Consider the following 57,671-nt stretch of genomic DNA (forward strand, 5'->3'; position numbering starts at 1 on the left):
GAGATGGCTTTGAATTTTATTCGCTCGGGAAATCTGGGTGAAGCAAATAATTTGTGTGATCAAGTTCTAAAGGTGGCACCATCTTATCCTGGTGGCCACCTGTTGGCCTCTCTCCTGGCCATGACCAAGGAGGATTACGGCAAGAGCATTGAACATTCTGAAATATTCTTGTCGAATTCTTTTAAGGATTATGGGATTGACCGCAACATCTGTCGATATTTTGAGGATAACGGCAAGGAAGACAGCGCGTTGAACGCAGCATGCATGGCGTTCGAACGCACATTCTCGCCGCACGTTAAAATGGCGTTCGGGTCAAAGAAAGACTTTAGTATCGCTGATATCATAAAAAATAACAGGAAAATTCTGCAAAGCATCCCGCGCTGGATTGAAGATGATGTCTATAATAATTCTGTTATGAATTATGGTCTTCCTCAATTTGCTCGCCCCAAAATCGATCTGAATGTCGGGTATTATCCGATTTACGCTGATTTGATTGTATATATGTCAAAATTTCTTGATAATTCAATCAGATATCTGGAGATCGGAGTTTCCGTCGGAAAAACTTTTTATCTTATGCTGGAGAATTTTAAGGAGTCGAAACTGACTGCTTTTGATATCGAAGATATTAATCCGACACTATCCGCACGCATGAGCTTTGTAGAAGAGAAAAAATTCTCTAGAAATGAGAATTCTCTGCGAAAGGCAGATTTTTCTGAAAAGGAATTTAGGAAACATGATAAAAATAATATTGTAAACTATATAGCTGGAGATGTCTTGGATAGGTTTTCTTGGGAAAGGCTGCAAGGGAAAAAGTACAATTTGATCTTTTCTGATGCAATGCACACAGCAGAAGCTATTAATTTTGAGATGGATATGTTGATCGGTCTTGATCTGATCGATGATAGGGAATTTATAGTCGTATGGGACGACTTGGAATCTCCCGCCATGACTGAAGCGTTCAAGCAAATTTCAGGCCGGCTGGCCGATACATACAATCTGCCAAGCTCTGCGATCTTTACAGTTGATTGCGGGGGCTGGCTGGGCCGTAACGAACACCTTCACAAAGTCGGTGTGGTCGTAAAGCCAAGGCGTCGCTGAAGCTCAGGACCAGTTCGGCAATCCCTGCTGACAGGCTCGCTGGATCAGCAGGTTGCTATGGATTGAGGTGCTCTGACCGATATGCGTAGCTCCGCTGGTTCATGCGGAGAGCCTCTGATATGTTCATGACTTGTTCAATTTGGGTGGCGTTTCCCGTGCCCTGCCTTGCTTCTGCTTCCTGAAGGTGGAAGCCCCAGCCGGAAGGTCTGATGCACAGGATCGAGCTGAAGGATGGCGCCGACCTGGACGGCTTCCGCCGCGCCCTGCGTGGGCTGGTCGCGCTCGGCCTGGAGCCGGGTGAGGTGGATTGGAGTGGCGGGGCGGCGCCGTCGCTGTTCGGCGATGCCGCCCCCTTGCCGGCCGATGCGCCGCCGGTTTCCCTGCCCAGGGCGGTCGGGGACCTGATCGGCACCGTGGTCTGCCACCGCGATCCGGAACGCTATGCCCTGCTGCACCGGCTGGTCTGGCGGGTGGTGCGGGGGGAGCGCGACATGCTCGACCACCATGCCGACCCGCTGGTCCATCGGCTGGCGCTGCTGGACAAGGCGGTGCGGCGCGACCTGCACAAGATGCACGCCTTCCTGCGCTTCAACGAGGTGCGCGACCCTGCCAACTCCGAAAGCGGGGGCGCCGAGCGCTATGTCGCATGGTTCGAGCCCGACCATTTCATCGTCGAGGCCACCGCCCCCTTCTTCGTCGAGCGGTTCGAAAGCCTGGTCTGGACGATCCTGACGCCGGTGGGATCGCTGCACTGGGACCGGCGGTCGCTGACGATCGGGCCGGCGGCGGTGAAGCCGGAGCATCTCGACCGCGACGACCGCTTCGCCGAGGGCTGGCAACGCTATTACGAGAGCACCTTCAATCCCGCACGGGTGAACCCCACGGCGATGCGGGCGGAGATGCCGCGGAAATACTGGGCCAATTTGCCGGAGGCGGCGGCGATTCCCCGCATGATCCGCTCCGCGCCTGCGCGGGTGCAGGCGATGATCGAGGCGGAGGCCGCGGCCCCCCACCGCCGCAATCCCGACAAGGCCGTCGCCGCCATGGCCCGTCAGGAGCCGGCGACGCTGGCCGAGCTGAACCGCATCATCCTGGCGGCGGATCCCCTGGTGCCGGGAGCAAGGCAGGCGGTGCTGGGCGAGGGGCCGGAGGGGGCCGCCATCGCCATCGTCGGCGAGCAGCCCGGCGACCAGGAGGATGTGGAGGGCCGTCCCTTCGTCGGCCCGGCCGGGCAGCTGCTGACCCGCGCGCTGGAGGAGGCCGGGATCGAGCGTAGCACCGCCTACCTGACCAACGCGGTGAAGCATTTCAAGTTCGTCGCCCGCGGCAAGCGCCGCCTGCACCAGTCGCCGACCGCCGGCGAGGTGAAGCATTACCGCTGGTGGCTGATGAAGGAGCTGAGCTTCGTCCGCCCGCGTCTGGTGGTGACGCTGGGCGCCACCGCGGCGCTCGCGCTGACCGGGCGCAGCGTGCCGGTCCTGCGGGAGCGCGGGCCGACGGGGTTCGGCGATTGGGGGGGCTTCGTCACCGTCCACCCGTCCTACCTGCTGCGCCTGCCGGCCGGCGAGGGAGTGGAGCAGGCCTATCGCGACTTCGTCAGCGACCTGCGGTGGGCGCGGGGGATGGTGGAGAGTGCAGGCTGAGCGCCCCCCTCAGATCACCCCACGCCGCCGCAGTTCCCCGATCACCTGGGCAACCATCTCGTCGGTGCCGTGTTCGGCGCCCTTCAGCGTGATCTCCGGCGCTTCCGGCGGCTCATAGGCGCTGTCGATGCCGGTGAAGTGAGGGAGCTGGCCGGCGCGGGCCTTCCTGTAGAGCCCCTTGGGGTCGCGGGCCTCGCAGACCTCCAGCGGGGTGTCCATGAAGATCTCCACGAACTCGCCCTCCTCCACCAGGGAACGCGCCATGCGGCGTTCCTCGCGGAAGGGGGAGATGAAGCTGACCAGCACGATCAGGCCGGCTTCCACCATCAGCTTCGCCACCTCGGCCACCCGGCGGATGTTCTCCACCCGGTCCTCGTCGGTAAAGCCCAGATCCCGGTTCAGGCCGTGGCGGACATTGTCGCCGTCCAGGATCATGGTGCGGCGGCCAAGGCTGTGCAGCTCCTGCTCCAGCCGGTCGGCGACGCTGGACTTGCCGGAGCCGGACAGGCCGGTGAACCACAGCACGCAGGGCTTCTGCAGGCCACCGGCCCGCGCCGCCCTGTCCAGCTTCGACGCGTGGCGGTGGATGTTGGAGGCGCGGCGCAGGGGGAAGCGGATCATGCCGCAGCCGGCGGTGGCGTTGGTCAGCCGGTCGATCAGGATGAAGCTGCCGGTCTCGCGGCTGTCGGCATAGGCGTCGAACGGGATCAGCCGGTCGAGCGCCAGATTGCAGAAGCCGACATCGTTGAGATCCAGATGCTTGGCGGCGGCATGCTCCTGGGTGTTGACGTTGATGGCGTGCTTCAGCTCCGTCACCTGGGCGCCGACCGTCGCCGTGCCGGCGCGCAGCAGGTAGGAGCGGCCGGGCAGCAGCGGCTGCTCGTCCATCCACACCACATGCGCCGCGAACTGGTCGGCGACCTCCGGCCGGCCGGCGGCGGCGACGATCATGTCGCCGCGGCTGGCATCGACCTCGTCGGCCAGCACCAGGGTGACCGCCTGTCCGGGCAGCGCCGTCTCCAGCTCGCCGTCCATGGTGACGATCCGCGCCACCCGGCTGGTCCGCCCGCCGGGCAGGATGGCGATGTCGTCGCCGGTGCGTACCGGTCCACCGACGACCGTGCCGCAGAAGCCGCGGAAATCCTGGTTCGGCCGGTTCACCCACTGCACCGCCAAGCGGAAGGCGCCCAGCTTCTCCTCGGCGGAAGCGTCCACGCTCTCCAGATGGCCGAGCAGGGTCGGGCCGCCGTACCAGCCCATATGCTCCGACGGTTTGGTGACGTTGTCGCCGGTGAGTGCCGAGACCGGGATGCAGGTGACCTCATCGAGGCCGATGCGCTGGGCGAAGACGCGGTAGTCGGCGGCGATGCGCTCGAAGGTCTCGCGGTCCCAGCCCACCGCATCCATCTTGTTGACCGCCAGCACGACATGGCGCACGCCCAGCAGCGAGACGATGGTGCTGTGGCGCCGGGTCTGGGTCAGCACGCCCTTGCGCGCGTCGACCAGCAGGACTGCGGCGTCGGCGGTGGAGGCGCCGGTGACCATGTTGCGGGTGTACTGCTCGTGGCCCGGCGTGTCGGCGACGATGAACTTGCGGCGGTCGGTGGTGAAGAAGCGGTAGGCGACGTCGATGGTGATGCCCTGCTCGCGCTCCGCCGCCAGCCCGTCGACCAGCAGGGCGAGGTCGAGCTGGCCGGCGCCGGCGGTGCCGAAGCGGCCGGAGTCCGCCTCCAGACTGGCCAGCTGGTCCTCGAACAGGCATTTGCAGTCGTAGAGCAGCCGGCCGATCAGCGTCGACTTGCCGTCGTCCACCGAGCCGCAGGTGATGAAGCGCAGCAAATCCTTGCCGTTCTGGCGGGCCAGATATTCCTGTACTTCGGTCGCAATATCCGAGGGGGCGATATCCGCGGAAGCGGCAACGGGATCGAGAAGCTTCGGCATCAGAAATAGCCTTCCTGCTTCTTCGCCTCCATCGAGGCGGCGGCGTCCTGGTCGATTACGCGGCCCTGCCGTTCCGAGCTGGTGGACAGCAGCATCTCGCGGATGATCTCGGGCAGGGTGGCGGCGGTGCTGCGCACGGCCCCGGTCAGCGGATAGCAGCCGAGCGTGCGGAAGCGCACCCAGGCCATCTCCGGCACCTCGCCGGGCCTCAGCGGCAGGCGGTCGTCGTCGACCATGATCAGCGTGCCGTCGCGCTCCACCACCGGACGGGGCCTGGCGAAATAGAGCGGCACCACCGGGATGGCCTCCTGGTGGATGTATTGCCAGATGTCCAGCTCGGTCCAGTTCGACAGCGGGAAGACGCGGATGCTCTCGCCCTTGTGGATGCGGCCGTTGTAGAGGCTCCACAGTTCCGGCCGCTGGTTCTTCGGCTCCCAGCGGTGGGTGGCCGTGCGGAAGGAGAAGATGCGCTCCTTGGCGCGGCTCTTCTCCTCGTCGCGGCGCGCCCCGCCGAAGGCGGCGTCGAAGCCATGGGCGTCGAGCGCCTGTTTCAGCGCTTGCGTCTTCATCACGTCGGTGTGGACGGCCGAGCCGTGGCTGAAGGGGCCGATGCCCTGGCGCACGCCGTCCCGGTTGATGTGGACCATCAGGTCGACGCCGAGGTCCCGCGCCGTGCGGTCGCGGAATTCGATCATCTCCCGGAATTTCCAGGTCGTGTCGACATGCAGCAGCGGGAAGGGCGGCTTCGACGGGTGGAAGGCCTTCATCGCCAGATGCAGCAGAACCGCGCTGTCCTTGCCGACCGAATAGAGCATGACCGGCTTCTGGAACTGGGCCGCCACCTCGCGCATGATGTGGATGCTCTCCGCCTCCAGCCTTTGCAGGTGGGTGAGGCGGGCGGGCGTGGTCAGGATGGCGGGCAGGTCATCCCCGGGAACGGTGACGGGCCGGTCCTTGGCGACAGGGCGGGTGTCGAGCAGTAGGTCAAGCAGCATAGCCGGCCTTCTTCTGCATGTCTCCGGCCACGGCGTCGAACAGGGCCTGACGCTTGCGCGACCATTGGATCGGGCGCTTCGACGGGTCGAAGCCTTCGGGTTTCCTGACGGGGGTCCAGCTGACCTCGCCGTTGCTGCGCGAGGCGCGGGACGATCCCAGGATGGGCAGGTCGCCGATCCGCTCGAACGGATAGCGGTCCTCGTCCAGCTCCAGAAAGCGCATGAGGTCGCGGGTGGTGCCGTCGGGGGCGGCCACCGCGTCTTCGAAGCGGACCAGCCGGCAGGCCTCAATGCTCATCCGGCTCTGCGCCTCCAGCGCCGCCTCGGTGCCGAAGCTCCACTCGCGGCAGACGTCGGCGAAGGTCCGGCCCAGGAAGCGCAGCGGCCAGGTGTCGATGGTGGACTGCACGGCGCGGCGGCCGTCGCGCAGCACGATCAGGCAGCGCTCCGCCGGGAACAGATAGGGGAAATAGCGCAGCATCCGGGTGTGGGGCGACTTGATCACCACCGTCTTGCCGGCCGGGAACTCGGCTTCGATCCGGCGCAGGAAGCCGCTGACCATATAGCAGAAGGTCTCCAGATCGCCGAACGACTCCCGGTTGCGCCGGTAAAGGCGCAGGAAGCGTCCCTCATAGAGGCGCGCATCCTCCACCGTGTTCAGGAAGGGAAGCTCGCGGATGCCATAGGGGTTGACCACCACGTCGGGATGCAGCTCCAGCAGGCTCTGGAGATAGTTGGTGCCGCTGCGCGGCATCACCCCGTGCAGGAAGACGATGCGGGGGGCGGAAGGGACGGCGGGCGCTTCCGACGGGATCCCGCGGACCGATCGGGCGACCGACCGCAGGTGACGGGCATTCTCCTCGGTGAACCAGGGATCGAAGAAAGCCGATCTTTCCGTGCTTGGAAGTCGAAGAAGCCGCTTTCCGACAAAGCCGATCTCCTTTTGAAGACGATGAACGGCACCATCACCGAAGTGATGTTTTAAAGATGTGGCATAATGATCGGCTGTCAGGGTTTTTTCATTCCAGAACACAACAGCCTCCTTTTGCACCAGAGCTTCCTCCGGCAACCCGGTTTTTCCATGGGTTCGGCAATCGGTGCGTCTTTCCTGCAAATCAGGCAATCGCCGTTTCTCAAGGTTACTTATGGTCCTGCCGGATGGGCTTTTTTAGACCTAATCCGGATCTAACCCCATGGGCTTACAAATATACGGACGCGATCCTCAATGGTGGTTCACACATTTCCCAGCATCCTCATGAATATGAATGTCTCTATCTTGGAGATAGAGAAGTCAAATTTGATCGTCGATTGGACTTTACTGATACGGGCAGCGCAGAACTTACCTGCGCTTTCTGTGGCATTAGCCCGTACAGCACGAATTTCTCAAATGTTTATTCGATTATTTTCTTTGGTGATAACGAAAGTCTCTGGATGGTTTCGCCACCGCTCCGATCTTTCGGGTAAACGGAGGAAACCGAAGGTTCGTTCCCCCGACCGTTCTTTTTTGAAGTCGGCTGTCCCTCCCGCATCCTTCCGCACCCCTCCGGCAGGGCCCTCCGGCAGGGCCGATGCTTTCGCTTGAACGCCGCCGGGGTGGGGGTTATGGTCGGCCGGCCGCAGACGGGGAATACTCTAAATTGTTTAACTCTCAGTCGGTAAACCCTACGGTGGCGGGTTTCGGCGCCGGTCCCTTTGCCCTTTTCCAGACCGCTTGGCATCACAGGTCGCTGATCCTGCGGCTGGCCCGGCGCGAGATCGACGCCCGCTATCGCGGGTCCGTGCTGGGCATCGTCTGGGCGGTGCTGAACCCGATCCTGATGCTGGCCGTCTACACCTTCGTCTTCTCGGTGGTGTTCCAGGCGCGCTGGGGAACGCCCAGCGGGGCCGGCGGGAGCAACACGGAGTTCGCCCTGCTGCTGTTCTCCGGCCTGATCCTGTTCAACGTGCTGGGCGAATGCCTGAACCGGGCGCCCGGCCTGCTGCTGGAGAACATCAGCTACATCAAGAAGGTGGTCTTCCCGCTGGAGATCCTGCCGCTGGTGTCGCTGGCGGTCGCCTTGTTCAACGCCGGCATCGGCTTCGTCATCCTGGTGGTCTTCCATCTGCTGGTGGCCGGGCTGCCGCCAGCGACGGCCCTGCTGCTGCCGCTGATCCTGGCGCCCTTGTGCCTGACCACGCTGGGGCTCAGCTGGTTCTTCGCCGCCGCCGGCGTCTTCCTGCGCGACCTGCGGCAGGTGGTGGGCGTGGCCGTCACCGTGCTGATGTTCCTCAGCCCGATCTTCTATCCGATGACCGCGATCCCCGAGCGCTTCCGCGCCATCCTGCACCTGAACCCGATGACCGCGATCCTGGAGCAGTCGAAGGACCTGCTGTTCTGGGGCCGCATCCCGTCGCCGGTCGAATGGGGTCTGGCGACGCTGGGCGCCTGGGTGGTGGCGTGGCTCGGCTATCTCTGGTTCATGAAGACCCGCCGGGGGTTCGCCGATGTCGTCTGAACCCATGTCGCCTGAAACCCCTGTCGTCATCCGCGCCGAGGGGCTGGGCAAGGCCTACGCCATCTTCAAGCGCCCGCAGGACCGGCTGAAGCAGATGCTGGTGCGCGGCCGGCGCAAATATTACGACGAGTACTGGGCGCTGCGCGGCGTCGACCTGGAGGTTCGCCGCGGCGAGACGGTCGGGCTGATCGGCCGCAACGGTTCGGGCAAGTCGACCTTCCTCCAGCTTCTCTGCGGTACGCTGACGCCGACCTCCGGCCGCATCGCGGTCGATGGCCGCATCGCCGCGCTGCTGGAGCTGGGCGCCGGCTTCAACCCCGAATTCACCGGGCGCGAGAACGTCTATCTCGCCGCTTCCGTCCTTGGCCTGTCGAACGGGCAGATCGCCGAGCGCTATGACTCGATCGCCGAGTTCGCGGGCATCGGCGACTTCATCGAACAGCCGGTGAAGCTCTACTCCAGCGGCATGTATGCCCGCCTCGCCTTCGCGGTGGCGGCGCATGTCGATGCCGACATCATGATCGTCGACGAGATCCTGGCGGTCGGCGACGCCTCCTTCACCCAGAAATGCATGCGCTTCATCCACCGCTTCAAGGAGCGCGGCACCCTGTTCTTCGTGTCGCACGACACCGGGCAGGTGGTGAATTTGTGCGACCGGGTGGTGTGGCTGGACAACGGGTCGGTGCGGGCGATCGGCCCGGCCAAAGAGGTCTGCCACGATTACCTGGCCGCCCTCTACAGCGACCAGGACAGCTCGCGCGGCTTCCGCATCGGCGGGGCGCGGCAGGCGCTGCCCCAGGCCAAGCGCGAGGAGCCGGTGGAGGACGCCCGCGCCGAGCTGCTGAAGGCCTCGCAGCACCGCAACGCCATCGAGCTGTTCGACTTCAACGACAGCGGCCCCTGGTTCGGCAACCGCGGCGCCACCATCACCAACGTCTCGATCCTGGATGCCGGGGAGCAGCCGCTCAGCGTGCTGGAGGGCGGCGAGGTGATCGTGCTGAAGGTGGACTGCCGGGCCGACCAGCAGGTCTACCGTCCGATCGTCGGCTTCTACGTGAAGGACAAGCTGGGCCAGAACCTGTTCGGCGACAACACCTTCCTCAGCTACCAGCTCGACCCCGTCACCATCCCGGCCGGGCAGGACTTCGCCGCCCGCTTCCGCTTCCAGATGCCCTACCTGCCCAGCGGCGACTTCTCCATCACCGTGGCGCTTGCCGAGGGCACGCAGGAGGACCACGTCCAGCACCATTGGGTCGAGGACGCGCTGTTCTTCAAGGTCCATGCCAGCCATGTCGTGCGCGGGCTGGTCGGCATGCCGATGCTGGCGATCACGCTGGAAGCGGAGGGAGCGTCAGCCCCCCAGGCGGCCTCCCAGGCAACCTCCCAACCTGCCCCCGCGACAAAATAGCGACAGGCCGCGGATCCCCCCGGACTGAGGCAGGAAAACCGCAGGTCCGGGCATTGTTGGGCACCGCAAAGCGGGCTCCGGACAGCGGCTTGCATTCCGGCGGGGTGTCAGCGTATGTGTGTCGGCGGCTGTGACGGGGCCGTCCGCCGGGCCTGAAACGGTGTCCCGATGGACCGCACCCCGCCGCAAGGCCAGGCAGAAGAAGAGGCACAGGTGGATTCGTTTTTGAAGGACCAGGGATCGGACACTCTCCGTCGTATCTGCCGGCCGATCACGCTCCTGACCCCGGATCTCGTCACGGCGCCGGCCTCCTGGCTCGGCCATGTGCCCTTCGCCTTCTGGATCGTCGAGGCGCTGCGCCCGGACAGCCTGGTGGAGCTGGGGACGCACACCGGCAACTCCTATGCCGCCTTCTGCCAGGCGGTCCGCCATGTCGGGCTGCCGACCGCCTGCTATGCCGTCGACACCTGGGCCGGCGACCCGCAGGCCGGCTTCTACGGCGACGACATCTACAACAAGCTCGCCGCCTATCATGACCCGCGCTATGCCGGCTTCTCGCGCCTGCTGCGCATGACCTTCGACGACGCGCTGGTCCATTTCGCCGACGGCAGCGTCGACCTGCTCCACATCGACGGGCTGCACACCTACGAGGCGGTGCGCCACGATTTCGAGACGTGGCTGCCGAAGATGAGCCGCCGCGGCGTGGTGCTGTTCCACGACATCAACGTCCGCAAGGATGATTTCGGCGTCTGGCGCCTGTGGGACGAGATCACCCGCGACCGGCCGTCCTTCAGCTTCCTGCATTCCAACGGGCTGGGCGTGCTGGGCGTCGGCGCGGATCTGCCCGAAGCGGTGCGCGAGCTGTTCGCCGTGCAAGCCGCCGGCGGCGAGGGGCTGCGGGCCGTCCGCAGCTGGTTCGACCGGCTGGGCGACGCCGCCATCGAGACCGAAACCATCCAGCGCCTGGAAGAGCAGGAAAAGCACCTGCGCAGCGAGGTGGCGATGGTCCGCAAGGTGCTGGACGACCAGATCGCCCACACCGAAGATCTCAAGGGCATGATCGCGACGCGCGACCGCGACATCGCCGTCATCCAGGGCTGGCTCGGCGACCATCAGGCCGAGATCCGCCGCCAGGGCGATGCGCTCGCCGAGATGGCGCAGGAGCTGGCCGACCGCGAGCGCAACCTCGCCGCCCATGCCCGCGAGCTGGTGGCGCGTGAGCAGGCGATCGCCCATCTGCACGGGGTGGTGGCCAGCCGCGACCAGCACATCCACAGCCTGGTCAACTCGACCTCCTGGAAGCTGTCGGCGCCGGTGCGCAAGCTGGGCCGCCTGACCCAGAAGGCCGGGCGCTTCTACCGCCGCCGCCTGCACGCCATCACGCTGGAGCCGCTGCACGACGTGAAGCCCAGCCCGCAGGGCGGCTACGAGGCGACCGGCAGCGACCCCGCCTTCCTGCTGCGCTCCGACCGCGGCCGGCTGCCCGGCCACTGGTGCGTGATCTCCTACCGGGTGGTCCGCGCCTCGGCCCCGCTGGTGCCGGTGATCTATGTCGATGACGGCAACGGCTTCGACGAGCGGACCATGATCCGCCTGCCGGTCGACACGGTGGGCGAGTTCCGCCAGCTGGCCCTGCTGCCGCAGACGGTCAAGGCGCTGCGCTTCGACCCCGCCACCCGGCCAGTGTCCTTCGAGATCGCCGACTTCACCATCCGCGAGATCGGCAAGACCAACATCCTGCTCGACTATGTCCGGCAGAACCAGCCGGCGCGCGTGCTGGACTATCTGCGCCGCCATGGCTGGCAGGCGACCAAGCAGCGCGTCCTGCAGGAACTGCAGCCGAACCGCTGGTCGGCCGACTACAAGTCGTGGGTGCGGATGTACGACACCCTGACGCCGGAGGACGGGGCGGCGATCAAGGCCGACATCGCCCGGCTGCCGGCGCGCCCGCGCTTCTCCGTCGTCATGCCGGTCTACAACACGCCGGAAGCCTACCTGCGCGAGGCGCTGGACTCCGTGCTGGCCCAGTTCTATCCGGACTGGGAACTGTGCATCGCCGACGACGCCTCGACCGCGCCGCATGTGCAGACGGTGCTGGCCGAGTACAAGGCGCGCGACAACCGGATCAAGATCGTCCGGCGCGAGACCAACGGCCACATCTCCGCCGCCAGCAACAGCGCGCTGGATCTGGCGACCGGCGATTTCGTGGCCTTGATGGACCATGACGACCGGCTGCCGCCGCATGCCCTCTACACCGTCGCGGCGGAACTGGCGCAGCATCCCGACACCGACATCCTCTATTCCGACGAGGACAAGATCGATGCCGACGGCGAGCGCTACGACCCGCATTTCAAGTCGGACTTCAATCTGGACCTGCTGCACGGCCAGAACATGGTCAACCATCTGGGCGTCTTCCGCCGCTCGCTGATCGAGCAGGCCGGGCGCTTCCGCCTGGGCTTCGAGGGCAGCCAGGACTACGACCTGACCCTGCGCGCGGTCGAGGCGACGCAGCCCGAGCGCATCCGCCATATTCCGGCGATCCTCTATCACTGGCGCGTCTTCCCCGACTCCGCGGCCTTCTCCACGGTCGATCTGCCGCGCGCCACCGCCGCCGCCCACAAGGCGCTGACCGAGCATTTCCAGCGCCGCGGCGTCGACGCCACGGTGGAGACCTCGCCGTCGACCGCGCGCTTCACCCGCATCCGCTACGCCCTGCCGGCCAGGCTGCCGCGGGTGTCGCTGATCGTGCCGACGCGCGACAAGGCCGATCTGCTGAAGGGCTGCGTCGACGGGCTGCTGCACCGCACCGACTATCCGGATCTGGAAATCCTGATCGTCGACAACAACAGCGAGGAAGCGGCGACCTTCGCCTATTTCGACACGCTGAAGGACGAGCCGCGGGTGCGGGTGCTGACCTACAAGGCACCCTTCAACTACTCCTCGATCAACAATTTCGCCGCCGCCGAGGCGACCGGCGAGGTGCTGGGCCTGATCAACAACGACATCGAGGTGATGGAGCCGGGCTGGCTGGCCGAGATGGTCTCCCACGCCCTGCGGCCGGAGGTGGGGGCGGTCGGCGCCAAGCTCTATTACGCCGACGGCACCATCCAGCATGCCGGCGTCGTCACCGGCATCTGCGGCGTGGCCGGCCATGTCCACAAGGGTCTGACCCGCGACGCCTACGGCTATTTCAGCCGGGCCCAGCTGACCCAGGACCTGTCCTGCGTCACCGCCGCCTGCCTGATCCTGCGCAAGGAGATCTTCGACGAGGTCGGCGGGCTGAATTCGGAGAAGCTGGCCGTCGCCTTCAACGACGTCGATTTCTGCCTGCGCATCCGCGAGAAGGGGTATCTGGTCGTCTGGACGCCGTTCGCCGAGCTGTACCATCTGGAATCGGCCTCGCGCGGGCCGGACACCGCGCCCGACAAGGTCAAGCGCTTCATGGGCGAGGTGGCCTACATGCAGGAGCGCTGGGGCGACAGCCTGCTGGCCGACCCCTACTACAACCCGAACCTGACGCTGGACGCCGAGAATTTCGGGCTGGCCTTCCCGCCGCGCACGGTCAAGCCCTGGCTGCGCAAATCCTGCCCCGAGCTGCGCAAAGAGCGCCTGAAGGAAAGCATCTGAGCCATGGACGTCGTCTCCCTCGACATTCCCGACGTTAAGATCATCCGCCCGAAGAAGTTCGGCGACCACCGCGGCTTCTTCTCGGAGACCTACACCAAGAAGACGTTCGAGGCGGCCGGGCTGCATTACGACTTCGTTCAGGACAACCAGTCGCTGTCGGCCGAGGTCGGCACCATCCGCGGCCTGCATTTCCAGCTGCCGCCCTTCGCCCAGGACAAGCTGGTGCGGGTGGTGCGCGGCGCCATCCTGGACGTGGCGGTCGACATCCGCAAAGGCTCCCCCACCTTCGGCCGGCATGTCAGCGCGGTGATCAGTGCGGCGGAGTGGAACCAGATCCTGGTGCCGGTCGGCTTCGCCCACGGCTTCTGCACGCTGGAGCCGGACACCGAGGTCATCTACAAGGTGACCAACTATTATTCGCCCGAGCATGACCGCGGCCTGCTGTGGAACGACCCGGAACTCGGCATCGACTGGCCGGTGTCGGCGGACAAGGCGCGGCTGTCTGACAAGGATTACAAGCATCCGACCCTGGCGCGGCTGACCGACCTGTTCTGACGGCGGCTTCCGGTTTCGGGCACTCAGAGCTTTTGCACAAACGGGGGCCGCGGGCGGCCCCGCTTCTCGGCGGTAAGGTGGTTTGATGACGCGCATTCTCGTCACCGGCGGCGCCGGTTTCATCGGCTCGGCGGTGGTCCGCCAGCTTCTCGCCGAAACCGACGCCTTCGTCGTCAATGTCGACAAGCTGACCTACGCGGCCAACCTGTCCTCCCTGCCGGGGGCCGAGGGCAATCCCCGCTACGCCTTCGAGCAGGTCGACATCTGCGACGCCGCCGAACTGCGCCGGGTGTTCGACACCCACCAGCCCGACGCGGTGATGCATCTGGCCGCCGAATCCCATGTCGACCGCTCCATCGACGGGCCGGGCGAGTTCATCCAGACCAACGTGGTCGGCACCTTCCGCCTGCTGGAGGCGGCGCGCGGCTACTGGTCGGCGCTGCCGGCGGAGCGCAAGGAGCGCTTCCGCTTCCACCACATCTCCACCGACGAGGTGTTCGGCACGCTGGGCGACGACGGCTTCTTCACCGAGACCACCGCCTACAGCCCCAACTCGCCCTATTCGGCCAGCAAGGCGTCGAGCGACCATCTGGTCCGCGCCTGGCACGAGACCTACGGGCTGCCGGTGGTGCTGACCAACTGCTCCAACAATTACGGCCCCTACCATTTCCCGGAGAAGCTGATCCCGCTGATGATCCTCAAGGGTCTGGCGGGCGAGAAGCTGCCGGTCTACGGCAAGGGCGACAACATCCGCGACTGGCTCTATGTCGAGGACCATGCCCGCGCCCTGCGGCTGGTGCTGGAGAAGGGCAAAATCGGCGAGAGCTACAACATCGGCGGCCATAACGAGCGCACCAACCTGGAGGTCGTCCGCGCCATCTGCGCGCATCTGGACGAGATGGACCCGGCCGGCGCCCCGCACGACCGCCTGATCAGCTTCGTCACCGACCGCCCCGGCCATGACAAGCGCTATGCCATCGACGCCGGCAAGATCGAGCGCGAGCTGGGCTGGACGCCGCAGGAGACCTTCGAGAGCGGCCTGCGCAAGACCGTCGCTTGGTATCTGGAGAACCGCGACTGGTGGCAGGCCATCCTGAACGGCTCCTACCGCGGCGAGCGCCTCGGGCTCAAGGAAGAGGGGGCCGCGCAATGAAGGTTCCCATGAAAGTCCTGGTTCTCGGCAGCAACGGCCAGCTCGGCTTCGAGCTGATGCGGGCCAGCTGGGCGCCGGGCACCGACGTGGTCGGCCTGCCCTATCCCGAGTTCGACGTGACCCGGCCGGGCGACGTGGAAAAGGCGATCGCCGCCCACGCGCCGGACCTGCTGGTCAACGCCACCGCCCACACCGCCGTCGACAAGGCCGAGAGCGAGGTCGACCTCTCCTTCGCCATCAACCGCGACGGGCCGGGCGCCATGGCGGCGGCCTGCGCCGCGCGCGGCATCCCCTTCATCCATGTGTCGACCGACTATGTGTTCGACGGGACGAAGGACGGCATCTATACCGAGGATGACCCGATCAACCCGCTGGGCGTCTATGGCGCCAGCAAGGCGGCGGGCGAGGAGGCGGTACGGGCGGCGACGCCTGAACATGTCATCCTGCGCACCTCCTGGGTCTACAGCGCCTACGGCAACAACTTCGTCAAGACGATGCTGCGCTTCGGCAAGGAGCGCGAGGAGATGCGGGTGGTCGCCGACCAGCACGGCTCCCCCACCGCCGCCGCCGACCTTGCCGCCGCCATCGTCCACATCGCCGGGACGATCGAGAAGACGGGCGCCGCCGCCTGGGGCACCTACCACCTGACCGGCAGCGGCTACACCACCTGGCACGAGTTCGCCGAGCACATCTTCCGGCGGCTGGAAGAGCGCACCGGCAAGCGGCCGCGCCTGACCGCGATCGGTACCGCCGACTACCCGACCCCGGCGCGCCGCCCGGCCAATTCGCGGCTGGACTGTTCCCGTGCGAAGGAGCGTCTCGGCGTGTCCTGCCCGCCCTGGCGCGAGAGCGTGGACCGCGTGATCGACGAGCTGTTCACCAACCCGCCGCAGGCGTGAGGACGAAGACCATGAAGGGCATCATCCTGGCCGGCGGGTCCGGCACCCGGCTCTACCCGGTGACGCGGGCGATCAGCAAACAGCTGCTGCCGATCTACGACAAGCCGATGATCTATTTCCCGCTCAGCACCCTGATGCTGGCGGGCATCCGCGACATCCTGATCATCACCACGCCGCACGACCAGCCGCTGTTCCAGACGGTGCTGGGCGATGGGTCGCAGTGGGGCCTGAACCTGAGCTGGGCCATCCAGCCCTCGCCGGACGGGCTGGCCCAGGCCTTCATCATCGGCCGCGAGTTCGTCGGCAACGACAGTTGCGCGCTGGTCCTCGGCGACAACATCTTCTACGGCCACGGCCTGACCAACATCCTGCGCGCCGCCGGCGAGAAGGCGGACGGCGCCAGCGTCTTCGCCTATGCCGTGCGCGACCCCGAACGCTACGGCGTGGTGGAGTTCGACGGCGAAGGCCGGGCGCTGAGCATCGAGGAGAAGCCGGTCGCTCCGCGCTCCAAATGGGCGGTGACCGGGCTTTATTTCTACGATAACGACGTGCTGGACATCGCCGCCGCGGTGAAGCCGTCGGCTAGAGGCGAGCTGGAGATCACTTCGGTCAATGCCGCCTATCTGGATCAGGGCCGGCTGTCGGTCGAGCAGATGGGCCGCGGCTATGGCTGGTTCGACACCGGCACCCACGACAGCCTGCTGGAGGCGGCGGAGTTCGTCCGCACCATCCAGCACCGCCAGGGCCTGCAGATCGCCTGCCCGGAGGAGATCGCCTACACCTCCGGCTGGATCGACGCCGAGCAGGTCCGCCGTCTGGCCGAGCCGCTGAAGAAGAACGATTACGGGCGCTACCTGCTCGGGCTGCTAGGCTAAAGGCTAAGGGCTAAAGACAAAGGGCCAAAGACAAGGGATCGGGCGGCCCTCCTGCCGCGTTGCCCCTTCGCGGTTCGCCGGCGGTCCGTCCTTCGACGGGCCGCCGGCGAACCGCCAACGCAAACAGCCAAGACAGGAAGGCAGCCTTGCCGGCTCTCACCAACCGAAAGCGTGTCCTCGTCACCGGCGGCGCCGGATTTCTGGGCTCCCATCTGTGCGAGCGGCTGCTGGCGGCCGGGAACGACGTGCTGTGCGTCGACAATTTCTTCACCGGCAGCCGCGACAACGTCCTGCACCTGCTGGACAACCCGCATTTCGAGCTGATGCGCCACGACGTGACGTTTCCGCTCTATGTCGAGGTGGACGAGGTCTACAATCTCGCCTGCCCCGCCTCGCCGATCCATTACCAGCACGACCCCGTCCAGACGACCAAGACCAGCGTGCACGGCGCCATCAACATGCTGGGGCTGGCCAAGCGGGTTGGGGCGCGGATCATGCAGGCGTCGACGTCGGAGGTCTATGGCGACCCGGCGGTGCATCCGCAGCCCGAGGAATATTGGGGCAACGTGAACACCATCGGCCCGCGCGCCTGCTATGACGAGGGCAAGCGCTGCGCCGAGACGCTGTTCTTCGACTATCACCGCCAGCACAGGCTGGACATCAAGGTCATCCGCATCTTCAACACCTACGGCCCGCGCATGCACCCCAACGACGGGCGCGTGGTGTCGAACTTCATCATCCAGGCGCTGAAGGGCGAGCCGATCACCATCTACGGCGACGGCCAGCAGACGCGCTCCTTCTGCTACGTCGACGACCTGATCGAAGGCTTCCTACGCTTCATGGACACGCCGGCCGGCGTCACCGGCCCGATCAACCTGGGCAACCCCGGCGAATTCACCATGCTGGAGCTGGCGGAGAAGGTCGTCCGCCTGACCCGCTCGGCCTCGACGATCGAACACAAGCCGCTGCCGCAGGACGACCCCAAGCAGCGCCGCCCCGACATCGCCAAGGCCCGCGCCCTGCTGGACTGGGAACCGGCCGTGCCGCTGGACGAGGGGCTGGAGCGCACCATCGCCTATTTCCGCGGGCGGTTCTTCGGGTGAGGGCAAATCTCCCTCTCCCGCCTCTCGCACAAACGAAGTTTGTGCTGACGGCGTCAGGCGGATCGAAGATCCGCTGAGAGCCCCGGGGAGGGGGTCGGGGGGAGGGGGTGAGGAGGCGAGGATTATCGGGAAGGCACGCAGTGCATCCCCCTCACCCTAACCCTCTCCCCGCTTTCAGCGGACCGGAGGTCCGCCTGTCGCGTCAGCGCAAACTTCGTTTACGCGTTAGCGGGGGGAGAGGGGATCTGAAGCCGTTCCTCCCAGGCGAGCGCCGAGGCGACAATGGTCTCCAGGTCGGCGTGGCGCGGGGTCCAGTCCAGGGTGCGGCCGATGCGCTCCACCCCCGCCACCAGGGCCGGGGGGTCGCCGGCGCGGCGCGGGCCGATGCGCATCGGCAGCGGACGGCCGGTCACCCGCTCCACCATCGCCAGCACCTCACGCACCGAATAGCCGCGGCCATAGCCGCAGTTCAGCACCTCCGACGCCCCGCCCGCCTCCAGATGGCGTAGCGCCGCAACATGGGCGTCGGCGAGGTCGCTGACATGGATGTAGTCGCGCACGCAGGTGCCGTCCGCCGTCTCGTAGTCGTCGCCGAAGATCTGCAATTCCGCCCGCTGGCCGGTGACGGTCTGGGCGGCGATCTTGATCAGGTGGGTGGCGACCTTCGACACCTGCCCCGAACGGCCCTGCGGATCGGCGCCGGCGACGTTGAAGTAGCGCAGCGCGACATAGCGCAGGTCATGCGCCGCCGCGCTGTCGCGCAGCATCCACTCCGTCATCAGCTTGGAGGAGCCGTAGGGGTTGATCGGGCTGGTCGGCGTCTGCTCGTCGATCGGCAGCCGGTCGGGCATGCCGTAGACGGCGGCGGTGGAGGAGAAGATGAAACGGCCGATCCCGGCCTCCACACAGGCCTCCACCAGGGCGTGGCTCTTCACCGTGTTGTTGCGGTAGTAGGCGAGCGGCCGCTCCACCGACTCCGGCACGACGATGCTGCCGGCGAAATGCATCACGGTGCCGATGCCGTGGCTGGCGAAGGTCCGGGCCAGCAGGGCCTTGTCGCCGACGTCGCCCTCGACCAGCGGCACGCCGTCGGGCAGGGCGGAGCGCCGGCCGGTGGACAGGTCGTCCAGCACCACGACGGCCCGTCCCTGGTCGCGCAGGGCCAGCACCACATGGGAGCCGATATAGCCGGCGCCGCCGGTCACCAGCACGGTCGCGTTGTCGCTCGTGGTCATGTCCGCTCTTCGTCTTCGATTGGGGGCGATTGGGCAGAGTCGGAAGATAGTCGCCCGCCCATGCTGCACTGCGGGCTTTTCCGCCGAACGGGCGACATCATTCGAACGGCCTCCAACGCCCCGCCCCGACCCCGATGGGCGGCCGGATGGAGAGCGGAAGTGCTAGTCGAGGTAGTAGCGCAGGATGACCGTCCGCTGCATCACCAGGATGCTGACGATCGGGAAGAGCCACACCATCCAGGTCAGGCTGCGCTCCAGCACGCCCGTCAAGCCTGAGGACCAGCCGAGCCGCCCGCCGGCGAAGGCCAGCGGCAGCAGCGCCGCCAGCGGCAGGAAATAACGCCCCTGCACGCCGTCGACCCACAGCTGGCCCACCGGCGTCCACACCATGTAGAGCGCCCCGAACAGCAGCGCCCCGGTCGCCAGCACGACGGCCGCGGTCACCGCCGAGGCGCGCGCCGGCACCCCGGAATACCAGTCCGCCGCCCGGCGGCCGAGCAGCAGCGGCAGGAAGGACAGCAGCAGGACCAGATAGGCGGCGGCGTAATATGGCTTGGGCAGCCGGGTATCGACCCAGCCGAGGATGCCGACGAACTGCTGGTAATACTCGTCGCCCCAGACCTGGAAGGTCTTCACGGCGATGGTGAGGACGGCCAGCGGGTTGCCCAGCAGGAAGCGGAGCTGGCCCATGGCGTCGGTCGGGGCGTCCTGGCGGATCAGCGGCGTCTGCACGGCGACCGCCATCCACACCGCCCAGCCGACGGCGGCAACCAGCGAGGCGGCGACCGCGAGGCGCTTCACCGCCGCCCGTTCCGCCGGGACCGCCAGCGGCATCAGGCAGAGCAGGGCGTAGGGCTGCTTGGTCATCCCCACCAGGGCGAAGCAGGCGGCACTGGCCCAGATCTCCGCGCTGCGCAGCGGCCGGCCTTCGGACAGCGCCCGGGCCAGGAAGGCGATGCCGAGTGCGGTGACGGTGATGACCAGCCCGTCCTGGCTCATCGAGGCGTAGAGCGAGACCGACATCGGCAGCAGCAGCACCGCGAACAGCGGCAGATGCGCCCGGCCGGCCAGCAGCAGGGCGAAGAAGCCGACGACGATGCAGGTCAGCGCGTTGGCCGCCCGCGCCAGATACAGCGTCTGCACCACCGGCAGGTCGAGCGCCTTGCCGACGGCGATGGCGGCGGCCTGCGGCAGGTAGAAGAAGGGCGGGTAGGGAGCGGTGTTCTCCGCCGCGACGTTGAAGACCCGGCCGTCCCAGCGGGCGGTGAAGGATTTGACGAAATCCTCCAGGTTCGCCTTCTCGTCGGGCTTGAATGGGACATGGTGGAAGGGGAAATAGGCCTCGATGATCGCGACGTCGGACGGTCCGCCCGCCGCGATCCGTCCGTCGGTCGGAACCCTGGCGGCCACCCAGTAGCCGTGGGTGATCATGTTGGCCCGGTAGATGTGGGCGGGCTCGTCGGCGGTCTGGAAGGGCGGAAGGCTCCAGACCAGGAAGAACGCCGAGAGGATTGCCAGTACGGCAAAGAGGAAAGGACCTATCCGCTGCATCACCAGACCTGTCGCTGAATGGGCTGGTGGGTGGGTACCCCATCCGCCGGACAGGCGCCACTTGGAAACTTTGACGCAGCGGGAGGAGGGGTTGGAGACGGCCCCGAACCCTTACGGCTCGCGGATGCTTTCGTCCAGCGCGCGGATGACGGGGTAGAGGAAGTAGGACAGGACCGAACGGGTGCCGACCCGGATCTCGGCCGAGGCGACCATGCCGGGACTGAGCAGGGTGCCGGCGGGCACCGCCTCCAGCCGGGTGTCGGTCAGGCGGATGCGGGCGCGGAAGACGGCGCCGGCGGCCGGACGGGGGCCGTCGGGGTTGATGGGGGCGGCCGCAGCCTGGGCGGGATCGTGGGTGAAGGCGTCGGCGCTGATGGTGCGGATTTCGCCCGGCAGGGTGCCGTGGCGCTGGAAGGGGAAGGCATCCAGCTTCACCCGCACGAAGTCGCCGACCCGGACCAGACCGATGTCGCGCGACGGGATCTCCGCCTCCACTTCCAGCGGCACGTCGGCGGGGACGAGGGTGACCAGCGGTTCGGCCTCGCGGATGACCGAGCCGACGGAGCGCTTGGCCACCTCCAGCACCACCGCGTCGACCGGGGCGGTCAGGGTGACCAGCGAGCGGCGGCGCTCGGCCTTGGCGATCTGCTCGACCAGCGTGGCCCGCTGGCGGGTCTGCTCGACGAGGTCCTCCGCCGTCTTGCGCCGCCATTCGTCGATGAAGGCGGCGCGGTCGGCCTGGACGCCGCGCAGTTCATGCGCGCTCGCCTGCTCGCGGTCCTGGAGGGCGGTCAGGTCGTCGCGCATGCGCAGCCGCTCGACCCGCGCCTCCAGCCAGGTCAGGCGGGAGCCGGTCTGGCGTTCCTGAAGCTGGCGGCGGATGTCCTCCACCTCGCCAACCACGGCGAGGCGCTCGGCGAGGCCGGCCTGGGCGCGACGGCTGGCGGCGATGGCGCTGTCCAGCTGCCCGGCCTTCTCGTCCAGCGAGGCGAGGCGGGAGCGGTATTCGGCGCGGCGCCGCTCCAGGATGGCGGCCTGGACCGCGGCATCGGGGGTGTCGGCAGGGGTGAAGTCGCCGCCATCCAGCTCGGCGCGCAGCCGGCCGATCTGGGCCTCGACGCTGGCGAGCTTGGCGGTCAGATCGGCCAGATCCGCCGCGGCGAAGGTAGGGTCGAGCGTCGCCAGACGGTCGCCGGCCCGCACCCGGTCGCCGACCTGCACGTCGACGCCGCGCACCACCGCGGTCTCCAGCGGCTGGGCCACCACCAGCGGGGCGGTGGTCACCAGCCGGCCGCCGGCGGTGACGATGCGGTCGACCTGGGCGAAGCCGGCCCACAGGACCAGCGCTACCAGCAGCCCGGCCAGCACATAGAGGGTGGAGCGCGCCAACCAGGGCAGCGGCGCATGTTCGATCGCCGCCCCGTCCGGCAGATAGTCCAGCGCGAAGCCCGGCGGCGGTGCCGACGGGGCGGGCAGGGCGGCGCGGCGGCGCGCGGGAGCGGGGGGAGGAGAAGGTTCGGCCTTGGCCGGGACGACCTCGCGGCCGGTCTCCCCTTGCGCGACGTCCTGACTGTCGATTTCGGGCATCTGCGTGTCGGGCATGGCTCAGCGCCCCCGGTTCTGCTGCTGCCACAGATGCCGGTATTCGGCGCAGCGGTCGAGCAGGATGGGATGGGGGGCGAGGTCGAGCAGGCGGCCCTGCTCCAGCACGGCGATGGTGTCGCAGCCGGTCAAAGTCGACAGCCGGTGGGTGACGATCAGCACGGTGCGGCCCTGGGCGATCCGCCGCAGGTTGGCCATGACGATGGCCTCGCTGTCGGGGTCGAGCGCCGAGGTCGCCTCGTCCAGGATCAGCAGGCGCGGCTGGGGCAGCAGGGCGCGGGCGATGGCGATACGCTGCTTCTGGCCGCCGGACAGGTTGCTCGCCCCCTCCTCCACCAGCGTGTCGTAACCGTCGGGCAGGCGGTGGATGAACTCGTCGGCGCCGGCCAGCCGGGCGGCCTCGACGATCTCCTCGCGGCTGGCCTCGGGCATGGTCATGGCGATGTTGTCGCGGATGGTGCCGCGGAACAGGAAATTCTCCTGCAGCACCACGCCGATGGAGCGGCGCAGATGGGACAGATCCAGCTCGCGGATGTCGAGCCCGTCATAGCGGATGCTGCCCTCCTGCACCGGGTAGAAGCCCTGGAGCAGCCGCATCAGCGTGCTCTTGCCCGAGCCGCTGCGCCCGACCAGCCCGACGACGGAGCCGGCCGGCACGGTCAGGGTGACACCGTCCAAGGCCGGCGGCCGGTTGCGGTCGTAGCGGAAGCCCAGCCCCTCGATCTCGATGCGGCCGATCAGCGAGGGGCAGGCGCCGCTGCCTTCGCGCCGGGGCTCGGCCGGGTGATTCATCACCTCGCCCAGCATGCGCACCGACAGGGCGGTCTCCTGATACTGGTGGATCAGCGAGACGATCTGGACCAGCGGCGTCACCACCCGGCCCGACAGCATCTGGAAGGCGATCAGCGCACCGACCGACAGCTGGCGGTCGAAGACGTCGAAGGCGCCGACGGCGACCACCGCCACCATCATCGCCTTCTCCAGGAACTCCGTCACCGTGCGGGCGGCGATGGAGATGCGGCCGACCCGGTAATGGCTGGTCACCGCGCGGGCGGCCTTGCGGTCCCAGCTGCGGCGCTGCTGCGGTTCGAGTGCCGAGGACTTGACGGTGCGCATGCCGTGGATGGTCTCCACCAGCATGGCCTGCCGCTCGGCGTCGGCGTTGTAGAGGTCGCGCAGGCGGCTGCGGTAGACCGGCACCAGGGCGACCACCACCCCGGCGATCAGGCCGGCGAACAGCAGGGCCACCAGCGTCAGCTTGACCGAATAGAAGAACAGCACCGGCAGGAAGACCAGCAGCACCAAGCTGTCGAGCACGGTGGACAAGAGGTTGCCGGTCAGGAACTCGCGGATGCGCTCCACCTGCTGCATGTGGCGCACGGTGACGCCGGCCGAATGCCCGTCGAAGAAGGTGATCGGCAGGTCGAGCAGATGGCCGAAGGTGCGGTTCAAGAGGCGGATGTCGATGCGGTTGGCGGCCGCCAGCAGGATGAACTGGCGCAGGAAGCGGAAGGCCGCCTCGAACAGCAGGGCGGCCAGCACGCCGATGGTCAGCACCTGAAGCGTGGCGACGGTCTCGTTCACCAGCACCTTGTCGATCACGATCTGGAAATAGACCGGAACGGCAAGGGCGAGCGCGTGCAGGACCAGCGCCGCGACCACCACGTCGCGGAAGGCCGATTTCTGGCGCAGGATCTCCGGCACGAACCAGCGCAGGCCGAAGGGCTGGCGCGGGTCGGCGAGGCCGTGGCGCGGCTTGAGGAAAACCAGTTCGCCGTCCCAGCGCTCCAGGAAGCGGTCGCGCGGCACGTCGATGACGTCCAGCCGGTCGGCCAGCGGGTCGACGACGCCGACCACCGGTTCCTCGGCCGAATCGGCGGGACGGGACAGCCCGACCAGGATGACGGTGTTGCCGTTGGACAGCCGCGCCAGCAGCGGGAAGACCGGCGGCAGGGCTTGCAGGGCTTTCCAGTCCAGCCGGCGGGCGGTCGCCTTGAAGCCGGTGGCGGCGGCGATGCGCAGCAGGTCGGCTGTCGAAGGCTCCCCGTTCGCTCCGCCGGGGCCGGGGGCGACACGGGCGCGCAGGGCGGACGGCGAAGCCGACAGGCCATGGTGGCGCGCCACCAGCGTCAGGCAGCGCAGCGCGGTGCTTTCGTCGCGATCAGGGGCGTCGCGGTCGGGGGCGGCGTGCGGACCCGGCGGAGGGGGCGGCGCGACGGTCGTGCTGGCGTCCGGCATCGGTCAGCCGAAATTCGGCGAGCGGGGCCGTCCGGGCGAGGTGGCCGGAGTCGCAGGGGAGGAGGTGGCAGGCTGGATCGGGGCCTGCACCGGGCTGTGGAAGGCCGGAGCGGCAGGGGGAGCGGAAACGGGCGCACCCGGCCCGGGGCCGGAATTGGGCGGCAGCACACCGGCGGCCTCCAGCCGCTGTCGCATGCCCTCAAGCGCCGAGAGGCTGGCGAGGAAGCCCGGCAGGCTCATCACCACCCGCTGGCGGATGGCGGGCAGCGGCTGGCCGTTGGCGTCCTTGCGCAGGGCCGACAGGCTGAACAGGTCGATGCGGACCATGCCGTTGCCGAAGCCGATGTCGAAGACCCCGTCGGCATAGAGTTCGGGGATGCGGTCGTCCGGCGGCGGCTCGATGGTCATGATGGTCCCGGCAGCAGAAGGCGGGGCGCCGCTGCGGCACCCTCGCGCCTTCGTTGTACCGGAAGGCGGCACTTCGGACCAAGCCGCCAATGCCGACGCCCGCAAAGAGACACAAGTGCCGCCTCTGCTTACGCAGAGGCGGCACTTGTCATCATTAGCCTCAATCACCGGCGCGGGCGTCCGCCCGCTTGGCTATCGCGGGCATGTGCCCGCGGGGCCGCAAGTCGCGGCCCTTCGACGGCAACGGCCGTTGCCGCTCAGTTGCGGCCGTAGACGTCCTCCAACCGGACGATGTCGTCCTCGCCCAGATAGGAGCCGGATTGCACCTCGATGATGGTCAGCGGCACCTTGCCGGGGTTTTCCAGCCGGTGGACCGTGCCGATCGGGATGTAGATCGACTGGTTCTCGTAGACCATCACCTGCTCCTCGCCGCGGGTGACCAGCGCCGTGCCGTTGACCACCACCCAGTGCTCGGCGCGGTGATGGTGCTTCTGGAGCGACAGGCGCGAGCCGGGGGCGATGGTCAGGCTCTTCACTTGGAAGCGGTCGCCGGTGTGCAGCGACTGGTAGGAGCCCCAGGGACGGTGGACCCGGCGGTGGCTGACCGACTCGCTGCGCCCCTCGGCCTTCAGCCGGTCGACGATGCGCTTGACGTCCTGGGCCTGGGAGCGGTCGGCGACCAGCACGGCGTCGTCGACCACCACGACCACGGCATTCTCCACCCCGACCACGGCGGTCAGGTGGTTGTCGCTGCGGACGTAGCAGTCGCGGGCCCCCTCCAGCAGCACGTCGCCGACGACGACGTTGCCCTCGCCGTCCTTGTTGCCGACGTCCCACAGCGCCGACCAGGCGCCGACGTCGGTCCAGCCGATCTCGCAGGGGACGACGGCGGCACGGTCGGTGCGCTCCATCACCGCATAGTCGATGGAGATGCTGGGCGCCTTGGCGAAGGCGGCGGCGTCCAGGCGGAAGAAGTCGAGATCCTTGGAGCCCTGGTCCAGCGCCTCGCGGCAGGCGGCCAGCACCGCGGGGGCGTGGCGCTCCAGCTCGGCCAGCAGGCGGGCGGCCGGGAACAGGAACATGCCGCTGTTCCAGGCATAGGTGCCCTCGGCGAGGTAGCGTTCGGCCACCTCCAGCGACGGCTTCTCGACGAAGGCGGCGACATTGTAGGCGCCGTCGGCCTCGTCCATCGAATGGCCGCGGCGGATATAGCCGTAGCCGGTCTCCGGCCGGGTCGGGGTGATGCCGAAGGTGACCAGCCGGCCGGCCTGGGCGGCGCGGGCGGCGATGGCGACGGCGCGGCGGAAGGCCTCGGCGTCGCGGATCTCGTGGTCGGCCGGCAGGATCAGCAGCAGCGCGTCCGGATCCTCGGCCGTCACCGCGAGTGCCGCGAGCGCGCAGGCGGCGGCGGTGTTGCGGCCGGCCGGCTCCAGGATGATGCCGCGCGGGGTGCAGCGCGACTGGCGCAGCTGCTCGGCGGCGAGGAAGCGGTGTTCCTGGTTGCAGATCACCAGCGGGGCCGAGAAGACGGCCTCCGCACCGGAACTGGGCTGAGTGGAACTGGGCCCCTTGGAGCTAGATTGGGCACTGACCCGCAGGGCGGTGTCCTGGAGCATCGTCCGGTCGGAGCAGAGCGGCAGAAACTGCTTGGGATACAGTTCGCGCGACAAGGGCCACAAACGGGACCCCGTACCGCCGGACAGCAGCACCGGGACGATTTTCTGCGCGGAATTGCCGTTCATCCTGCCGCCATCTGTTGTGTGAGCCTGTGATCGGGCACCGGAAAGCCGGAGGTCGAACCCCAGGAGCCGGCGCCATGGCGGTTCGTTATAGACCGCGTTTTCCGCCCTTCACAAGCACCCCTCCGAGACCCACCCGACCGGAGCGCCTCTTCCGGGAAGGCGGGCCGGAGGAAGTTGGCGGAGGGAACCGGCGGGGGGCGAGACAAGACTCCAAACAAGGCCGCTTGCGGCGACGGGCGGCCAGGGTCGAGGCCGGGGTCAAGGTTGGAGTCTTGTCGCGCCCCCGGCCATCCGTCGTCCACGGACATGGACTTGGGGCGAGCTGGAGGCGGTTCGGGCGGGCGATCAGGGGAAGGCTGGACGGGCGGGGCGCGACAGAACTCCAAATCCGGCCCCGGACAGCACCGGTGCCGAAGGGCGAATCACCAGCGAGTCGTGATCGATTCGCCTTCGCGACTCGGAAATGAGCGAATCAGAAGCGATTCGGGGCCGAATCGAAATGTCCCGCCTGGAGTCTTGTCGCGTCGGCCGAAAAATCCACAGGCAATGCGGACTATCCGCTGGAGTCTTGTCGCGGGAGTTCTGGAGTTTTGTCGCGCGACTCGCGATTCTCTACTGGAGTCTTGTCGCGCAAACTATTAACTGAATCAAATAACCGTACAAATAGTTTGAGCGACAAGACTCCAAATTGCTGGCACTAACCGAGCGTGATATAGCGTTGACCGCAAAGTCGTGCCAAGGTCAGTTCGCTATGGGACAGATACACACCCTGATTACCCAGCTGGGACGCGACCAGGCGAAGGCGCTCCAGACCGATCCGGATCAGCGTTCGCTAGTCGATGTGGCTGCCGCCGTCCTCGAAGAGGAGCGGCAGGAGCTTGGCATCACCTATTCGGGTTTTGCACTGACCGCTCTTCCCCATCGTCGTCTTCCCGATGACCAGCCGTGGGAGCGGCGCGGACATAAGATCCGCTTGCTGATCGAACCTGGACGACTGCCGATCCGCAACGGTGGCTTTAAGCTTTACGGTGTTCCGTATGGCAGCCGCGCGCGGATGATCCTCTTGTATCTGCAAACCCGGGCGATCCAGACCGACAGCCGCGAGGTCGAGCTGGGCCGCAGCATGCACGAATGGCTCGACCGCATGGGTCTGTCGGTGGGCGGCCAGACCTACCGCGACATCCGCGAGCAGGCGTCGCGCATCGCCGCCTGCAACCTGACCTTCGCCTGGGAGGACGCCCACAGCATCGGCTTCGAAAAGGGGTCGATCGTCAAGGGCGGCATTCATTTCTCGGCCAATGCCGGGGCGGAGCCGGGCCAGGGCTCGCTGTGGGAAGACCGCGTCCTGCTGTCCGAGGCCTTCTTCCGCGAGCTGAAGGCCCATCCGGTGCCGATCTGGGAACCGGCGCTGCGCCACATCCAGAACAACAGCACCAGCATCGACATCTATATCTGGCTGGCCTACCGGCTGCACAGCCTGAACCGCTCCACCCCCATCACCTGGCCGGCGGTGTTCGAGCAGTTCGGCGCCGGATACAGCCGCCTGCGCGATTTCAGGAAGCGCTTCATCGAGGCGCTTCAACTGGCGCTTGCGGTTTATCCCGACGCGCGGGTGGATGTGGAGGAACAGGGGCTGATGCTGCACCCCTCGCCGCCGCCGATCCCGGAGCGCAAGTTTGCGCAGCTTTGCCGGTGATGGCAAAGCACACTCCCTGACTGTAGAACGGTCATCCCTGCGAAGGCAGGGATCCGGCCTTTCGGGCCTCCAGTCCAAATCATTGACGTGACTGGATTCCCGCCTTCGCGGGAATGACGGCCTGTGAAAGTTCAAGCCTGCGACGGCGCTCCGTCCCCCCCTGCGACAAGACTCCAAACTCCGAGCCTCAGGGATTGACGCGCAAAGCCCCGGCCAGCGGGGTCAGCAGGCGACGGAGCAGTGAATCCAGAAGGCTTTCATCCAGACTGCCGGACAGCGCCAGAGCCTGGGGCGGCGTCATGAAGAAGGGCGCGTCGCTGGCGGATCCGCTGCGCTGAAGGGTTGCCGCGAGCGCCAGAAGCCGCTTTCCGCTTTCGGGCCGCAACGTGGCATGAACCAGAACCAGCAGGGTGCCGGGGTCGGCGATGCGGACGTCGTTGGGAACGAGTGCTGCGACCGCCGGGCCGGAGGCCAGCAGCCCCGACAGCACCGCGGCGGCGCGACCGCACAACGCCTCGTCCCCGATATCGGCGGCGGGACCGCCGTCGGCGTCCACCGCGCAGAGCAGGCCGACGCGCTCGACCCGCTGGAAGAAGGGCAGGGGCGACATGGCGGCGGCCTCCGTGGCGAGGGTGAACAGGCTGGCGGCGAGCAGCAGGGCAGGGCGGATCCCCAAGCGGATCCGTCTCATCGCGCCTCCTCCATGGTGGTGATGCCGGCATCGTCCGGCAGGAAGCCGCCGACCTGCCGGCGCCACAGCCGGGCATAGGGACCGTCGCGGCGCAGCAGGGTGGCGTGGTCGCCATCCTCCAGGATCCGGCCTTTCTCCATATAAAGGATGCGGTCCATGCCGGTGACGGTCGACAGCCGGTGGGCGATGGCGATCACCGTGCGGCCCTCGAACAGGTCGAGCAGGGCGTCCTGGATCAGATGCTCCGTCTCGGAGTCGAGGGACGAGGTCGCCTCGTCCAGCACCAGGATCGGCGCATCCTTCAGGAAGGCGCGGGCGATGGCGACCCGCTGGCGCTCGCCGCCCGACAGCTGGATGCCGCGCTCCCCCACCACCGTGTCGTAGCCTGCGGCGCGCCCCTCGATGAAGCGGTCGCAATGGGCGCGGGCGGCTGCGGCGCGGATCGCCCCGTCGGCGGCTCCCTTTCCGTCCGGACCCTCGCTGCCATAGGCGATGTTGTCGCGGATGGAGCGGTGGAACAGGCTGGGCAGTTGCGGCACCTCGGCCACCGCGCGGTTGAGCGAGGCGAGGCTGACCATGGCGATGTCCTGGCCGTCGATCAGGATGCGGCCGCCTTGCAGCGGGAACTGCCGGCGCAGCAGGCGGACCAGCGTGCTCTTGCCGGCGCCGGACGGGCCGACCAGCGCCACCCGCTCCCCCGGCCGGATGGTCAGCGACAGGCCGTCGAATACCGCGCCCCCTTTCTCAAGATCGGAGCCCGGATGGGCGAAGCGGACCTCCTCGAAGCGGATGGCGCCCTCGCTGACGGTCAGCTCCGGGCGGCCGGGCGGATCGGGGATTTCGTGCGGGCGGACGATCAGCTCCAGCGCCCCCGACAGGATGCCCAGCTGTTCGAAGAAGCCCAGCATCCGTGTCGACAGGCCCCAGACATTGGTGCCGACGATGCTGGCCAGCGAGAAGATCATGGCGAAGTCGCCCACACTCATGCGGCCGGCCGTCGCCTCCGACACGGCGATGCCGATCAGGGTGATCTGGAAGACCAGCAGGGCGTTGAACAGCCAGAACCACATCCTGGTCAGGAACCAGCGCAGCTCCTTCGACCGGGCGATCTCGCCGGTCAGCGCGTCGGACAGGCCGGACAGCTCCTGGCGGCGGCGGGCGAAGGCGCGCACCAGCTCGGCATTGGCGATGATGTCGACCATGCGGCCGGTGGTCGACGACACCTCCTCCGAGAAGGCGTGCGACAGCCGCAGGCAGCGCCGGGCCAGCAGGGCCGACAGGGTCAGGTGTGCCGCGGTCCAGCCGACCAGCAGCCCGGCGAACAGGGTCTGGGCCGAGGCCAGCAGGGTCAGGCCGATGGCGAGGATGACGACGATGCGGATGATGTCGTTGGTCAGGATTTCCAGGATCTGGATGGCGCTCTGCCCGGCCTGCTTGACCTTCTGGCCCAGGTTGCCGGCGAAATTGTCCTGGAAGTAGCGCGGCGAATGGTCGATCAGATGGTCGAACAGCCGGACCTGGATGGCATGGCGCAAGGCCGGCGAGGTGTGCAGATCCACCAGCTCGCGCAGGCGGTTGAACAGGGCGGACGCGATCCACAGCCCGCCCAGCAGCAGGAACCAGCGCATCACCTCCGATGTCCAGCCTCCGGGCCAGACGGGGGAGCCGGCGGGCGGCTGCCCCGCCAGTCCCGGCCCTGATAGTCCGGCGAGCGCATCGACCAGCCCGCGCATCGCCACCGGCTCCATCCCCATCAATCCGATCCCGCCGGCGGCGGCGAGGTTCAGCAGGATGGCGCGGCCGAGGAAACGCTCGCGCACGAACATCCACAGGAAGCGCCAGGGGGAGGAGGGCAGGGGGGAGGTTCCGGAAGAGGGCAAGGGGCGTCGGCGCTCCGTCGCGCGATTGGCCGGGCACCGCCGGCGGATGGACACCTTATAGGCGCAAGGCGGGGGAGGCGGAACGGGTCCTTCCGGTGCATGCCCGCTCCGACGGTCCGGTCACCGGCATGACCATTTCCTGGCCTGCGGCTATGCCGTTGAGGCGGGTTGCCGGATTCGCCTGTTGACGGTGGAATGGAAACCCTCGATCGCCTCAAGGCCCTGCAAGCGACGCTCCGTGAAGCGCTGGAACGAAGACGGCGTCTTCTGGACCGGAGCCGCGAACGCCTGCGCCTGACCGAAAGGACGCTGACGGCGTCCCATCGCCTGATGGAGGGGAACCACCATGACCCGCACGCACCTCCCCTTGGACCAGCCTCCCCCGGACCAGTCGGAGGAAAGGCGGATTGATGCCGAAGACTGGAGGCGGCGCAGCGAGACGCGCCGTACCAGGAGCGAGGACGATCGCCATGCGGCCGAGCTGAGGCGCGAGAAAGCCGAAGAGGAGCGAAGCGCGGCGTTCGAGCGCCATATGGAGGCGGAGGGTGCCCGCATCATGGCCGAGGAAGGCCGGATCACGGGCGAAATGCAACGGCGGGAGGCCGAGGGCTGGCGGATCGAAGACGAGGATCGCCGCCGGTCGGAGGAGGAGGCAAGGCGTGCGGCGGAAGAGGCGCGTCAGGCCGAGGAGCGGGCGAGACAGCTTCATGAGGAGGCCCGCCTCTCGGCCGAGCAGGCGCGGTTCTACGCCGAGCAGGCGCGGACGCAGGCGGAGCGGATCCGCGCGGCTGCCGACGAGCAGCGCCTGCTCATGGAGGAGATGCGCGAAACCATCCGGCGCTATGAGGCCCTGCTGGCCCGCGGCGGGTAGAGTGTGATCGTTTCAAGCGGAATCGCTTGAAACGTGAATCACACGGAAAATCAAAAGCTTAGAGTCTGTCTGGTGCTGATTGAAGCACCAGACAGACTCTAAAGGCCGCCTTCAGGCCGTCACCGATTCCCGGTTGGCCAGGAAGCTGTTGACCGCCTGCTCGCCCAGGACGCCGCGCAGCGCCAGCTGGCCATACAGGTCGGGTGGGGCGAGGGAGCGGGCGGGCCCGTCGCTGACCACATCCACCAGCAGGACGATCCGCTGCTCCCCGGGCGCGTTCTCCACCTGATGGGGGAAGGTGAAGTCGCCGGCCCACAGCGTGCCGGCGGGATAGGCCGCCGGGCTGTCGCCGATCCAGGTCACGGCACCGGGCGGGGCGATGACCGGCACGATCAGCCGGGCTTCGGGCTGGTGCAGGCCGGCGCTGTCGAAATGCCAGCGGAGCAGGCCGCCCGGCTCCTGCCGGTGGACGTAGCAGGACAGGATGCGGCAGCCCAGCCCCTCCAGCAGGGTGCGGGCGGCCGGCATCAGGCCGAGCGCCGGGGTGGGCTTGCCGATGGCGCGGTTGCTGTCGGGCCCGAGCCCCTCCTCGATCAGGGTGATCGACGACCAGCTGCCGTCGCCGGCCCTGAACTGGCGCCCCTCGTCCCCCGTCGCCGCGTCGAGGGCGTCGAACTCGCGCCGGAGCGCGTCTGGGTCGGCGCGGACGGTCAGCGGGGCGTGCAGCACCAGACCGCTGCCGGCGGTGACCTGCTGCCAGGGGTGAAGGGGGTGGGACTGCATGGCGGGAAGGCCGTCCGGTTGTGGCTTTACCCAGTTCTTAAACTTATTTTCGGGGATATGCCACCCGGCACCCCTATGGGGCGGATGGTCTTATGCATCGACAGCGGTGACGGATGGTTGCAGGCTGTCGCCCCGTTTCCCCCTTTTCCGGGCATCGTCTTTCCATGCGGATCCTGTTCGTCCACCAGAACACCCCCGGCCAGTACAAGCATCTCGTCCGCCATTTCGCGGCGGATCCGGCCCATCGGGTCGCCTTCATCGGCAAGGTCCGGCGCGAGCTGCCGAAGGGCGTGCAGATGGCGCTCTACCGGCCGACCCGCGAGCCGGGGGAGAACACCCACCCCTATATCCGCATGTTCGAAGGACAGGTCCTGCACGGGCAGGGCGCCGTGCGCGCCGGGCTGGCCCTGCAGAAGGAGGGCTTCACCCCCGACGTGATCTGCGCCCATCCCGGCTGGGGCGAGGCGCTGTTCCTGAAGGACCTGTTCCCGGACGCCCGCCTGCTGCTCTATTGCGAGTTCTTCTATCGGGCGGAGGGATCGGACGTCGGCTTCGACCCGGAAAAGCCGGTGACGCTGGAGACGCGCTGCCGCATCCGCACCAAGAACGCCTCGCTGCTGACCGGGCTGGACGCGATGGACTGGGGCGTCAGCCCGACCCGGTGGCAGCGGCAGCAGCATCCCGACGCCTTCCGTCCGCGCATCTCGGTGATCCATGACGGGGTCGACACCGCGGTCTGCCGGCCGGATCCGGCCGCCACCGTCACCCTGCCCGACGGCCGCAGCCTGTCGCGCGAGGACGAGGTGGTGACCTATGTCGCCCGCAATCTGGAGCCCTACCGCGGCTTTCCCACCTTCATGCGGGCGGCGGCGGAGCTGCTGCGGCGCCGGCCGAAGCTGCACATCCTGATGGTGGGCGGCGACGAGGTCAGCTATGGCGCGCCACCGGAGGGGGGTGGCACCTGGCGCGAGGCGATGTGGCGGGAGACGATGCTGGACGCCGCCGGCAATCCCAGGCCTGAGGCGGCGCGGCTGCATGTGCTGGGCAAGCTGCCCTATGACCGTTACCTGTCGGTCCTGCGCATCTCGCGCGCCCATATCTACCTGACCTTCCCCTTCGTCCTGTCCTGGTCGATGCTGGAGGCGATGGCCTGCGGCGCCGTCATCGTCGGCTCCGACACGCCGCCGGTCGCCGAGGTGATCGAGGACGGGGTGAACGGGCTGCTGACCGGCTTCCACGATCCCATGGCGCTTGCCGACCGGGTGGAGACGGTGCTGGACGATCCGGAGCTGCGCGCCGCCCTGTCGGCCGCCGCCCGGCGGACGGCGGTGGAGCGCTTCGACCTCGCCACCGTCTGCCTGCCGGCCCAGATCCGCCTGCTGGAGGACGTGCAGGCCGGGCGGGTGCCGGTTCTTTAGGAGGAAAGGTTAGCGGCCCGCCGCCAGTCTCTCCAGATCCCCCCGCACCGCCTCGAACACCGGAGCCCAATCCTCGTCCGGACCCTGGCGGTAGAGGCGCATCGACGGGTACCAGGGGGTGGTGGGGCCGGTGCGGCCGTAGACCCAGTAGGGGACATGCTGCACCAGGTTCCACACCGGCACCCCCAGCGAGCCGGCGAGGTGGGCGACCGAGCTGTCGGTCATGATGACCAGATCCAGCTCTTCCAGGACCGCGGCGGTGTCGGCGAAGTCCTGCATCTCCGGACCCAGCGCCGTGATGGGCGTATCGGGGCCGAGCGCTTGCAGCTCGGCCTCCGGCGGACCCTTCTGCAAACTGTGGAAGGCGGTGTTCGGGACCGACAGCAGCGGCAGGAAGCGGTCCAGCCCGGCGGCACGGATGTGGTTGTCGTTGAAGCCCTGGTTGCCCGACCAGACGATGCCGACCCTGAACCGGTCATCACGCGGCCCCAGAAGCCGGGCGGCCTTGGCGCGCGCCTCCTCCGGGATCGTCAGGCGGGGCGGCGGCGGCACCGTGTCGGCGGTGGTGCCGAAGCGGTGCGGCAGGCTCATGATCGAGCTGTGGACATGGTAGATCGGCGTCGGCGCCACATCGCGCGGCACGAAGGCGTCGACCCCCGCCATGCCGTCGAACAGGCGGCGCAGTTCTTCCGCGCGTTCGACCACCACCCGGCGGGCGCCCAGCCCCTTCAGCAGCGGCAGGTAGCGCGCCATCATGATGGTGTCGCCGAAGCCCTGCTCGGTGGTGACCATGATGATCTTGCCGTCCAGCGGCTGGCCGGTCCAGCGCGGCCCCTGATGGGGGCGGTAGGCCTGCTGCTGGTATTCGTCGAGCCAGTAGCGGCATTCGTAGTCGGCGAAGCCTTCCTCATACTCCCCCTCGTGCAGGCGGACCTGGGCGCGGCCCCAGCGGTGGCTGGGAAAGTCCGGCTGCAAATGGATCAGCCGGTCCAGCGCCGTCCGGCAGGCGGGGAAGTCACCGCGGCGCTGGAGGGCAACGGTCAGCCGGAACAGGACGCCCGGGTCGGCGGGATCGAGCGCCAGGGCGCGCCCGATCGCGTGCAGCGCCTCGGCATGCCGTCCGCAATGGGTCAGGGCGAACGCCCGCTCGGCCCAGGCGGCGCCCTGGCTGGGGTCGAGAAGAAGGGCGCGCCGGCTGCTGGCCGCGGCCAAGTCGCGCAGGCCCGGCCGGTTCAGCAGCTTGCTTCGGATGATCCACCCCTCGGTATCGGCGGGGTCCCCGGCCAGCCGGAACTCGATTGGCTGGGGGGCGGGCTGCGGCGCCATCTGCGGCGGGACGGCGAAGGGCGGGAGGCCCGCCATGGCAGGGACCGGAGGCAGGGGCGACAGGGGAATGTTCGTCATGAACCGGCCGGCGGAAAGAGGGGGAAGGCGGCGAGAAACTATAGAGAAGGCCGTTCGCCACCCGCAAGGCGCGACATCCGGCAAACCGTATCGCGCCTGGGAGGTGATGTCCTGCGTCCTCCTCCGCCGGCCCCGCTTCCCGACAGGCCTTGCGCCGGGGGGCATCCTGAATTAACCCGATCGTCAGAAAGCACCGGTTACCGTCGGGGTTCATTTCGATCCCGATGCGGCGCCCGTCCCGGACCCTCCGGCCGGCGGGCCGGCGGCTTCGAGCGATGCGGCTTCAATGGACGGAACCGGCGGTGACGACACACTCCAGCAAGGCGGACGGGGCCAGGCCGGGAACTCCGGCGGACGGATCGGACGAGATCGCCCCGTCCGGCAGCGGGCTTGAGGCAGGGGGGCTCGAGGCGGGGCTGCGCATGCTGGACGGCCGGTCGATCCTGGTGACTGGCGGCACCGGCTCCTTCGGGCGCCGCTTCGTCGAGACGGTGATGCGGCATGCCAGGCCGCGCCGGGTCGTCATCTTCTCCCGCGACGAATTCAAGCAGTACGAGATGCAGCAGCACATGCCGGCGGACTGGGCGCCGACGCTGCGCTATTTCATCGGCGACGTGCGCGATTGCGAGCGGCTGAAGCTGGCGATGCGCGGCGTCGATTTCTGCGTCCATGCCGCAGCGCTGAAGCATGTGCCGGCCGCCGAATACAACCCGATGGAATGCATCAACACCAACGTCTACGGGGCGGAGAACGTGGTGCGGGCGGCGCTGTCGGCCGGGGTGCGGCGCGTCGTCGCGCTGTCGACCGACAAGGCGGCCAACCCGATCAACCTCTATGGCGCCAGCAAGCTGGCGTCTGACAAGATCTTCATCGCCGCCAACAACCTGTCGGGCGCGCTCGACACCCGCTTCGCGGTGGTGCGCTACGGCAATGTGGTGGGGTCGCGCGGCAGCGTCGTCCCGCTGTTCCGCAAGATGATCGCCGCGGGGGCGGACCACCTGCCGGTCACCGACGAGCGGATGACCCGCTTCTGGATCACCCTGCAGCATGGCGTCGATTTCGTGCTGTCCTGCTTCGCCATGATGCAGGGCGGCGAGATCTTCGTGCCGAAGATCCCCAGCATGCGCATCGCCGACCTCGCCCGCGCCATGGCGCCGGATCTGCCGCAGAAGATCGTCGGCATCCGGCCGGGCGAGAAGCTGCACGAGGTGATGATCACCGAGGACGATTCCCGCCAGACCTACGAGCTGGACGACCGCTACGTCATCGAGCCGGCCTTCACCTTCTGGCAGCATGCGCCGTACGAGCGGCTGAGCGCCCGCCCGGTGACCGACGGCTTCCGCTATGCCAGCGACGGCAACGACGACTGGCTGGACGGCGAGCGGCTGCGCACCCTGCTGGCGGAAGCGCCCTGATGACAAATCTGCCCTTCCTCCCCTATGGCCGCCAGTCGGTGGAGGAGGAGGACATCGCCGCGGTGGCGGCGGTGCTGCGTGGCGACTGGCTGACCCAGGGGCCGGCGGTCGCCGCCTTCGAACGGGCCCTGGCCGCGCGGGTGGGTGCCGCCGAGGCGGTGGCCTGCGCCAACGCCACCGCGGCGCTACGGCTGGCCTACACCGCGCTGGGCATCGGGCCGGGCGACGCTGTGGTGGTGCCGTCCAACACCTTCCTCGCCACAGCCTCCGCCGCCCGTCACGCCGGGGCCGAGGTCGCCTTCGCCGATGTCGATCCCGACAGCGGCCTGATGGGCGTCGCCGAGGCCGAGGCCGCCATCGCCCGCGCGGCCAAGGCCGGCTGGCGCGTCCGGGCGCTCGCCCCCGTCCATTATGCCGGGCAGACCGCCCAGATGGCCGGGCTGGCGGCGCTTGCCCGGGCGGAAGGGCTGGCGCTGGTCGAGGATGCCGCCCATGCCATCGGCACGGTCGATCTGTCAGGGGGCGATCTGCCCGGCATGATGGACGGGGGCGAGAGGCCGGTCGGCGCCGGATGGCGGGAGGTGGAGGCCGGGTCGCTGACCGTCTTCTCCTTCCATCCGGTCAAGACCATCGCCGCCGGGGAGGGTGGGGCGGTCACCGGCAACGACCCGGCGCTGATGGCGCGGGTGCGGCGCCTGTGCAACCACGGCATGAGGCGCACGCCCGAACCGGGGGAGGGCTTCGCCGATCCCGACGCCGCGCTGGATGCGGAAGGGAACGCCAACCCCTGGTACTATGAAATGGCGGAGCCCGGCTTCAACCATCGCCTGTCCGACATCCATGCGGCATTGGTGCTGAGCCAGCTCGGCCGGCTGGACCGCTTCGTCGAACGGCGGGCGCGGCTGATGGCGCTCTATGCCGATCGGTTGGCCCCGCTGGCCCCGCTGGTGCGGCCGCCGGCCCTGGTGCCCTGGTGCCGGCCGGCCTGGCACCTGTGCGCCGCGCGCATCGACTTCGACGCGGCACGGCGGCCCCGTTCGGCCGTGATGGCGGGCTTGCGCGCCCTGGGCGTCGGCACCCAGGTGCACTATATCCCGGTCCATCGCCAACCCTACTGGCGCCGCCGCTACGGCGACCTCGCCCTGCCCGGCGCCATGAACCATTACGCCCACACGCTGTCGCTGCCGCTGTTCCCGGCCATGGCCGACGGCGACGTCGAGCGGGTCGCCGCGGCGCTGGAGCGGGTCCTGTCCTGATCCGGGTCCAGCCGGCCAGCCCAAGGGCAGGGTCAAGGGCTGGGGGAGTTCAGGGTCCAGACCGTTTCGCCCAAGCGATTCCGTTAGCGTTTTGGACGGGATGGACCGATAACAATGGCGTCGTCAGGAGGGCATAGACCTAGGTCGAACGGCTGGAGAGCCGGATGGCCGGGTCGGGTCGTCCCGAACGCCGCTCCACAGTGTTTCGCGTACGGACCTCCGAATTTGCTTCGCAACACGCTCTGGAATCTGCTTGGCGAGGGGCTGCCCATGGCGGCGGCCCTGCTGTCGATTCCGTGGCTCATCTCCGCCGTCGGGATGGAGCGCTTCGGCGCGCTGACCCTGATCTGGGCGCTGCTCGGCTATCTGGGCGTGCTGGACCTCGGGCTGGGACGGTCGCTGGTGCAGGTCGTCGCCGACCGGATCGGCCATGCCGGCGGGGGGCATGAGGCGGGGCAGGGTGCCGCCAACACGGCGGGGATCGCCGGGCCGGCCATCGCCCTGATGGGGGCCATCGGCGTCCTGACCGGCGGGGCGGTGGCGCTGGGCGCCGGGCTGCTGGCCGACCGCTTCCAGCTGGAGACCGGCACCTCGCCGGACGAGATCCGCACCAGCCTGCTGGTGGCGGCCGCCATCGTGCCGATCGCGCTGGTCTCCGCCGGCCTGCGCGGCGTGCTGGAGGCGCACCAGCGCTTCCGCCCGATCAGCCTGGTGCGGATGACGGTGGGGGTGCTGAACTATCTCAGCCCGCTCTTCGTCCTGCCCTTCAGCCAGAGCCTGGTGCCGGTGATCGCCGCCATCGCCGCCGGCCGCTTCATCGGGCTGGTCGGCTACGGCGTGCTGGCGGTGGGCCAGGTGCCGGATCTGCTGCGCCCCGGCCGCTGGGGCCGCCCGAGCTTGCGCGGGCTGTTCACCATGAGCGCCTGGATGATGCTGAACAATCTGGTCGGCCCGGCGATGCTCTATGCCGACCGCTTCATCCTGCTCAGCCTCGTTCCGGCGGCGATGGTCGCCTTCTACACCACTCCGTTCGAGCTGCTGTCGCGGCTGATGGTGATCCCCGGCGCGCTGTCGCTGGCGCTGTTCCCGCTGGCCTCCAGCCTGTTCCGGCGCGATCCCCCGGCGCTGGGCCGCATCCTGGACACCGGCGGCCATCTGACGCTGGCGGTGTTCCTGGCGATGCAGGCCGCCACCATCGTCGGCGGCGAGACGGCGCTGGAGCTGTGGCTGGGGCCGGCCTTTGCCGCCAACAGCGCGTCGGTGCTGTCGATCCTGATGCTGGGCGTCTTCTTCAACGCCACCGCCTATGTGCCCAACACCCTGATCCAGAGCGTCGGCCGCGTCGACGTGACGGCGCGCCTGCAACTGGCCGAGCTGCCGGTCTATCTGGGCGTGCTGTGGCTGCTGGCCGAGCGCTATGGCGCCGTCGGTGCAGCGGCGGCCTGGAGCCTGCGCACGGCGGTCGATTGCGGGCTTCTGCTGGTTCTGCTGCCCCGCGTGGCGCCGGGAACCGGGACGGTGGCGCTGACCATCGGCCTGCGCGCGCTGCTGGCCGGGGTCGCCGGGCTGGCCGGCCTCTTGGTCGGCGGGCCGGTGGGGGCGGCGATCAGCCTGACCGGCCTGCTGGCGGTCGGGCTGGGGGTCGCCGGCCGGCTGCTGCGCACCCGGTCCTGGGAGAAGCTGGCCGCCCCGCTGCGCAAGAACCGGGCGGTGCCGCTGCCCACGCCGCTGCCGTCGCCGCGGATGAACGGGATCAACGGGCAGGCCATCGACGGAGCGGCGGCGGACGGTCCGTAACATCATCCGACAAGAGCGTGGCCGCGGTCCGGCCGCGCTCAACCGCTGCGGCGCGCAGGTGGTTCCTTTGCCGCCGAAAATGCGCTATGTGAGCGGAAACTCTGTGCAACGCTGGTTGGAGTTCGAAGGCCATGGCCGAGGGTACTGTGGACTATTACGCGATGGTCGAAGAGGCTTGGCAGCTCAGCGACACCGCGCGCGACTATGTGAAGAACGCCGGCCGCGAGGTGGACAACACCGAGCTGTGGGAAAAGGTGTTCGCCTCGTCGCCGCTGATCGACCTGGAGCGCACCCGCGCCGAAGGCGGCCAGCCGCTGCAGAAGATCTTCTTCAAGAATCCCTACGGCCTGCAGTACCGCGCCGACCACAAGGACTGGATCCCGTTCCGCCACGGCGCGCTCGACCCGGCCTACCTCCAGGTCATCTGATCGGCAGGTCATCTGATCGGTTCAGCCGATCGGCCCGGACCCCGCCGGAACCGGCGGGCGGTGCCGCATTGCGGCGGGGGTTAGGGGGCGTGCATGGCGCGGCTGGTGGCGGGGCAGGGCTTCGCCCTCGATCTGGCCCCTGATTCAGGGGAGGCCCGGCTGGCGAACGGTTTCGTCGCCGACGCCTTCACCACCGTGCCGGATGCCTCCTTCATCGCCGCCGGAACCGGCAGCCAGACCGTTACCCGTTCGGTCTCCGGCCGGATCCATGCCGCTACGCTCGACTATGCCGCTGCCGGCAGCGGGACGATGGCGGCCGTCCGCTTCACCGGCCTGACCGACCGCGACCTGTCCGGCATCCTGCGCTACCGCATCGAGGGGCTGGATGTCGCCCTGACCGGCGGGACGCTCGACCGGCTCGGCGCCCGCATCTTCCAGCAGATCGACGCCTTCGTCGGGGCGGACGGCAACGACAGCGTCTATCTGGGGATCCCGGGCGGGCGCAGCTTCGACGGTGGCGCCGGCACCGACCGCGCCGTCTATACCTCCGACCCGCGCCGCTACGCCTTTCAGGGCGGCAGCTACCGGGCGGAGACGCCGGTGGTGGTGGCGCTGGACGGCCGGCGCTACGCCGCGGTGTCGAGCCGCGCCACGGATGTCCTGACGGATGTCGAACTGCTGACCATCGACGGCCGCACCGCCGCGCCGGCGGCCTTCGCCTTCGACGCGCGCAGCTATCTGGCGGCCAACCGCGATCTTGCCGCCGCCTTCGGCGACAACGTGATCGCCGCGGCGGCCCATTACGCCTGGAGCGGCCGGAACGAGGGGCGCAGCCTGACCGGCTTCGACGCGCTGGGCTATCTGGGCGCCAATCCGGACGTGCTGGCGGCCGTCGGCGTCAATGCCGGGGCCGCCCTTCAGCATTACCTGGCCTATGGCGTCCGCGAAGGCCGCACGGCCGGCTTCGACCCTTACGGCTATCTCGCCTCCAACCCGGACGTGCTGGCGGCCGTCGGCATCGATCCGGCGGCGGCGGTGGTCCATTATGCCCGCTTCGGCCGGGGCGAGGGGCGCAGTGCTACCTTCGACGCCGCGGCCTATCTGGCGGCGAACACCGATGTGGCGGCGGCCACCGGCGGCGACGCCACATCGGCCAAGCTGCATTACCTCTCCTTCGGCCTGCGCGAGGGCCGGCCGCTGCGGGTGACGCCCAGCGGGTCCGTGACGGTCGCCGCACCTGCCTGGGTGGCGGATCTGCTGTTGCCGCAAGGGGCGCCAGTGGGTGTGTCTCTGGGAGCACCGTTGGTGGTGACCGGCACGACCGGCAACGACACGCTGAGCGGCAGTGCCGCCTATGACGCCCTGGGCAACCCGATCACCGACGCGGTGGACGGGCTTTCCGGGATCGACAGCTTCGTGCTGACCGGCGCGCTCGCCTCCTACGCCCTGTCCTTCGACGGCAGCGGCAATCTGGTGGTCAGCGGACCCGACGGCACCGATACGCTGACCAGCATCGAGCTGTTGCAGGCCACCGACGGGGTCTATCCGCTGGGGTCGCTGGTCAGCTTCTCCCAGCCGTCGCTGAGCGGGCTGACCGTCTCGGCCTCTGCCACCACCGGCAACGACTATCTGGTGGGCGGGCTCCAGAACGACGCCATCGGCGGCGGCGGCGGGAACGACACCATTGCCGGGCTGACCGGCAACGACACGTTGTTCGGCAATGCCGGCAACGACGTCCTGCTGGGCGGCGACGGTGCCGACCAGCTGGAGGGCGGGGCCGGCAGCGACCTGATGTTCGGCGGGGCGGGGGACGACCTGATGCGGGGCGACGTGATCGACGTCGTCGGCAACGACACCCTGCTGGGCGAGGACGGCAACGACTGGCTCGACGCCGGGGCCGGCAACGACTGGCTGGACGGTGGGCTCGGCAACGACACGCTCTATGGCGGGCTGGGCGGCGACGTGCTGCGCGGCGGCGGCGGCGACGACGTGATGTTCGGCGACGTCTATTCCGACCGCAGCCACGAGATCTCCGTCAATCCCAGCGACACCGTCACCGGCTATGAGGACGTGCTGCTGGGCGGGTCCGGCAACGACACGCTGATCGGCGGCTATGCCGCCGACCTGCTGGACGGCGGTGCCGGGGCGGACGTCTTCTCCATCCGCAACCTGAATGAATCCACCCTGGCCGCTCCCGACGTCATCATCAATTTCAACGGCGCCGTCGTGGCGGCGGAGGCGCTGAAGGGGCTGGCGAGCTATGCCACCGCCGGTGCCGAGGGCGACCGCATCGACCTGTCGGAGATCGACGCCATCACCGGCAATACCGGGAACGATGCCTTCACCTTCATCGGCACCGCCGGCTTCAGTGCTGCCGGGCAGCTGCGCTATCAGGCTTCCGGTGCCGTGACGCTGATCGAGGGCGACGTGAACGGCGACCGGACGGCCGATTTCCGCATCCAGGTCAACATCGCCAACTACAGCTTCTCCGCCTTCGATTTCGTGCTGTAGGCAAGTGATGTTCACCCTTATCAGGACCGAACGGTTCGAACAGGACATCAAGAAGAGCCGCTTCCTGGCCCAGGCCGCCCCGGCCGACAGCGAGGAGGAGGCGCGCCGCTTCATCGCCGCGTCCAGCCTGCCGGATGCCGGCCACAATTGCTGGGCCCTGCGGGTCGGCGACGTCTATCGCTTCAGCGACGATGGCGAGCCGGGCGGAACCGCCGGGCGCCCGATCCTCCAGGCTATCGAGGGCCAGGAGATGGACCGGGTGGCGGTGGTGGTCAGCCGCTGGTTCGGCGGCATCCTGCTGGGGGCGGGCGGGCTGGTGCGCGCCTATGGCGGCACGGCGGCGGGCTGCCTGAAGGCGGCGGCGCGCGAGCCCATCGTCGCCTACGCCACCCTGTCCGTCGCCTGCGGCTTCGCCGAGGAGGCGCGCATCCGCTCCAGCCTCGGCGGCTTCCCCGGCACGCGGGTGGAGACGACGGGCTTCACCGCCGACGGTGTCCAGCTCCAGGTCACGCTTCCCCGCGACCAGACGGACGCGTTCACTCGGCTGGTCACCGACATCTCCCGCGGTCAGGCGGTGGTGGAACGTGCCGAGGAATAAGCGGGAGCGTGGCTGTTTTCCATAAGCACCCTTATGTGCCGATTTGATGCCATGAAATCATGGTTATAAATAATGATTTTATGGCTTTTGCTCATGGCTGAGGTGTGGCTTGACCACCCCTTTTTCGTGCGCACAAAAGGTCTGTTTCCCGCAAAGAGGAAATTTTGATCAATCACGGTCGGGCTTCGGCTTGAGCTGAAGTCACCGCCTGAAATCGCAGTCTCCTTCTTACGATTTCCTTCAAGTGATCGCCCTTTCTTGCCGGCGATACCCCGACTTATCGAGTTGTGGGGGCGCAGTTCTTCCTCACATTTGGGAGAACAGGGCCGTTCGGCCTGAAAGAATACTGCCGCCAAAGAATACTGCCGCCAGTGTTCTTGCGGCCATGAAGGAGGACCATCCGTGCGCGACGTACTGATTGCGGACGCCAGCCTCGACGACCTCGACCTGCTGCTCGACCGTTGCCGGCCCGATGTCCGGATCGTCCGGATCGCGGCCGATGGGGACGGCGGGAAGGCTCTCGCCACCGCCTTGGCCGACGCGCTCGCCGCCCGTCCCGCCGCCATCCATCTGCTGGCCCATGGCGAGCCGGGCGCGGTCCGGCTGGGGGCCCGCCGGCTCGACATCGCGGCGCTGTCCGGCCGTGAGGCGGATGGGCGAACTTGGCCGCAGGCCCCGGATACCGAGATCCTGATCCATGCCTGCGACACCGGCGCCGATGGCGGGCGCTTCGCCCGGGCGCTCGCCCAGGCGACCGGCGCCCGCGTCGCCGCCGCCAGCCATCCGGTCGGCCATCCGTCGCTTGGCGCCTCCTGGGACCTCGACGTGACCACCGGGCCGATTGCTGCCGCCCTGCCCGTCTCCGACACCGGCGACTGGGTCCGTCGGCTGGCCTACACCGGCACGCCGAGCGACGGCGACGACACGCTGGTCGGCGACGACGGCGGCAACACCATCAATGGCGGGGCCGGCAATGACAGCATCGTCGGCGGCACCGGCAACGACAGCCTGATCGGCGGGATCGGTGACGACACGCTGGTCGGCGGCGGCAACAGCGGCCAGTCGGCCGGCGACACGCTGAACGGCGGGCTGGGCGGCGACCATTATGTCGGCGGCAACGGCTTCACCATCGTCACCTACGAGAACGCCACCAGCGGCATCACGCTGGATCTGACCAACGGCGCCAACAACACCGGCGAGGCGGCCGGCGACACCTTCGTCGACATCCAGCGCTGGGTCGGAACGGAGCATGACGACGTCATGACCGCCGGCGACACTGCCGTCTGGTTCTGGGGCCATGGCGGCGCCGATCTGGAGCATGGCGGGGCCGGCGACGACACGCTGGAGGCCGGCGACGGCAACGACACCGTCTTCGGCGGTGGCGGCGCCGACCTGATCTATGGCCGCGCCGACAATGACGAACTGCACGGGCAGACCGGCAACGACACGGTGGCCGGCGGCGGCGGTGCCGACCTGATCTATGGCGACGCCGGCAACGACCTGCTGAAGGGCGACTGGGAACGCGACACCATCCATGGCGGTGATGGCGACGACACCATCCTGGCCGGCATCGTCAGCGCCGGCAGCTATGGCCAGGATCAGGCCGACCAGATCTTCGGCGAGGTGGGGAACGACCGCTACATCGTGGTCAGCCAGTATGACGCCGGCACCGTCAGCTTCGACGGCGGCGAGGGCACCGACACGCTGGAGATCCACTCCGACGACCTGAGCAGCTACAACGGCTACGACCTGGAATACTACACCGCCGTCGCCTCCCCCGCGATCGACCTGACGGGGATGACGCTGACCGGGGTGGAGCGGCTGGAGCTGACCGGCAGCAAGGCGCATGACGTCACGCTGACCGGCGCGCAGGCGGCCGGCTTCGAGGTTGTCGCCGGCAGTACGGCCTCCGACACCCTGCGCATTTCCGGCAGCGCCGACCTGTCGGCGGTGGCGATGTCTGGCATCGAGGCGATCGAGGTCACCGGCAGCGGCTCCACCCTGACGCTCGCCGCCTCGCAGCTGGCCGGGCTGGCCCTGACTAGCACCGGCACCGGCACCGGCACCGGCAATGCGCTCGCGGTGACGGCGTCCGGGACCGGAGCGGCCGTGGACCTGTCCGGCGCCACCGGCTTTGGCCGGGTTGCCCTGACCGGCACCGCCGGGGCCGATGACCTGACCGTCGGGGCCGGGGCGACCGTCACCGGCAATGGCGGCGACGACGTCATCCGCATCGCCGCCGGGACCACCGGCACGGTCACCATCGTCGACGCGGCCGTCGGCGACCGGCTGGTGATGGCGGGTGCCGATCTGACCGCCATGCAGGTCGAGACGGGTGCCGCCTCCACCATCCTGCGGGTCGGCAGCGATCTGGCGGTGACGCTGACCGGCAGCTTCGCGGCCAGCCAGTTCCAGGTCGGCAGCGGCGGCAGCGTCACCATTGTTCAGGCCAACAACGCCCCGGTGGCGGAGGCCGGCAAGACGGTGATGGCCCAGGCCGGCGCCCCGGTGGCGCTGGGTATCGCCGCCCCGACCGACGCCGACGGCGATGCCCTGACCGTGACGGTCACCGGCCTGCCCGCCGGCGGCACCATCCGGCTGGCCGACGGCACTGCGGTGACCGCCAACCAGAGCCTGACGCTTGCCCAGCTGTCGGCCCTGACCTTCACCGCCACGGCCGGCACGGCCGGCGACGCCGGCTCCTTCGCCTACAGCGTCGCCGACGGTCGCGGCGGTACCGCCGGCCAGACCGTGGCGCTGACGGTGAACGCCGCCCCGGTGGCGGAGGCCGACAAGACGGTGACGGCCCAGGTCGGCGGCACGGCTGCGCTGGGCATCGCCGTTCCGACCGATGCCAACGGCGACTCGCTGAGCGTGACGGTCACCGGCCTGCCGGTTGGCGGCACCATCCAGCTGGCCGACGGCACGGCGGTGACCGCCAACCAGAGCCTGACCACCGCCCAGCTTGCCGCCCTGACCTTCACCGCCGGCGCGGGCATCGTCGGCAATGCCGGGTCCTTCGCCTACAGCGTCTCCGACGGCCATGGCGGCAGCGCCGGCCAGACCGTGGCGCTGACCGTGAACGCCGCTCCGGTGACGGAAACCGACAAGACGGTGACGGCACGGCAGGACGCGGGTGCGGTGGCGCTGGGCATCGCCGCCCCGACCGATGCCAACGGCGACGCGCTGAGCGTGACGGTGACCGGCTTGCCGACCGGCGGCACGGTGACCTTCGCCGACGGCACCGCGGTGACGGCGGACCAGAGCCTGACGCTTGCCCAGCTGTCTGCCCTGGTCTTCACCCCGGCGTCCGGCACGGTCGGCACTGCCGGGTCCTTCGCCTACCGGGTGGAGGATGGCCATGGCGGTGTCGATACCCAGACCGTCGCCCTGACGGTGGAAGCGGCGCCGGTCGTCTCGCCTCCCCCTCCTCCGCCCCCTCCTCCCCCGCCGCCCGTCACCTCCTCGCCCGATCCGGTCGTGACTCCGGTGGTGGAGCCGGCCGTCAACCATGCCCCGACGGTCCAGGCCGACAAGACGGTGAGCGTGCAGGACCGGACGGCGGTGTCGCTCGGCCTCGCGGCTCCCACCGATGCCGACGGCGACGCGTTGAGCGTGACGGTGACCGGCCTGCCCGGCGGCGGCTCCATCCGGCTGGCCGACGGCAGCGCCGTGGCGGTGAACCAGACTTTGACGGCAGCCGACCTGCCGGGACTGACCTTCCTGGCCGCCACCGGTGCTGCGGGCGATGCCGGGTCCTTCGCCTACAAGGTCGATGACGGCCATGGCGGCGTGGCGGCGCAGACCGTCGCTTTGCAGGTGGTGCCGTCGGCCGATCCCGCCTCCACCCCCCAGACGCCGCCAGCCGGCGGGCTGCCGGCCGGCTTCAGCGCGCTCGCCTACATCGCCTCCTACCCGGACCTGATCGCCGCCTTCGGCACCAACACCGCCGCCGCGACCCAGCATTACCTCCAGGTCGGACAGGCGGAAGGGCGGACGGTGACCTTCGATCCGCTGGCCTACACCGCCTCCTACCCCGAGCTGATCGCCGCCTTCGGCACCGATACCGACGCCGCGAGCCGGCATTTCATCGAGCATGGCTATGCCGAGGGGCGGCACCCCAACTTCAGCGGGCTGTCCTACATCGCCTCCTACCCGGACCTGTCGGCGGCCTTCGGCACCAACGCCGACGCCGGCATCCGGCATTACATCACGAGCGGTTATGCCGAGGGGCGGAGCGCCAGCTTCGACGGCTACAACTATCTGGCGGCCAACCGTGATCTGGCGGTCGCCTTCGGCACCAACGCGGATGCCGCCGCCCGCCACTACATCGAGCATGGCCGGGCCGAGGGCCGGGCGGCCCAGGGCTTCGACGCGCTGCGCTACATCGCCAGCAACCCGGACCTGATCCAGGCCTTCGGTCCCGACGTCCAGGCGGCGGAAATCCACTATGTCCAGAACGGCTATGCCGAGAACCGGTCGCTGACCGCCTTCGACCCGGCGGCCTATCTGGCGAGCCATCCGGAGATCGCCACGGAGTTCGGCACCAGCGACGCCGCGGTCGAGCTGGCCTACATCAAGCGCAGCACCTCCACCGCGGCGGAGGCCGTGGCGTCCGCCAATGGCGAAGCCCCCATCGCAGTCGCCATGCTGGCGGCGGGAATGACCGGGTCGCAGGCGCAGGGGATCGACGGCGGCTTCCACGACGCCTCGTCGGGCACGACGTCCGGCCTGCTGGCGGCGGGCGACGGCGGGCTGTCCACCCGGCAGCGGACGGAGCTTCCGGCCTGAGGTTCGGGCGGATGATGTGAAAGGGCGGCCTCAGGGCCGCCCTTCTCTTATTCGGTCGGCTTTATTGGGCCTCGTTAGATTGGCCGCTTTCCCGTCGCGGCCTGGGGCCGGCGCATGGACAGGGCGGTCAGGAAGCCGGCCGCGGCTGCTGCTCCGCCCAGCAGGAAGACGCTGCCGTAGCCGGCCCGGTCGGCGAGCAGCCCGGCCACCGGGCCGGTCAGGCCATAGGCCACGTCCTGGAAGGCGGCGAAGGCGCCGAGCGCCGTCGCCCGCAGATGCGGCTCCACCAGATGCACCACCTCCCGGCCCATGGCGGGGAAGACCAGGGAACAGCCGAGCCCGGTCAGGAAGGCGCCGGCCAGGGCCAGGGTGGGATCGCCGGCGCTCCAGACCAGCAGCTGGCCCACCGCCTCGACCGCCAGCGACCCCATCGCCACCGGCAGGCCGCCGATGCGGTCCGGCAGATGGCCGAAGGCGAAGCGGACGAGGACGAAGCCGACCCCGAAGGCGGTCAGGCCGAGCCCGGCGAACGGCCAGGATTCATGGACGAAGTGCAGCGTGAAGAAGGCGCCGATGGCGGCGAAGCCGATGCCCTGCAAACTGACGACGGCGCCGTGCAGCCAGATCCGGCCGAGCACGCTGCGGAAGGGCGGCCGCTTCGCACCCGGATGCGCCGGAACCCCCGCCATCGGGCGGATCGCCAGCAGCCCCAGCGCCGGCAGCAGGGCGCCGACCGCCATGGTGCCGGCGAAGCCGATGCCGTCGAGCAGCAGCAGCCCCAGCGGACCGCCCGCCGCGAAGGCGCCATAGAGCGCCGCCCCGACCAGGGCCAGCACCTTGCCCGAGCGCTGCGGGCCGACGATGCCGATCCCCCAGGCGATCACGCCGACCCCGACGAGGCTTTCGCCCAGTCCGATCAGCAGGCGCCCCGCCACCAGTACGCAGAAGGCCGCCCAAGGCAGATGTATCAGCATCCCGGCGGCGAGCGAGACCAGCCCGCCGGCGATGTAGAGCGCCAGTCCGCGGGCGACCGCCGGCTTGGCGCCGCCGCCGTCGACGAAATTGCCGGCGAAGCTGCGGGTGAGGATGGTGGCGAGAAAGGCGCTGCCGACGCCCAGACCCGCCCAGAAATTGCCCATCCCCAAGGTCCCGGCCACGAACAGCGGCGTGACGGGAAGGGAGATGGCGACGCAGAGATAGGAGACGAACAGGATGGCGGCCAGGATGAACAGGCGGCCCTGGGATTGGTCCTGGGACGGATCACCGGATGGATCGCGTGCCGGCTGGGAACTCATGGTGTGCTCCACACTGGTCCGCGGTCGGCACGCGTTCCGAACAAGCGAACGCACTCCGACCGCCGAGGATCGTTGAGTGCGTTGGTTGACGTTGAACGCTTACGGCCAGTGTGACTGACGACTGACAGACAGCTAACCGATCCGGCCGGGCAAGACAACCATGAAGGCAACTGGGGAAATCGCCGGGCCTGGACTCGCTCAGCGGGGCCTTCTTCAGCGGGCCTTGCGGTCGGCCTTCGCCATGGAGGGCAGCACCAGATCGATCACCAGCCGGTGGCCGCGGTCCTTGTCGGGGGGCAGGGTGGAAACGGCGAGCAGACGGACGGCATCACCCTTGCCATCTGTTCCGCCATCCTCATCGCTGAACAGCAGGCGGGTGCCGCTGCCGTTCTGCTCTGCCCGGTAGCCGAGCGCCGTTGCCGGCAGGCGGCCCGTCGGTGCGGCCTGCCACTGCGTGCCGGGAAGCGTGACCTCCAGCCGGCCGTCGGGGCGGCGCACCGGTGTCTCGAAACGCGGATCCTGATCGAGGTCGAGCACGACGCGCAGCCCGTCCCCGCCATTGGCGGTGCGGATGCGCTCCACATGGCGGGGGGCCGCCGTGCTTGCCACCGTCTGGATACCGGACGCGCGGGCCGGCGCGTCGGGGACCGGCTTGACGCCGGGGCGCAGGATTTCCACCGCCGGTTCCGTCCGCAGGGCGGGCGCGCCGTCCTGCGGTTCGGGCTTCGCCGCCGGCAGCGGGGGAGCCGGGACGAAGGCAGGGGCCGGATCTGTTTGGGCCGGGCCGGTGGGGGGGGCGGTCGGCTGGCTTGTGGCGGGGTGGTGTTCCGCCGGCTTCTTGGCCTGCTCCACGAAGCCGCCGCGGCGGCCCTCGGCACGGCCCTGCTGGACATAATGGGCGTAGCCGCTGGAGACCTGCCCGCTGCGGACGGCGGCGGCGACATCGGGGTTGGCGGCCAGATAGGCACGCTCCCGCCAGCCGGTCGGCTGGGCCGTTGTGGTGTCGACGTCCGCGGGGCGGCGCCAGCTGGACAGCAGCGACGGCATCGACCCGTACAGGCCCAGACCCTCCACCGCCAGCGACAGCCAGAAGGGCGTCAGCAGCAGGATCAGAAGGCGCAGGAGCTGGGGGATCGGCGACAAGGCGGCTTTTGTCCGGCGTGGGGAAAACGGCGCCGGTCCCGCTGGTCCGGCTGTCCTGCATGCCTACTCCCAAGCACCGCATCCGGTCCAGGAAAAGGCGCTGGGGAAAGCCGTTGGGGAAAAGCAGCCGGCCGGACCGGACCATCGGGGAAACCGCGGAAGAGCGCTCGGTCGACCTTCGAGCCTCTCCCTTCGAACAGCAACGATGCGGGGTACCCCATCGTTCGGGTGGCCGCGCGGGGACGCGATGCTCACCTTCGATTGGCCGCAGCCGTCCGGCGGCACCCCTTAGAGTTTTGGAACCGGGAAGCCTTCATGGAACAGATGCGAGACGGGTCGCCGGCCGATCCGGCGCGGGACCCTCCCTCCCCTCCCCCTGGCGCCCAAAATGGTCCTAACCCTGGACCCAATCCCGGCCCCCGTCTCGATCCCGGCATCGCCGGACTGGTGTCGGCGCTGCGCATCCTCGGCATTCCGGCCGACTATGACGGCGTGCGCCATGCCTGCGGCGGTGAATCCCCCGATCTGACCGGGCTGGTCCGCCAAGCCCATCGGCTGGGCGCCAAGGCCCGCGTGGTGAAGACCAAGTGGGAGCGGCTGGAGCGCACGCCGCTGCCGGCGCTGGTCCCCGGTCCCGACGGTGGTTTCCTGGTGCTGGCCAAGGCCGGCGGCGACCGCGTGCTGGTGCATGACGCGGCGACCAGCCAGACCCGCATCCTCGACCGCGAGGGGTTCGAGCCGCTGTGGACCGGTCGGCTGATCTGCCTGGGCCGCAAGGGCACGCTGGGCATGGGCCAGCCGCGTTTCGACGCCCGCTGGTTCGGCGCGGTCGCCTGGAAATACCGCGGCATCCTGGGCGAGGTGCTGCTCGCCTCCTTCTTCATCCAGCTGTTCGCGCTGGTGACGCCGCTGTTCTTCCAGGTGGTGGTCGACAAGGTAGTGGTGCACCGCAGCCTGGGCACGCTGGACGTGCTGATGGCCGGCATGCTGGCCGTCATCCTGTTCGAGGCGGTGCTGGGGGGCCTGCGCACCTACACCTTCGCCCACACCGCCAACCGGCTGGACGTGGAGTTGGGGGCCAAGCTGTACCAGCGGCTGCTGTCGCTCCCCATGGGCTATTTCGCGGCGCGCCGGGTCGGCGACAGCGTCGCCCGCGTGCGCGAACTGGAGACGATCCGAAACTTCATGACCAGCTCCACCATCACGCTGGTGCTGGACCTGCTGTTCACCGTGGTCTTCCTGGGCGTCATGCTGGTCTACAGCCCGATGCTGACGGCGATCGTCGCGGCCTCCTTCCCCGTCTACGTCGCCATCAGCCTGGTGGCGACGCCGATCCTGCGCCGCCGGCTGGACGAGAAGTTCGCCCGCGGCGCCGAGAACCACAGCTTCCTGGTCGAGACGGTGTCGAGCATCGAGACGGTCAAGGCCATGGCGGTCGAGCCGCGCATGCAGCGCCGCTGGGAGGACCAGCTGTCCGGCTATGTCCGCGCCGGCTTCCGCGCCGGCAACCTGAACAACGTCGCCAGCCAGTCGGTGCAGTTCGTCTCCAAGATCTCGACCATGCTGGTGCTGTGGCTGGGGGCCAAGCTGGTGATCGAGGGCAGCCTGACGGTGGGCGAGCTGGTGGCCTTCAACATGTTTGCCGGCCGCGTCGTCCAGCCGGTGCTGCGCATCGCCCAGCTGTGGCAGGATTTCCAGCAGGTGCGGCTGTCGATGCACCGCATCGGCGACATCCTGAACACGGCACCCGAACCGCTGCAGAGCGCCGGCCGCGCCGCCATGCCGGCGATCAAGGGCGACCTCAGCTTCGACCATGTCACCTTCCGCTACCGCCATGACGGGCCGGAGACGCTGAGCGACGTGTCACTGCATGTCCCGGCGGGACAGGTGGTCGGCATCGTCGGCACGTCCGGCTCGGGCAAGAGCACGCTGGCCAAGCTGCTCCAGCGCTTCCATGTGCCGGAGCGCGGGCGGGTGATGGTCGACGGCACCGACCTCTCCACCGCCGACGCGGTGTGGCTGCGCCGGCAGATCGGCGTGGTGTTGCAGGACAATGTCCTGTTCTCGGGCACCATCCGCGAGAACATCGCGCTGACCGACCCGACCATGGACATGGCCCGCGTCGTCGCCGCGGCGAAGCTGGCCGGCGCCCACGACTTCGTCGTCGAGCTGCCCGACGGCTACGACACGGTGGTGGGGGAGCGCGGCGCCAGCCTGTCCGGCGGGCAGCGGCAGCGCATCGCCATCGCCCGCGCGCTGGTCACCAACCCGCGCATCCTGATCTTCGACGAGGCGACCAGCGCGCTCGACCATGAGTCCGAACGGATCATCCAGGCCAACATGCGCCGCATCTGTGCCGGCCGCACCGTGCTGATCATCGCCCACCGCCTGTCCACCGTCGCCATCGCCGACCGCATCGTCACCGTCGAGCGCGGCCGCATCGTCGAAGACGGCGCACCCGACGAGCTTCTGCGCCGCGGCGGCCGTTACGCCACGCTGTTCCGCGGCCAGATGGGGCAGCTGCCGGGCAGCGCCCCGCCCACGGACGGGCTGATCGAACAGCGGGCTGCGGGCTAAGGGGGATGAAGGTCATGAGCAAGACGACCGCCGCAGTGAAGACCACTCCCGCTACCCCCTCCTCCCCTCCGGGCGTCAGGCCGCCCGCCAACGCGCCGGGCACCCCCGGCGGGCCACGCCCGCCGACCAAACTCCAGGGCCGTCCGCAGAAGCGGCGGCGCGACGAGATGGATTTCCTGCCCGACGCGCTGGAGATCCTGGAACGGCCGCCCTCCCCCACCGCGCGCATCTTCACCGGGGTCATCATGCTGGCCTTCACTGCGGCCTGCGCCTGGGCGTGGTTCGGCCATGTCGACGTGGTGGCGGTGGCCCAGGGCCGGGTGGTGCCGAGCGGCCGGACCAAGACCATCCAGCCGATGCAGACCGGCGTCGTCCGCGCCATCGCCGTGGAGGACGGCCAGTTGGTGAAGGCCGGCCAGACCCTGATCGAACTGGATCCGACCGAGGCCGCCGCCGACCGCGACCGCATCCGCTCCGACCTGTCGGCCGCCCAGGCCGAGGCGGCGCGGCTGCGCGCGGCGCTGGAGGTGGTGAACGGCAACCCCGACGCCGCCTTCACGGCCCCGGCCGGCCTGTCGCCCGAACTGGCGCGGATGCAGGGCCAGCTCCTCGCCAGCCAGATCGCCGAGCAGCGCGCCAAGCTGGCCGCGCTCGACCGCGAGCAGGCCCGGCGCGAGGCCGACCGCGCCACCGTGGTGCAGACCATCGCCAAGCTGAACGCCACCCTGCCGCTGATCCGCGAACGGGCGGAAGCGCTGTACGATCTGTCGAAGCGCGGCACCTCGTCCCGCTTCCAGTATCTCCAGCTTCAGCAGGATCTGGTCGGGCAGGAACAGGAGCTTCTGGTCCAGAAGATCAAGCTGACGGAGGCCGACGCCTCCATCGCCGCCACCGCCGAGCAGCGCCGCCAGACCGAGGCCGAGTTCCGCCGCCAGCTCTATACCAGCCTCGCCGAGGCCGAACGCAAGGCCGCCTCGCTGGAGCAGGAGCTGGCCAAGGCCGACCAGCAGGTCGGGCTGCTGCGGCTGACGGCGCCGGTGGACGGCTATGTCCAGCAGCTGGCCGTGCATACGGTCGGTGGCGTGGTGACCACCGCCCAGCCGGTGATGGTCATCGTGCCCGAGGACAGCCGGCTGGAGGTCGAGGCCTTCATCCCCAACAAGGACATCGGCTTCGTCCAGACCGGTCAGGTGGCGGAGGTGAAGGTGGAGGCCTTCTCCTTCACCAAATACGGGCTGATCCCCGGCCGCGTCGCCTCGCTGTCCAGCGATGCCGTGCAACAGCAGCAGCAGGCTGACAAGGGGACGGACAAGACCGCGGCCAAGACGCCGGAAGCGGGATCGGTCTATGCCGCCCGCATCGCGCTGGACCGCGACACGCTGGACGTCGACGGCAAGCAGACGCGGCTGCAGCCGGGCATGACGGTCAGCGCCGAGATCAAGACCGGCCGCCGCCGCATCGCCGACTACCTGCTCTCCCCCCTGTCGCGCAGCGCCCAGGAAGCGATGCACGAGCGGTGAGATGGTCACTCTCCCAGAATCCCCCTCTCCCCCCGGGGAGAGGGGATCCGCTCCGGTCTCGGCTCCTTATGCCGCCACGTCGTGCGTGTCGTACCACGCGTGCAGGCCATGGTCGGCATACTGGAAGGCCGGAAGCATTTCCGGCGTCCAGCCGGCGACATCGGCCGTCCCGTGCGATGCCATGTTGGCCGACACCGCGTGCCCGAGCAGGTCGCTTGCCTGAAGCTCCGCCACCTGCGCCTGTGCACCGAACAGGCCTTTGTCGGCGGCGACCACCAGCGTGCCGTTCCACCACATGCCGCTCTGGCCCTTGACCACATCGCGCCCGTCGAGCGCGCCCTTGTCGTAGGTTACCGCGGCATCGGTGGCGGCATAGCTGTGGCCGTTCACGCTGACGCTGGTGACGAACAGGTTGCGGTCCTGGCCGCCGGCGAAGCCGTCATTGTCGTACTGGACCTGCACCGTGTGGGCGCTGTCGGCCGACACGGTGGCGGTGAAGGCGTAGTTCTTGGCCGCGGCGCCCACCGTGGCGTTGCCGACGGCCTGACCGTCGACCAGCAGGGTGAAATGGGCGTTCACCCCGGCCGCCGCCGTGCCCTTGGCGTTGACCAGGATGGTGGCGGTGGTGGTGGCCGGAGCACCGGGGTGTGTGGGGTCGGGCAGCGTCGGCGTCGCCGTCGTGCCATAGAGCTGGCCGATCTTCGCCAGCAGGGCCTGGGTGTTCAGGTCGGTGTAGCCGGTGCCGGCGATCGGCGTGCCGGTCTGCCTGGCCAGCGACAGGAACTCGTCCTGGGTCAGGGCGCTGCCGCGCAGCGCCACGGCCTCCTGCTGGGCGAGCGCCACCGCGGCGGTCACCGCGGGGGCCGAGAAGGAGGAGCCGTTGGCCGTCACCGTCCGTCCGGCCAGATCGGTCAGCCGGATGTCGGTGCCGTCGGCGCAGAGGTCGGTGATGCCGGGGACGCGCTGGGCCCAGCCCGGCATGGTGCCGTCGCCGCCCGATGCGCTGACGCAGATCGTGTTGTGGTCGGCGGCGAAATAGGACACGTCGGTCGCCGTCCCGTTCTGCCCGGCATTGCCTGCGGCGGCCGACACCAGCACCCGCTTGGCGGCGAGGCTCGCCAGCTCGTCCGACAGCAGGGTCGTCATCTCCGACGTGGCGGAGCCGCCGGCCAGCGACAGGTTGACGCCGACGACGTTGTAGTCCGACGCATGGGACACGACCCATTGCAGCGCCTGCTCGATCGCCGCCCCCGACGCGGTGGAGGCGCCGTCCGGCATCACCTTCAGCGCGATGACGTTGAGGTCCGGCGCCTGCGACAGGATGCTGGAGGTCACCAGGGCGCCGTGGGTGTCGGCGTTGGGGTTGCGCGCGTCGGCATCGTTGTTGGCGTAGTCATGCTGATAGACGATGCGCGAGGCGGCCTCCCAGGTCGGCGACCATCCGCTGTCGATGACGACGACCGTCTCGCCCCGGCCGGTATAGGTGCTGTTCGCCATGCTGTCGGTCCCCGTCCTGCTGCCGTCGTCGATGAAGATGCGGGGCGGAGTATGCGGGCCGGCGGTGTGGCCTTCGGATGATAAGGACGGGGCGGATTTGGGGCGTGATTGACTCTGTCGGACAGGTGTCCTAGAAATCTCTAGGTCAGTTGACCTAGTGAGGTGCCGTCGCCCCCATGTCCCGGTTTCCGCCTCGAAGCGGTGAGGGCTGGCGGCACACGGGGCGTGGGGAGAGGACGATGGGTGCCGCAAGCACGCGCCAGCAGATCGTGGAGGCTGCCGACCGGCTCTTCTATGAGCAGGGGTTCGAAGCCACCTCCTTCGCCGACATCGCTGCGGCCGTCCGGCTGTCCCGCGGCAATTTCTATTATCACTTCAAGACGAAGGACGAGATCCTGGATGCGGTGATCGCCCTGCGTCTCGCCAACACCGGCCGGATGCTGGAAGCCTGGGAGGCCGGGACCGACGATCCGGCGCAGCGCATCCGCAGCTTCATCCATATCCTTGTGATGAACCGGGCGAAGATCATGCAGTACGGCTGCCCGGTCGGCACGCTCTGCAACGAGCTTTCCAAACTCGATCACGTCGCCAAAGAGGACGCGGTCAGGCTCTTCACCCTGTTCCGGGACTGGCTGGCCCGCCAGTTCGCAGCACTTGGACGCGACGCCGACGCCGATGCGCTCGCCATGCATCTTCTGATGCGCAGCCAGGGCGTCGCCACCCTTGCCACCGCCTTCCGCGACGAAGCCTTCATCCGGCGCGAGGTCGAGGACATGGGCATCTGGCTGGAGGCCCAGCGCCCCGGGGCAAGCCGCCCCAACCATCTTTCCTGACCTCAATTCCGAAGGAGCCGCTCCGCATGTTCGTCGTCACGCTCAGATTTTCCGCGAACAGGGCGGAGGCCGCCAGGCATATGGACGGGCACACCGCCTGGATCCGGCGCGGGTTCGAAGACGGCGTCTTCCTGCTGGCCGGCAGCCTTCCCGGCGGTGCCGGCGGTGCCGTTCTCGCGCACGACATCTCGCGCGGTGATCTGGACGCGCGCCTGCGGGAGGATCCCTTCGTGGCGGAGAAGATCGTCGACGCCGACATCCTCGAAATCACGCCGGGCCGTGTGGACGACCGTCTGGCTTTCCTGCGGGCCTGACCGATGAAGGTTTACCGATGAACGCGACGATCCCCGGTCCTGACGGCAGACCCCGGTGCCGCTGGTGCGCGGCTGCGCCCGAATTCTTCGCCTATCACGATACCGAATGGGGATTTCCGGTCGGCGATGACCGCCGCCTGTTCGAGAAGCTCTGCCTGGAAGCTTTCCAGTCGGGCCTGAGCTGGCGCACCATCCTCGCCAAGCGGGAGAATTTCCGCGCGGCCTTCGAAGGGTTCGATTTCGAGCGGGTCGCCGCCTTCACCCAGGCCGACGTCGAGCGCCTGATGACGAACGACGGCATCGTCCGTCACCGCGGCAAGATCGAGGCGGTCGTCAACAATGCCCGGCGCGCACGGGAACTGGTGGAGCAGGAGGGCTCGCTGGC

42 protein-coding genes (2 of these 42 cut by a window edge) are annotated in these 57,671 nt (G+C 68.6%); 26 read left to right on the forward strand and 16 right to left on the reverse strand.

The genetic code is table 11. The features are described 5' to 3' along the window. Nucleotides 1-1,098: the 3' portion of a class I SAM-dependent methyltransferase gene (locus J2848_RS28940; RefSeq protein WP_149233480.1), read on the forward strand. Its footprint begins 30 nt before the window's first position; only the last 1,098 of its 1,128 coding nucleotides appear in the window; its start codon lies off the left edge, out of view; the stop codon is at nt 1,096-1,098. A gap of 209 nt (nt 1,099-1,307) precedes the next feature. Then, nucleotides 1,308-2,741 (forward strand): UdgX family uracil-DNA binding protein, encoded by a 1,434-nt coding sequence (locus tag J2848_RS28945; protein WP_149233479.1) that lies wholly within the window; start codon nt 1,308-1,310, stop codon nt 2,739-2,741. 9 nt (nt 2,742-2,750) lie between these two features. On the opposite strand, the gene cysN is transcribed toward J2848_RS28945, so the two are convergent. The 3 genes from cysN to J2848_RS28960 form a co-directional block, all read right to left on the reverse strand. Beyond that, nucleotides 2,751-4,682, reverse strand: coding sequence for a sulfate adenylyltransferase subunit CysN (cysN, locus tag J2848_RS28950; RefSeq protein ID WP_149233478.1), 1,932 nt, complete (start codon nt 4,680-4,682; stop codon nt 2,751-2,753). After that, entirely contained in the window at nt 4,682-5,533 is an 852-nt protein-coding gene (gene cysD / locus J2848_RS28955) for a sulfate adenylyltransferase subunit CysD (RefSeq protein WP_246194105.1), read from the reverse strand. The genes cysN and cysD overlap by 1 nt, the downstream gene beginning before the upstream one ends. Before the next feature lie 133 nt (nt 5,534-5,666). Further along, nucleotides 5,667-6,431, reverse strand: coding sequence for a sulfotransferase family protein (locus J2848_RS28960; RefSeq protein WP_246194096.1), 765 nt, complete (start codon nt 6,429-6,431; stop codon nt 5,667-5,669). A 6-nt stretch (nt 6,432-6,437) separates the two neighbouring features. Here J2848_RS28960 and J2848_RS28965 point away from each other — a divergent pair, with 6 nt between their 5' ends. The 9 genes from J2848_RS28965 to J2848_RS29005 all read left to right on the forward strand — a co-directional run bounded on the left by J2848_RS28965 (nt 6,438) and on the right by J2848_RS29005 (nt 17,792). Then, nucleotides 6,438-6,662, forward strand: a complete 225-nt coding sequence (locus tag J2848_RS28965) for a hypothetical protein (protein WP_170307151.1) — start codon at nt 6,438-6,440, stop codon at nt 6,660-6,662. Between the two features lie 682 nt (nt 6,663-7,344). Beyond that, on the forward strand, nt 7,345-8,172 hold the full coding sequence (locus J2848_RS28970; protein WP_149233477.1) for an ABC transporter permease: 828 nt from the start codon (nt 7,345-7,347) through the stop codon (nt 8,170-8,172). Further along, nucleotides 8,162-9,580: an ABC transporter ATP-binding protein gene (locus tag J2848_RS28975; protein WP_246194094.1), complete on the forward strand. Its 1,419-nt coding sequence runs from the start codon at nt 8,162-8,164 to the stop codon at nt 9,578-9,580. Before J2848_RS28970 ends, J2848_RS28975 begins: the two co-directional genes overlap by 11 nt. A gap of 213 nt (nt 9,581-9,793) precedes the next feature. After that, nucleotides 9,794-13,207: a glycosyltransferase gene (locus tag J2848_RS28980; RefSeq protein WP_246194092.1), complete on the forward strand. Its 3,414-nt coding sequence runs from the start codon at nt 9,794-9,796 to the stop codon at nt 13,205-13,207. Nucleotides 13,208-13,210: 3 nt separating this feature from the next. Beyond that, a complete protein-coding gene (gene rfbC, locus J2848_RS28985; protein WP_149233475.1) occupies nt 13,211-13,762 on the forward strand; it encodes a dTDP-4-dehydrorhamnose 3,5-epimerase in 552 nt (183 codons plus the stop codon). 85 nt (nt 13,763-13,847) lie between these two features. Then, nucleotides 13,848-14,915 (forward strand): dTDP-glucose 4,6-dehydratase, encoded by a 1,068-nt coding sequence (gene rfbB / locus J2848_RS28990; RefSeq protein ID WP_149233474.1) that lies wholly within the window; start codon nt 13,848-13,850, stop codon nt 14,913-14,915. An 8-nt stretch (nt 14,916-14,923) separates the two neighbouring features. Then, on the forward strand, nt 14,924-15,814 hold the full coding sequence (rfbD, locus tag J2848_RS28995; RefSeq protein ID WP_149233473.1) for a dTDP-4-dehydrorhamnose reductase: 891 nt from the start codon (nt 14,924-14,926) through the stop codon (nt 15,812-15,814). An 11-nt stretch (nt 15,815-15,825) separates the two neighbouring features. Continuing rightward, a complete protein-coding gene (rfbA, locus tag J2848_RS29000; RefSeq protein WP_149233472.1) occupies nt 15,826-16,689 on the forward strand; it encodes a glucose-1-phosphate thymidylyltransferase RfbA in 864 nt (287 codons plus the stop codon). A 146-nt stretch (nt 16,690-16,835) separates the two neighbouring features. After that, nucleotides 16,836-17,792 (forward strand): UDP-glucuronic acid decarboxylase family protein, encoded by a 957-nt coding sequence (locus tag J2848_RS29005; RefSeq protein WP_149233471.1) that lies wholly within the window; start codon nt 16,836-16,838, stop codon nt 17,790-17,792. Nucleotides 17,793-18,010: 218 nt separating this feature from the next. Here the strand turns inward: J2848_RS29005 and galE are convergent, their stop codons facing one another. From galE to J2848_RS29035, 6 genes are all read right to left on the reverse strand, one after another. Beyond that, nucleotides 18,011-19,027: a UDP-glucose 4-epimerase GalE gene (galE, locus tag J2848_RS29010; protein WP_149233470.1), complete on the reverse strand. Its 1,017-nt coding sequence runs from the start codon at nt 19,025-19,027 to the stop codon at nt 18,011-18,013. A 162-nt stretch (nt 19,028-19,189) separates the two neighbouring features. Then, nucleotides 19,190-20,578 (reverse strand): DUF2142 domain-containing protein, encoded by a 1,389-nt coding sequence (locus J2848_RS29015; protein ID WP_149233469.1) that lies wholly within the window; start codon nt 20,576-20,578, stop codon nt 19,190-19,192. Nucleotides 20,579-20,689: 111 nt separating this feature from the next. Continuing rightward, nucleotides 20,690-22,180 carry an HlyD family type I secretion periplasmic adaptor subunit gene (locus tag J2848_RS29020; RefSeq protein WP_149233468.1) on the reverse strand — a complete coding sequence of 497 codons (1,491 nt, stop codon included), beginning with the start codon at nt 22,178-22,180 and terminating at the stop codon, nt 20,690-20,692. Nucleotides 22,181-22,183: 3 nt separating this feature from the next. Next, complete coding sequence (locus J2848_RS29025; protein ID WP_211103254.1) at nt 22,184-24,418, reverse strand: peptidase domain-containing ABC transporter; 2,235 nt, start codon at nt 24,416-24,418, stop codon at nt 22,184-22,186. A gap of 3 nt (nt 24,419-24,421) precedes the next feature. Further along, on the reverse strand, nt 24,422-24,826 hold the full coding sequence (locus J2848_RS29030; RefSeq protein ID WP_149233467.1) for a hypothetical protein: 405 nt from the start codon (nt 24,824-24,826) through the stop codon (nt 24,422-24,424). Nucleotides 24,827-25,083: 257 nt separating this feature from the next. Continuing rightward, nucleotides 25,084-26,568 (reverse strand): mannose-1-phosphate guanylyltransferase/mannose-6-phosphate isomerase, encoded by a 1,485-nt coding sequence (locus J2848_RS29035; RefSeq protein ID WP_149233466.1) that lies wholly within the window; start codon nt 26,566-26,568, stop codon nt 25,084-25,086. A 751-nt stretch (nt 26,569-27,319) separates the two neighbouring features. Here J2848_RS29035 and J2848_RS29040 point away from each other — a divergent pair. Further along, a complete protein-coding gene (locus tag J2848_RS29040; RefSeq protein WP_012978551.1) occupies nt 27,320-28,264 on the forward strand; it encodes a replication protein RepA in 945 nt (314 codons plus the stop codon). 187 nt (nt 28,265-28,451) lie between these two features. Here J2848_RS29040 and J2848_RS29045 read toward each other — a convergent pair whose 3' ends face one another. Further along, a complete protein-coding gene (locus tag J2848_RS29045; RefSeq protein ID WP_246194091.1) occupies nt 28,452-28,955 on the reverse strand; it encodes a hypothetical protein in 504 nt (167 codons plus the stop codon). Beyond that, nucleotides 28,952-30,835 carry an ABC transporter ATP-binding protein gene (locus tag J2848_RS29050; RefSeq protein WP_246194089.1) on the reverse strand — a complete coding sequence of 628 codons (1,884 nt, stop codon included), beginning with the start codon at nt 30,833-30,835 and terminating at the stop codon, nt 28,952-28,954. Before J2848_RS29050 ends, J2848_RS29045 begins: the two co-directional genes overlap by 4 nt. Nucleotides 30,836-31,181: 346 nt before the next feature. Here J2848_RS29050 and J2848_RS29055 point away from each other — a divergent pair, with 346 nt between their 5' ends. Next, nucleotides 31,182-31,706 (forward strand): hypothetical protein, encoded by a 525-nt coding sequence (locus J2848_RS29055; RefSeq protein ID WP_149233465.1) that lies wholly within the window; start codon nt 31,182-31,184, stop codon nt 31,704-31,706. A 111-nt stretch (nt 31,707-31,817) separates the two neighbouring features. On the opposite strand, the gene J2848_RS29060 is transcribed toward J2848_RS29055, so the two are convergent. Continuing rightward, nucleotides 31,818-32,489 (reverse strand): aspartyl/asparaginyl beta-hydroxylase domain-containing protein, encoded by a 672-nt coding sequence (locus J2848_RS29060; RefSeq protein ID WP_149233464.1) that lies wholly within the window; start codon nt 32,487-32,489, stop codon nt 31,818-31,820. 164 nt (nt 32,490-32,653) lie between these two features. On the opposite strand from J2848_RS29060, the gene J2848_RS29065 reads away from it, so the two are divergent. Next, nucleotides 32,654-33,907: a glycosyltransferase family 4 protein gene (locus J2848_RS29065; protein WP_149233463.1), complete on the forward strand. Its 1,254-nt coding sequence runs from the start codon at nt 32,654-32,656 to the stop codon at nt 33,905-33,907. Nucleotides 33,908-33,916: 9 nt separating this feature from the next. Here the strand turns inward: J2848_RS29065 and J2848_RS29070 are convergent, their stop codons facing one another. After that, nucleotides 33,917-35,269, reverse strand: a complete 1,353-nt coding sequence (locus tag J2848_RS29070; protein ID WP_246194087.1) for a tetratricopeptide repeat protein — start codon at nt 35,267-35,269, stop codon at nt 33,917-33,919. A 344-nt stretch (nt 35,270-35,613) separates the two neighbouring features. Here J2848_RS29070 and pseB point away from each other — a divergent pair, with 344 nt between their 5' ends. The 7 genes from pseB (at nt 35,614) to J2848_RS29105 (ending at nt 48,107) form a co-directional block, all read left to right on the forward strand. Next, the gene (gene pseB / locus J2848_RS29075; protein WP_376992534.1) at nt 35,614-36,726 is read left to right on the forward strand and encodes a UDP-N-acetylglucosamine 4,6-dehydratase (inverting); all 1,113 of its coding nucleotides are present in this window, start codon (nt 35,614-35,616) and stop codon (nt 36,724-36,726) included. Then, nucleotides 36,726-37,982, forward strand: a complete 1,257-nt coding sequence (locus J2848_RS29080) for an aminotransferase class I/II-fold pyridoxal phosphate-dependent enzyme (RefSeq protein WP_149233462.1) — start codon at nt 36,726-36,728, stop codon at nt 37,980-37,982. Before pseB ends, J2848_RS29080 begins: the two co-directional genes overlap by 1 nt. A gap of 225 nt (nt 37,983-38,207) precedes the next feature. After that, on the forward strand, nt 38,208-39,779 hold the full coding sequence (locus J2848_RS29085; protein WP_170307160.1) for a flippase: 1,572 nt from the start codon (nt 38,208-38,210) through the stop codon (nt 39,777-39,779). Between the two features lie 131 nt (nt 39,780-39,910). Next, nucleotides 39,911-40,207, forward strand: coding sequence for a hypothetical protein (locus tag J2848_RS29090; RefSeq protein WP_044553747.1), 297 nt, complete (start codon nt 39,911-39,913; stop codon nt 40,205-40,207). Between the two features lie 93 nt (nt 40,208-40,300). Next, nucleotides 40,301-42,718: a calcium-binding protein gene (locus J2848_RS29095; RefSeq protein WP_149233460.1), complete on the forward strand. Its 2,418-nt coding sequence runs from the start codon at nt 40,301-40,303 to the stop codon at nt 42,716-42,718. A 7-nt stretch (nt 42,719-42,725) separates the two neighbouring features. Continuing rightward, nucleotides 42,726-43,316: an IMPACT family protein gene (locus J2848_RS29100; protein WP_149233524.1), complete on the forward strand. Its 591-nt coding sequence runs from the start codon at nt 42,726-42,728 to the stop codon at nt 43,314-43,316. 402 nt (nt 43,317-43,718) lie between these two features. Continuing rightward, nucleotides 43,719-48,107 (forward strand): Ig-like domain-containing protein, encoded by a 4,389-nt coding sequence (locus tag J2848_RS29105; RefSeq protein ID WP_170307159.1) that lies wholly within the window; start codon nt 43,719-43,721, stop codon nt 48,105-48,107. Between the two features lie 74 nt (nt 48,108-48,181). Here J2848_RS29105 and J2848_RS29110 read toward each other — a convergent pair whose 3' ends face one another. Both J2848_RS29110 and J2848_RS29115 read right to left on the reverse strand, forming a co-directional pair. Beyond that, on the reverse strand, nt 48,182-49,402 hold the full coding sequence (locus J2848_RS29110) for an MFS transporter (RefSeq protein ID WP_149233459.1): 1,221 nt from the start codon (nt 49,400-49,402) through the stop codon (nt 48,182-48,184). Nucleotides 49,403-49,615: 213 nt separating this feature from the next. After that, nucleotides 49,616-50,545 (reverse strand): hypothetical protein, encoded by a 930-nt coding sequence (locus J2848_RS29115; RefSeq protein ID WP_149233458.1) that lies wholly within the window; start codon nt 50,543-50,545, stop codon nt 49,616-49,618. A 315-nt stretch (nt 50,546-50,860) separates the two neighbouring features. Between J2848_RS29115 and J2848_RS29120 the strand changes: the two genes are divergently transcribed. Together J2848_RS29120 and J2848_RS29125 are read left to right on the forward strand one after the other, a co-directional pair. Continuing rightward, on the forward strand, nt 50,861-53,122 hold the full coding sequence (locus J2848_RS29120) for a type I secretion system permease/ATPase (protein WP_246194085.1): 2,262 nt from the start codon (nt 50,861-50,863) through the stop codon (nt 53,120-53,122). 14 nt (nt 53,123-53,136) lie between these two features. After that, nucleotides 53,137-54,642 carry an HlyD family type I secretion periplasmic adaptor subunit gene (locus J2848_RS29125; protein WP_149233457.1) on the forward strand — a complete coding sequence of 502 codons (1,506 nt, stop codon included), beginning with the start codon at nt 53,137-53,139 and terminating at the stop codon, nt 54,640-54,642. A gap of 66 nt (nt 54,643-54,708) precedes the next feature. Here the strand turns inward: J2848_RS29125 and J2848_RS36210 are convergent, their stop codons facing one another. Continuing rightward, a complete protein-coding gene (locus tag J2848_RS36210) occupies nt 54,709-56,139 on the reverse strand; it encodes a carbohydrate-binding domain-containing protein (RefSeq protein ID WP_149233456.1) in 1,431 nt (476 codons plus the stop codon). 239 nt (nt 56,140-56,378) lie between these two features. Between J2848_RS36210 and J2848_RS29140 the strand changes: the two genes are divergently transcribed. The 3 genes in view from J2848_RS29140 to J2848_RS29150 are tightly spaced (at most 26 nt apart) and all read left to right on the forward strand, a layout consistent with a single transcriptional unit that may run on beyond the window. Further along, nucleotides 56,379-56,972, forward strand: a complete 594-nt coding sequence (locus J2848_RS29140; RefSeq protein WP_149233455.1) for a TetR/AcrR family transcriptional regulator — start codon at nt 56,379-56,381, stop codon at nt 56,970-56,972. A 26-nt stretch (nt 56,973-56,998) separates the two neighbouring features. Beyond that, nucleotides 56,999-57,286, forward strand: a complete 288-nt coding sequence (locus J2848_RS29145; RefSeq protein ID WP_149233454.1) for a YciI family protein — start codon at nt 56,999-57,001, stop codon at nt 57,284-57,286. Nucleotides 57,287-57,303: 17 nt separating this feature from the next. After that, nucleotides 57,304-57,671: the 5' portion of a DNA-3-methyladenine glycosylase I gene (locus J2848_RS29150; protein ID WP_149233453.1), read on the forward strand. It continues 259 nt past the right edge of the window; 368 of the gene's 627 nt are visible here — the first part of the coding sequence; its start codon is at nt 57,304-57,306; its stop codon lies off the right edge, out of view.

It is taken from the genome of Azospirillum lipoferum, assembly GCF_024170005.1.
GTDB lineage: Bacteria > Pseudomonadota > Alphaproteobacteria > Azospirillales > Azospirillaceae > Azospirillum > Azospirillum lipoferum.

Excerpts from the sequence above, each read along its gene's own strand:
- J2848_RS28945 (WP_149233479.1), top strand. The coding sequence starts at position 1,308 with ATGCACAGGATCGAGCTGAAGGATGGCGCCGACCTGGACGGCTTCCGC.
- cysN (WP_149233478.1), bottom strand. The coding sequence starts at position 4,682 with ATGCCGAAGCTTCTCGATCCCGTTGCCGCTTCCGCGGATATCGCCCCC.
- cysD (WP_246194105.1), bottom strand. The coding sequence starts at position 5,533 with ATGCGCGAGGTGGCGGCCCAGTTCCAGAAGCCGGTCATGCTCTATTCG.
- J2848_RS28960 (WP_246194096.1), bottom strand. The coding sequence starts at position 6,431 with ATGCCGCGCAGCGGCACCAACTATCTCCAGAGCCTGCTGGAGCTGCAT.
- J2848_RS28975 (WP_246194094.1), top strand. The coding sequence starts at position 8,162 with ATGTCGTCTGAACCCATGTCGCCTGAAACCCCTGTCGTCATCCGCGCC.
- rfbC (WP_149233475.1), top strand. The coding sequence starts at position 13,211 with ATGGACGTCGTCTCCCTCGACATTCCCGACGTTAAGATCATCCGCCCG.
- rfbB (WP_149233474.1), top strand. The coding sequence starts at position 13,848 with ATGACGCGCATTCTCGTCACCGGCGGCGCCGGTTTCATCGGCTCGGCG.
- rfbD (WP_149233473.1), top strand. The coding sequence starts at position 14,924 with ATGAAAGTCCTGGTTCTCGGCAGCAACGGCCAGCTCGGCTTCGAGCTG.
- rfbA (WP_149233472.1), top strand. The coding sequence starts at position 15,826 with ATGAAGGGCATCATCCTGGCCGGCGGGTCCGGCACCCGGCTCTACCCG.
- galE (WP_149233470.1), bottom strand. The coding sequence starts at position 19,027 with ATGACCACGAGCGACAACGCGACCGTGCTGGTGACCGGCGGCGCCGGC.
- J2848_RS29015 (WP_149233469.1), bottom strand. The coding sequence starts at position 20,578 with ATGCAGCGGATAGGTCCTTTCCTCTTTGCCGTACTGGCAATCCTCTCG.
- J2848_RS29020 (WP_149233468.1), bottom strand. The coding sequence starts at position 22,180 with ATGCCCGACACGCAGATGCCCGAAATCGACAGTCAGGACGTCGCGCAA.
- J2848_RS29025 (WP_211103254.1), bottom strand. The coding sequence starts at position 24,418 with ATGCCGGACGCCAGCACGACCGTCGCGCCGCCCCCTCCGCCGGGTCCG.
- J2848_RS29030 (WP_149233467.1), bottom strand. The coding sequence starts at position 24,826 with ATGACCATCGAGCCGCCGCCGGACGACCGCATCCCCGAACTCTATGCC.
- J2848_RS29035 (WP_149233466.1), bottom strand. The coding sequence starts at position 26,568 with ATGAACGGCAATTCCGCGCAGAAAATCGTCCCGGTGCTGCTGTCCGGC.
- J2848_RS29040 (WP_012978551.1), top strand. The coding sequence starts at position 27,320 with ATGGGACAGATACACACCCTGATTACCCAGCTGGGACGCGACCAGGCG.
- J2848_RS29045 (WP_246194091.1), bottom strand. The coding sequence starts at position 28,955 with ATGAGACGGATCCGCTTGGGGATCCGCCCTGCCCTGCTGCTCGCCGCC.
- J2848_RS29055 (WP_149233465.1), top strand. The coding sequence starts at position 31,182 with ATGACCCGCACGCACCTCCCCTTGGACCAGCCTCCCCCGGACCAGTCG.
- J2848_RS29060 (WP_149233464.1), bottom strand. The coding sequence starts at position 32,489 with ATGCAGTCCCACCCCCTTCACCCCTGGCAGCAGGTCACCGCCGGCAGC.
- J2848_RS29065 (WP_149233463.1), top strand. The coding sequence starts at position 32,654 with ATGCGGATCCTGTTCGTCCACCAGAACACCCCCGGCCAGTACAAGCAT.
- J2848_RS29070 (WP_246194087.1), bottom strand. The coding sequence starts at position 35,269 with ATGGCGGGCCTCCCGCCCTTCGCCGTCCCGCCGCAGATGGCGCCGCAG.
- J2848_RS29080 (WP_149233462.1), top strand. The coding sequence starts at position 36,726 with ATGACAAATCTGCCCTTCCTCCCCTATGGCCGCCAGTCGGTGGAGGAG.
- J2848_RS29090 (WP_044553747.1), top strand. The coding sequence starts at position 39,911 with ATGGCCGAGGGTACTGTGGACTATTACGCGATGGTCGAAGAGGCTTGG.
- J2848_RS29095 (WP_149233460.1), top strand. The coding sequence starts at position 40,301 with ATGGCGCGGCTGGTGGCGGGGCAGGGCTTCGCCCTCGATCTGGCCCCT.
- J2848_RS29100 (WP_149233524.1), top strand. The coding sequence starts at position 42,726 with ATGTTCACCCTTATCAGGACCGAACGGTTCGAACAGGACATCAAGAAG.
- J2848_RS29110 (WP_149233459.1), bottom strand. The coding sequence starts at position 49,402 with ATGAGTTCCCAGCCGGCACGCGATCCATCCGGTGATCCGTCCCAGGAC.
- J2848_RS29120 (WP_246194085.1), top strand. The coding sequence starts at position 50,861 with ATGGAACAGATGCGAGACGGGTCGCCGGCCGATCCGGCGCGGGACCCT.
- J2848_RS29125 (WP_149233457.1), top strand. The coding sequence starts at position 53,137 with ATGAGCAAGACGACCGCCGCAGTGAAGACCACTCCCGCTACCCCCTCC.
- J2848_RS36210 (WP_149233456.1), bottom strand. The coding sequence starts at position 56,139 with ATGGCGAACAGCACCTATACCGGCCGGGGCGAGACGGTCGTCGTCATC.
- J2848_RS29140 (WP_149233455.1), top strand. The coding sequence starts at position 56,379 with ATGGGTGCCGCAAGCACGCGCCAGCAGATCGTGGAGGCTGCCGACCGG.
- J2848_RS29145 (WP_149233454.1), top strand. The coding sequence starts at position 56,999 with ATGTTCGTCGTCACGCTCAGATTTTCCGCGAACAGGGCGGAGGCCGCC.